The sequence below is a fragment of the Methylophilus sp. 'Pure River' genome, from assembly GCF_046765995.1.
In the GTDB taxonomy this organism is placed as follows: domain Bacteria; phylum Pseudomonadota; class Gammaproteobacteria; order Burkholderiales; family Methylophilaceae; genus Methylophilus.
This window is the reverse complement of sequence record NZ_JBKOUE010000007.1, coordinates 57152-114822: the sequence shown is the minus strand read 5'-3', so window position 1 is coordinate 114822 and position 57671 is coordinate 57152. Positions and strand designations below refer to the sequence as shown.

The window sequence follows — 57671 nt, the reverse complement described above, 5'->3', positions numbered from 1 at the left end:
TTTAGTCAATAATGTGAATGAGAGAATCAGGGCTAGCCGCAATACATTATTTCGCCCGGAGAACGTAATGGGAGAAAGACCATCGACCAGTTTCACTTAATGAGGGTGTTTGCGAGTGTTGCCGAAGAGGGTGGGTTTGCGGCTGCTTCACGCAAACTGGATATTTCTCCGGCTGCAGTGACGCGTGCGATTGTGGCGCTGGAAGAACAACTTGGCGCCAGGTTATTACAAAGAACGACGCGTAATGTGCGCTTCACCGATGCGGGCCGCCAGTATTACGACAATGTGCGGGCCATTTTGGCCAGTATTGCAGAGGCCAATGAAGCGGTCGCAGACAGTAACGCCACACCACGCGGTACGCTTTCCATCACCGCGCCGGTGATGTTCGGGCGTCTGTTTGTCATGCCTTGCATGATTGATTACATGCAACGTTATCCGCAGGTAAAAATGATTGCGCATTTAGTCGACCGCGTGACCAATCTGGTCGATGAAGGCATGGATGTGGCCATCCGTATCGGGCACTTGCCTGACTCCGGGTTGCGGGCCATTAAAGTAGGGCAGGTCAGACGCGTGCTATGCGCATCGCCAGCTTATCTCGAAAAATTTGGTACGCCGCAATTGCCCGCTGACCTGGCCAAGCATGCCATTATCGCCTCAAGTGCCGTTTCACCGCATACCGAATGGCGCTTTCAATCCGATGGCGAGCCTTTATTGGTCAGGATGGATCCGCGCCTGACTGTCACCAGCAATGATGCGGCTTTAGCTGCTGCAACAGGTGGGCTAGGCATCGCGCGCCTGCTGTCATATCAAGTATGGAACGAGGTAGATCGTGATGCCTTGCGCCTGATCCTTGAGTCATTTGAAGAAGCGCCATGGCCGGTGCATGTGGTGCACCGGGAAGACAAATTAGGCTCTTCTAAAGTCCGTCGTTTTATAGATGAGATGGTGGAGTATTTACGTCGTCAGCCAACTTTAAATCCCAAATGATATTACGCTCAGCGAAACAATCCATTTCTCGCTGAGTCGTTTTTCCAGTTGCTTTCCACTCCTAAAATTCTGGTGTCAATCACGACATTACCTGATCAAAGGAGAACCACATGAAAGCAGCCATCATTATTTTTTCAGACCCAACACACGGCGGCAAAGAAGCGCTAGGCCGCGCATTTAATGGCCTGGCCGCCGCCTATGACTTCAAGCAGAAAAACATAGAAGTCGCGATTTATTTTCAAGGCACGGGTACGCGTTGGGTCAGCCATGTCACCAAAGTTGGTCATCCGCTATATCAACTTTACGCGGCAGTCTCCGATGTGGTCGTCGGTGTTTCATGCGGATGTGCAGATGTATTTGGTGCGCGTGAGGATGCGGAGCTAAATGGCTTTCATCTGGTCACTGATAACAGTGTTCCTGGCACGTCTGGTTTGCCCAGCATTGCCCATTTATCCAGCAGTGGCTATACCGTGTTCAGTTTTTGATCTGGTACTTCATTGTGGCTAGCCGCTACGGTAGTGTTGCTAGCCACAACGTTGACGAAACTTAATCCATTGCTGTAAGCCCCGTGTAAAGACGCTTTCAATGGGTGTGAGGTGTTATTCAGTTGCCCACAATAAACACGGTGCCGCCGTAAATACCTTGAAATTTGCTAATGGGTTTTCCTGTCCACAGCATGGCTTCGTTATTGAGCGCTGCGTAACCAGCACTATTTTGCTGGTAAGCATACTCCCCGCGTTTAATGACCGTCTTGGTTGCTCCCGCACCAGTGACCTCTGGCAGGTGATGTCCGCTGGCAATGACCGCTACCAAGTTAGCCCCTGGTTCTTTCATTAAATTCCAGCGCACTGGTTCATAAGCACTCAGCATTAATACAATCGGCTGGTCCGATTTTTTGATCATGACATTGACCCCGCTTGACGAGCGATCTTTTGCTTCATAGACGCCGACAGCCTCTACTCTCGCGTTACTCGGAATAGATCCTAACATGCGGGATGTGGTATTGGTGATTGCTTGCTTGCGCAGCTCATTTGCCGCCGCGCTATAGCTTTGTATTGGAGAGTTTTGTATTGGCGCACTTTGTATCAGAGGGCTGGGCATGGGCGCAGGCGCCATGGCAGGAGCCTCTGCTGCCGGTGCTTCTGCCGCAGGTGACATCGCTGGCGACATACGCACGGTATTGGGATAATAGCCTCGTTCTACCTGCCTTCTGATTAATATGTCTTGCGACATGGTTGGGGCGCTGTATGGGTACATAGGACGGGGTGCACGGTTTATGTCTTGCCCCATTTTCAATGCTTCCAGCCTGGCCTTGGATAACCGTTCCTCTTGTTCCAATGCCTGCAATTGTCGTTCAAGTTTGCGTCCGGTAATCATGTCGTCCAGTGACTCAGGCGTGCCCGCTTGTAGCTCGTCACCTACCCAGACCTTTTGGTGAGACCTGCGCATAAATCCAGTCCGTCCGTTTAATTCATAGATAATCCCCTGATTACCCTCTGCCGTTTCAACGGGGGACAGGGTGGCGTCTTTGACATTGAAAATAAACGGTTTGGTGGTGCCGGTATTGGGCTGGCCATAACCATCCACTAAAATAGACTCCTCACTCCATTTTGCATAGTTGTTTCCAATCACTTCATGAGACTCCCATAGCCTTTCTTCCCGGGTTTCCAGGTTAAACAACATGAAATCGCGGCCTGTCACAAAGACAATCGCCTGGCCATTCAGCATAGCCGTTGGCGTGAGTGAGCTGACACTGGCGAATGGCGACTTGATTCTAAACTCTTTGACAACAGAGGCATTGACCCCTTCAGCGGTACGCGTGTTTTCAATGAGTGAAAACTCCTTATAAGAGCCAATCAGCAGTCGAGACGGCGACGCACTTAAGTGTAATGCCCAGGACTGATTTCTCAGGGGAACTGCATAGGGTTTGCTGGTCCCTGTTTTAAAGTCGATCAGCACGACGCCGCCATTGCCGGGGCCACTTTTATTGTCTTGCACCAGGATAGCTTGCATTTCTGGTAGCCAGGCATACAGTTGCCCGACGTCTCTCGCTAACCACAAATCCTGTCCTGTTTCGTTATCAATAAACCGCAGGTCTCTATTGTTAACGGCAATGGCAAGCACTCTGCCGTTAGGCGAAATCGCGTAATTGGTGTGAGAGGCTTCGGGGATAGTGGGTAAACTCGCAATCTTTTTGCCACTTGGAATCTCGACAGAAGTAAACTCACTACGAGTGCCTCGCAGTACGACCACGCCTGCCTGTGAGGCGGATTTTCCCGTGTAAATTTCGGCATTCTCAGTGCCATGAATCACTGTTGGTGGACCGAGTTTTACCAGGGGGCGTAATGGCGGCTGTGCCAGCCGGAGACCGACGATTTTGATCCCAATCAGCGCCAGCAGCTGGTCATCTTGTTCTTTCAGGCAGTCACGGTCGATGGCTTGTTTTTTGATGTCGTTGACAGAGTCAAAGCGGTCGATAGGGGTTGCTTGGGTACAAGTCAGCGCCCTGAGTGTCAGTTTGGATTCATACGCACTTTTGAATGATGCCAGTGATGGGTCATCAGACGGAATCAACGATGTCATGGTTTCGAGCTGAATCCTGACTTCAGGTCTGGGCGGAAAAGCAATATTCACTTTTTCGACGGTACTGAGATGCATGTCGAGCTGCCATCCGATAGCAATACCGATGACGAGCAGCGCTAACCCAATCAGTTTGTTCATATTATTTTTCTTTTTTAAATGTTAAGACATGATAATAACCAATCTGCCAGCAATTGATTGTTTAAATTGACGTGATTTAAGTCGTCGTCAATTTAAATTGGCTGGTACGGTTAATCCACGCTTAATGAGCAGCTTATAAAAGTAAAACGCCCCACATTGAGTGGGGCTTCAGGCGTGGTTTGGTGCGGTAGGCACAGGGTTATTTTCTGCGAATCACAATCCAGCCGATCAAGCCCAAACCTAATAATACCAAGCTGACGCTTTCAGGTTCTGGTACTGCAACCGTGGTCGATGTAGCGTGGGCGCCAAGTGAGGCTACCAGGCCTGTAAGTGGAATCATTTTTTTTAGCATCTATATTATCCCTTCTGTTTTTATGTATGCTTAATCCCGCAAAGGGGCGCGCATCATAGCATTAACGTCACCTTTTCACTAAACCTTTAATTGTTATGCTGTTATTATCGCGACGGGTAAAGGCGAGAGATTAAACACTGATGACTACTAAAACGATGACTTTCCTGCGTTACATTTTTATACTTTCGTCATGGCTATTTGCCACCATTGTGATGGCTGAAGAGTTCAATGCCAAAGAAGCATTCAGGGCGCCTGTGAGTGTGCCTGGGCCTATCATCGCCTATTTGTCGAATGAACTGGGGGGCAATCAGCTAGCTGCCTGTCATGAGATCAAAGCGCTGGATCTATTTGAAGCGCAGTTAGTGAGTTTGAATGCCACAACCAAGGCCTATCTGGTCAAGCCTGCACGCATGTGTCTGTGTGGTGGAGATGAGTGTCCACTCTGGCTGTTTAAAGCAAAAAGTAAAGTGACCAAGCCCATTTGGCATACTAATGGTGCCAGCATGGTAGAAGTGGTGGATAAGAAGCTGAATGGGTATTTAAAGCTTAAAGAGTCTGGCAGTGCCGCTGAACATGGTCATGAGGCCATGTACGGTTGGGACCGTAACAGTTATACAGAAATCTACGCCAATGTGTGGACGTGGGACGCTGAGAAAAACTGTCGTGTGGGCAAAGAAACCACGCAGTTAATGGATGGCACCATGGTGCACCACACCAAAAAATGTATACAGGATGGCGACAAGCCTGCATTAACAACACCGTAGCATGATGTGGTTTTTATTGTAACAATAAAATAATTTTAATGTTACAATAAAAACCATGCAAAACGATGACCCCATAAAATCCGCTAGAAAACCCGGCTCAGGACGCAAGGCTGGCACAGGCACGTATAAAGAAAATACCAGTGTCATCCGCGTGCCAGATAGTCAAAAGCCGGTCATTGCCAGCTTTCTCGAAGCCTATGCCAGAAAGCAAAGGCTGAGCGAGTTAAAAGAGAGTCTGGATAGCGTAGATGAGTTTATAAAGCTATCAGGTGACCTTATCAACCTGAGTTTCCCACTGTTTGAGTCCAAAGTCCCCGCTGGCTTGCCATCACCCGCCGATGACCATATTGGCTCAGCGATGGATCCCAACGAATACCTGATCAACAAGGCCGACAAAACCTTTTTTGTCACCATTCAGGGCGAGTCCATGATTGAAGTGGGCCTGATGCCTGGGGATAAAGCCATTGTAGAAAAAGACAAGGTCGCCGCGGTAGGCGATATTGTGCTCGCCATGATCGATGGCGAATTTACGGTCAAAACCCTGGCCAAACAAAAAGACGGTAAACCCAAACTATTACCCGCCAACTCTTCAGGCAAATACTCGCCCATCCTCATTCAAGGGCAAATGCAGTTTGCCATCTGGGGCGTCGTCACCGGATCTTTCAGAAAGTTTTAATCATGACACGTAAAAACATTATTTCTGCCAACTGGACTGATACGGTGTGCCGCGCAAATGGCATCAACATTCATTATTTAAGAACCGGTGGCAACAAGCCCACCTTGATCGCGCTGCACGGCCTCACTGGCAGTGGCGCCTGCTGGTCGCAGCTGGCACGTGAGCTTGAAGACCACTACGACATCATCATGCCAGATGCACGCGGCCATGGTCAGTCAAGTGCCCCTCTGCATGGATACACCTATCAAGACCACGCCAATGACGTGATCGAACTGATTAGAACGCTAGACATTCAATCGCCTTACCTGCTCGGCCACTCAATGGGCGGCATGACCGCCGCCATGGTTGCCAGCCGCTTAGGCTTTGCGATTGAAGGCATCGTGCTGGCAGACCCGACATTCATCAGCCCTGAGTGGCAGGGCCAATTGGATGAACGTGAGGCAGTGAAACAGCACCGCCAGATCTTGCGCTCCAGTAAATCAGAGTTATTTAAAGAAGCCAAAGCCAAATATCGCTATCGTTCATCTGAGATGCTGGAACATATTGTGCAAGCCAGGTTCCGCACCAATCCGCGTGCTTTCGATGTGCTGATCCCGCCGCACCCGGAGTTTGATGAATTGGTACGCAATATTTACGTCCCTACTTTATTGGTACTGGGCAGCGAAGGCATCGTCTCTGCCGAAACCGCCCGTGAGTTGCATGCACTTAACCCAGACCTGCAATACAAACTCATTCCTGATGTCGGGCATGGGCTGCCATATGATGAGCCTGAACGTTTAGCGGCTGCGATTGATGCGTTCTTAAAGCCGAAATCAATCACGCCACGACATATGGAAACACCAAGCAGATTTTCTGGTCATGCGGCACGCGCGTATTAGGGTTGGATGAGTTGCTGATGGTGCGCCGGAACGGATGAAAGTGAGCAATGGTCATCCCCTAAGTTGACCTCCTTTGATGACAGGATGATCTTCACCGCTAATTCTCGGCGCGTGCTTAACAGTGATGACACTTATTCTTTTGTCCTCACTCGCTGCAGTGTTTCAGTTGGGTACTCTCCAAACAGTTCTTTATAGTACTTTGAGAAAAGGCTCATATGGACGAAGCCCCATCTTGAGGCCGCTTCGCAAATGCTGGCTTTTTCACTGGGGTAAGTGATTAAATCCATGCGTACTTTATGGAGTTTGAGATTCCGCATATAGGTTAATGGTGTAATGCCTAATGCGCGTGCAAATGCTGAGTTCAACGTTCTACGCCGAATGCGCAAATGGTCGCATATCTCGTCAATGCTTAACGGGAAGCCGTCTCTCGATAGGGTGAGATGCCTGACCCGGTTGACGATATATCTTGGAATCTTGTGATCAAAATAGAATGGATGAGCATTTTTGCTCGCCAGCATAAGAGCATGCATAGATGAGGCGAGTAAATCCTCTTCATAGTTTTCCCAGCTTTCATTCCGGTGCGCTTTATTTGAGTCCTCGTAAACAGAGTGAAGCCCGTATGTGAGTGTTTTTAAAAGGCGACCGGAGGCTTCGTTGTGTAGCATTTCTACAGGTTTGATGGTGCTGACGGCCTCTTCAAATCCTGACCATTCAATTTTCTTCGCGAATGCTTGCATCCTGCTGATGGGAATCACCGCTGCAATGATTTCAGAGTTGGCAGAAGTTCTGAAATACAACTCGGTATTTTTCCCTAGTGTGATTAAAGAAAGGGGTTTCACAGGCAGCAGTCCCCAGGTTGAGTCACCCTCAACGATGGTCGGTAACCCGATGACCAGGCAATCTTTAGGCGCGCTGGCAATTTGGTCGACCGCGCGGTTCATCTTCTCGCTAAAAATCTGGATACCGCTGTGATGAATGCTCTTGATGGAGCCTGAAAATCCGCCCTTTCCAAGCTGTGTGTAATCCTGCGACCAAAAGGGTAAAGCTTCTGCTTGCTCAATGACATCGGAAGACTCACGCTTAATCAAATGAAAGTCTGTACTGGCAATGATGTCAGTTCGTTCTAAAAAGTCACAATTCCCCATGTTTTTGCTCCTAATTGACAGCACCCGTCATATGCGTGAGCTTTTGTTCGCTGATTTCTCTCATGAATTCAGCTAGTTAGCTCTTTTTGTTTTTATCAGGACGCTCAGTGTTTTGATATCCGGTGTCTTGATCTATGTAGGAGGGTTAACTTATCTCGAAAAATACACCCCGGCAATACTTCAAAGGTATTAAGACTTAGTGGGAATGGTAAAAACCGGCAGGTGGTAGTAAAAAGTGGCATCACAGTCATCGCGGTAGCTCTAAATGCAACGGCATGCCAGTTCTTTCTATATTTAAAAAAATAACCTCGCTATTGTTGAATTGCATCATTGCACTATTTATTTGCTGATGGCGATCAGGAGTTGTTGAGGATATTCAATAAAAGATGAAGTGAGTACAAGTTCAAAAAATATAAAGTATTCAACGTAGTTCAAATAAGCAATCTTGGCGAATAGCCTCACCTTTTAGGCATCGGTCAGTAATAAGTAATTATTAAAAATATGATATGCGATTTGAAAGGGAGTACATGGAAAAGAGTAAAGGAATCATAGTCTGTAGCTTCTTCCTGGCGTTTGGAGGAAGTTCTGTAGCACTGGCTGAAGAGGCCGTGCAGCGTGATAACGAAGAGCAAAGTGGGGCAAAGAGTTCGCCGCACCACTGGTCGATGACGGCGGGCGCGTATAGCGATTACTTGTTCAGGGGCTTGTCATTCGCAAAACACGGTCAGTTTTATGCGAGCATCGATTATTCGCATGACAGTGGATTTTATGCCGGGTTTGGTTACGGGACTGTGCATAGAGATGCGGTTTACGGCAACACCTATGAAACGGATTATTACGTTGGGTATAGAAAAGCCATTACAGAAGACCTTGCGATTACTGGCGAGATTTTCAATTTTACCTATCCCCAAGGCTATACGTTCACCGGTGAAAATTCCGACGTGGTCGAGATGATTCTAAAGGTCGACTACAAAGGCTTGAATGTGAAGTACTACCAGGCATTGACGGACTGGTTCGGCTATAACACCAACTCTCTTGGTACAACCACCTACCGAGGAAAGCCTGTCGGGCATGGTAGCTCAAGAGGAACAAACTACATTGATGTCAATTACACCGGCAAAGTCCCCACCACGGATACCAACTATAATATTCACATCGGACATCAGGTGGTTGAAAATTACAGCGTTGGCAACTACACGGATATGTCAGTCGGGATTAGTCGCGCATTCGAATTTGCCGGCTCGAAGGGGTGGAATGCCGGTATTAGCTACATCCACTCTATTACCAAAAAAGGCTGGTATGTCGATGCGTCGGGTGACGACCTTGATAAAAGCAGGTTCTATGGCTACATAAAGCATACGTTCTAAGCGCTAACGCAATCTTCATTCATACGATTTTTCCCTGGCCTCCTGCGCTTTTTCTCATCAGCAGGAGGCCTTTTTTCGTCTGGCTGGCTTGGCTCAGGCCATGCCGTCCATCCTTGCTCTCTATTTACGTGCCGGTCAAAGCCATCCTGTTCGATTCAACAGCGCGTGCTTGCTTATGCTTCTTTGAGAGTACCCCTTAGGTGTAATTGTCGGTTCATTTTGAAAGCGATTTAATACAAACACTTTTCAAGTAACCCCAAAGGAGAACTGTAATGAGTAAACCGTTTCAATTTAAAAAACAGGCTATTAAAGATGACCAGCCTTCAATGAATGTGCCGAATGTACCAGCCTTCCTGGGTGATACATTCGTGTCTCAAGATAAAGACAAAACCATCTGTGCTGGTTTCTTCCACCTGCATGCCGGTAATGAATTAAGCTACTCATATGATTATGAAGAAATGAAAATCGTAGTGGCAGGCACTTTCATCATTTCTGATGACACCGGTCAAAAAGTGACTGCAACTGTGGGTGATGTATTGTATTTCCCAGCAGGCAGCAATGTGACTTTCAGCACACCAGATAAAGCCGTTGGTTTCTTCACTGGCCAACGTGCGCCTCTGTAATAACGCTTCAAGTTTCACCTCCTGATCCGCATTCCACGTAATGGCCTATTACGTGGAATGTTTCGTTTTTGCCCTCTCTTTCTATCCTGCCTAATCAATGCTGGCAATCAAGATCTAAGTAATCCTTACGGAGTAATCCTTAATGGCAATTGTCATGCTTGCGCACAAGTTTGAAAATTCAATCTCAAGTTCAGAAACAAGCTGATTTCCCCTCACATCCGAGTTGAACTTGCACTGAGAGGGGAGGCTAATGCCAGTTGGCCTCCCCATTTTTTTGGGGTGTACAGGAATGGATATCAAAGCAATAAAGACCTCGTCACTGACAATCACTTGATTGAGAAAAGAGCATTATCTTGAATTCACCACTGCCATTGCCCATAGAAGATGTTCAAAACCTTGCTGATGGTCGCCAATTGGCCATCAATAAGGTAGGCATTAAGGCGATTCGTCACCCGATCAAGATCAAGGATAAATCTGGTGACACGCAAGGCACGATTGCACTGCTGAATATGTATGTGCAATTGCCGCAGCACCTTAAAGGGACGCACATGTCCAGGTTTGTCGAGATTCTCAATCATCATGAGCACGAAATCTCGCTTGAAAATTTTTACCTGCTGTTACATGAAACAGCGCTCAAGCTTGAAGCGAAGTCCGGCTACATTGAAATGGCGTTTCCCTATTTCGTCAACAAGGCGGCGCCAGTGTCAGGTGTCAAAAGCCTGCTGGACTATGAAGTGACTTTTCTCGGTGAAATTTCGGAAGCCGGGCACGATTTAAAGGTACGCATCGTCATTCCGGTGACCAGCCTGTGTCCATGTTCAAAAAAGATATCTGCCTATGGTGCGCACAATCAACGCTCCCATGTGACGGTGACGGTGTCTTTCAATACATTGATGTGGGTCGAAGATGTCATCCGTTTAGTAGAAATGCAGGCGTCTTCTGAACTGTATGGGTTGTTAAAACGACCTGACGAGAAATATGTGACGGAGTTCGCCTACGACAACCCTAAGTTTGTCGAAGACATGGTGCGGGATATTGCCACGGCCTTTTACAAGGAAGCCCGTATCAAGAGTTTTGTTGTTGAGTGTGAAAACTTTGAGTCTATTCACAATCATTCGGCGTACGCCTGTATTACGAGCCAGGACCTGTAGGAGGGCAATCATGAATATTCCGGTAGAAAGTGCCTTGTTAAACCAGGCTACATCAGTCAAGGCCTCTGTCACTTATAAAAAAACCAGAAAGCTCATTAGTCCCATTACTGAGATTATCGAAGAGATCCGGGCCGGTCGCATGGTTGTCCTGCTGGATGATGAAGATAGGGAAAATGAAGGCGACTTGGTGATGGCGGCTGAGCATGTGACTCCGGCGGCGATTAACTTCATGTCTAAGCATGGGCGTGGTTTGATTTGCTTAACGATTTCACCTGAACGTGGGCGACAACTCAACCTCAGTCCGATGGTGTCCCGTAATGGCACAAAAATGGGCACCAACTTCACGACCTCTATTGAGGCCGCAGCAGGGGTTTCCACGGGTATTTCAGCGGCTGACAGGGCGCACACGATTAAAACCGCTGTACAGGCACATGCAAAACCATTGGATATTGTGAGCCCCGGGCATGTCTTCCCACTCATTGCCGAGAGTGGAGGGGTGTTGGTACGCGCAGGTCATACTGAAGCTGGATGTGACATCGCCAGGCTGGCAAATCTGGACCCCTCTGCCGTGATTTGTGAAATCCTCAAAGATAATGGCGAAATGGCACGTTTACCCGATCTTTTGGAGTTTGCGGCGCAATTTGACCTGAAGGTTGGCACTATCGCAGACTTGATTAGTTACAGAAGCCAAACAGAATGCCTGGTATCGCGTGTCGCCGAGCGGCTCATTGAAACCCCTTATGGACCCTTTCAGCTGATTGCGTATCAAGAGTCATTGGCGAATGAACTGCATTTGGCCTTGGTGAAAGGCACGATGAATAAAGAGAAAAGTATATTAGTCAGAGTGCATGAGCCCTTGTCTGTGCTGGACGTATTGGACGCGAGTAGCAAGCACCATAGCTGGAGCTTGCCTGATGCGATGCGCAAAATCAGTCAGGTCGGCGAAGGGGTGATTGTGATGTTAAGGCGTGAAGAGAAAAATGGAGATGTTATCAATGCAATTCACTCAGCAGCTTATCCATCAAACAACCAGCATACGCTCAAAGATTATGGGATTGGTGCACAAATACTTAGAGATTTGGGAGTTTTGAATATGCGCTTGATGGCTGAACCGCGCAAAATACCAAGCATGTCTGGTTTTGGTTTAAGCGTCACCGATTTCGTGACTAGGGACAGTTGGCAGAAAGCGGTATGATTTGAATTTGTTCATCCGCTAAATTAACCAAAAACGCAGACGGTTCTGAATGCATGGATTACGCCAGCATCGCCTATTGGGCCACCCACAGTGACTTTATCCTCTTCTGATCATTCCGTTGCGGCTGATCTCCCCAGTCAGGCACCTGCAGCCCAAACTGGTTTGCATAGAGGCATTGGCTGGAAGGGCGCCTTTTGGATTGCAAGCGGGGTGCCGGGGCTGGTCTTATTCACCCTAGGCGCTGTCGCGGCAACCGTCGGTAAACCGGCCTGGCTGGTGTGGATGGTCTCGATTAGCTTTGGTTTTATCCAGGCTTTTACTTATGCGGAGATTGCTGGGCTGTTCCCACATAAGTCTGGCGGGTTGTCCATCCATAGTGCGGTTGCCTGGATACGCTACAGCAAGTTTATTGCTACGTTGAATGTATGGTGTAACTGGGCCGCCTGGTCGCCGGTACTGGCGATTGGCTCAGGTTTAGCCGCAGGCTACTCGTTAAGCATTCTGTTTGATGCAAACTCGCTGATCAATACCTGGCAAATCACGTTGCTGGATTTAAGTACGATCAAGGCGGGCCTCAGCCTGAGAATCAATGCAACCTTCATTCTGGGCGCCACCTTTCTATTGCTGGTGTTCGCCGTGCAGCACGGTGGTATTTTACGCTCAGTCAGCACCACCATGGTGTTGGGGTTAGTGGCGCTCATCCCATTGTTGTTGATTGGACTGGTGCCTTTTGTCACTGGCGACCTGGCTAGCGAACATTTCTTTCCGCTCACGCCATTAGCATACGACATGGACGGCAATGTCATTGATGGCGACTGGAATCTGGATGGCTGGAAGCTGATGGCGGGCGGATTATTTGTAGCAGCATGGTCCACTTATGGATTTGAAACGGCGTTGTGCTACACGCGTGAGTTTAAGGATCCCAAGGCGGATACCTTCAAGGCGATTGTTTATTCCGCATTGCTCTGTATGGCCGTGTTTACCTTGGTGCCGCTTGCGTTTCAAAGTCACTTGGGGCTAGGGGAGTTGGTGGTGCCTGCTGTGATCGGGGATGCAGGGGAAGTGAAGTCACCGGCCATGTACGACGGCATGCTCGCTGCCAATATTTATAAGGGGAATGGGGTGGCCAGTGCGCTGGCTTCCATTGTCGGTGGCGGCGCAATCATCGCCAATATCATGGTGGTGATGCTCATCATCACCTTGCTGCTGGCGATTATGACCACCATGTCAGGTTCGGCCAGAACACTTTACCAAGCCTCAGTGGATGGTTTGTTGCCCAAGTATTTATCTGTGGTCAATGAGAATGGTTCGCCGACCAGGGCGATGTGGACAGACCTTTCCTATAACCTCATCCTGCTCATGATGTCGGATTATGTGTTTGTGCTAGCGGCTTCCAATGTGGCGTATATCATCTATCATTTTCTGGTGTTGAATGCCGGCTGGATCCATCGCATGGACAGGCCGCATTGGGAGCGGCCTTATAAAACACCAAATATCTTGATGGGCGCAGGCGTGCTGCTTGGCTACCTCAATTTGGCCATCATGGGAATGGGTACGGAAATTTGGGGCGAGGGCACGTTAAGGACTGGGCTCTTCTTTTCTTCCCTCATCGTGCCCTTATTCATTTACCGCCATTATTTTGAAGATAAAGGCGTATTCCCGACGCAGTTGCTAAGCGACATGCAGGTACAAGTGAATCGGCCAAGATATACAAAATTCTTCGAGCACCTGCCTTACGTCACCATTGCCGTTGCCATTCTTGTGGTCTGGTATACCGACCAACTTTAACCCCTCTGATGCGCAAAGTCTAAAGCAATATTTTCACCAGCATTGCATGCTTAAAAGTCAAGCGCTACTGAGTAACACCTAAGTAGTAAGCCATGAGTGTAATTGTCTCTCCTGGGTATCACTATGAAAATGACACATAGTTTGATCCCATAAATTTCAAGGAGACACTTATAAAATGGCACGCGATCCTAAACATGACATTTTGTTTGAGCCAATACAAATTGGACCCAAAACATTACGCAATCGCTTTTACCAAGTACCGCATTGTATCGGTGCTGGATCCGATAAGCCTGGCTTTCAATCTGCACACCGTTCGGTTAAAGCTGAAGGTGGTTGGGCTGCTCTAAACACTGAATATTGTTCTATTAACCCTGAGTCTGATGATACGCACCGTTTGTCTGCACGTATCTGGGACGAAGGTGACGTACGTAACCTGAAAGCCATGACCGACGAAGTGCATAAGTACGGTGCGTTGGCCGGGGTCGAGTTATGGTACGGCGGTGCACACGCACCTAACATGGAGTCACGTGCTACGCCACGTGGTCCAAGCCAGTACGCTTCAGAGTTCGAAACGCTGTCCTACTGTAAAGAAATGGATTTGAGCGATATCGCTCAGGTACAGCAGTTCTACGTTGATGCAGCTAAGCGCTCACGCGATGCTGGTTTTGACATTGTCTACGTATACGGTGCGCACTCTTATCTGCCACTGCAATTCTTGAATCCTTACTACAACAAACGTACAGACAAATACGGCGGCTCATTGGAGAACCGTGCGCGCTTCTGGCTGGAAACACTGGAAAAAGTGAAGCATGCCGTGGGTTCGGATTGTGCCATTGCGACACGTTTCGGTGTGGATACTGTGTATGGCCCAGGTCAAATCGAAGCTGAAGTGGATGGCCAGAAGTTTGTTGAAATGGCTGACTCATTGGTCGATATGTGGGACATCACGATTGGGGATATTGCTGAGTGGGGTGAAGATGCTGGGCCGTCTCGTTTCTACCAGCAAGGCCATACCATCCCTTGGGTCAAGCTGGTTAAGCAGGTTTCCAAAAAACCAGTATTGGGTGTTGGACGCTATACCGACCCTGAAAAAATGATCGAAATCGTCACCAAAGGCTATGCCGACATTATTGGTTGCGCACGCCCTTCGATTGCTGATCCGTTCTTGCCACAAAAGGTTGAGCAGGGTCGTTATGACGATATCCGTGTGTGTATCGGTTGTAACGTGTGTATTTCCCGCTGGGAAATCGGTGGTCCTCCAATGATTTGTACGCAGAATGCGACAGCAGGTGAAGAATACCGTCGTGGTTGGCATCCAGAGAAATTCCGTCAAACTAAGAACAAGGATTCTGTATTGATCGTGGGTGCTGGTCCATCCGGTTCTGAAGCAGCCCGCGTGTTGATGGAAAGTGGCTATACCGTCCACTTGACCGATACCGCAGAGAAAATCGGTGGTCACCTGAATCAGGTGGCAGCGCTGCCAGGTTTGGGTGAGTGGAGCTATCACCGTGACTATCGTGAGACACAAATCACCAAGTTGCTGAAGAAGAACAAAGAAAGCCAATTGGCATTGGGTCAAAAACCAATGACGGCTGACGACGTGCTGCAATATGGTGCTGACAAAGTCATCATCGCTACCGGTGCGCGCTGGAATACCGATGGTACCAACTGCCTGACGCATGACCCAATTCCCGGGGCAGATGCTTCCTTGCCAGATCAACTGACACCAGAGCAAGTCATGGAAGGCAAGAAGAAAATTGGTAAGCGTGTGGTGATCCTGAATGCGGATACTTATTTCATGGCGCCTAGCCTGGCTGAGAAGCTGGCGACAGCCGGTCACGAAGTAACCATCGTTTCTGGCGTGCACCTGGCTAACTACATGCACTTCACGCTGGAATATCCAAACATGATGCGTCGTTTGCACGAACTGCATGTTGAGGAGCTGGGCGATCACTTCTGCTCACGCATCGAACCGGGCCGTATGGAAATTTACAACATCTGGGGTGATGGTTCTAAGCGTACTTACCGTGGCCCAGGCGTTTCTCCTCGTGATGCCAATACCTCGCATCGTTGGATTGAGTTTGATTCCCTGGTGCTGGTGACAGGCCGTCATTCAGAGTGCACGCTTTGGAATGAGCTAAAAGCCCGTGAATCTGAGTGGGCTGAGAACGACATTAAAGGTATCTACCTGATTGGTGATGCTGAAGCGCCTCGTTTGATTGCTGATGCAACATTTACGGGTCACCGCGTGGCCCGTGAAATTGAAGAAGCAAACCCACAAATTGCCATCCCATACAAGCGTGAAACCATCGCATGGGGCACGCCGCATATGCCAGGTGGTAATTTCAAAATTGAGTACAAAGTTTAACGCCTGATGAGTGTAAGGTCGGCAGCACAAGCTCGCCGACCTTGCTTCAACGCATTAATCCCGACATACAAGTTACAAGTTGCCCATGGGCTAATGGAACTCATTCATTCAGAAACAGGTGATAACAATGACAGATCCTACACAAATCACTCGAATACTCTTCCAGGACTTTGACCCGAAGGCAATCTATCTATTCTATGCATTTGGTTATCTTGCGATTGCGATCTTTATTCACGGCTGTTATGTACAGGTGCGTAAATATCGCCGCGGTAAGCCAGATGAATCTTGGAACCAAATCTTCAAACGCTTTTGGGACATGGTTAAGACCATGGCCTCACATCGTACTTTGGTGCGTCGTGACAAAAAAGCGGGCCGTGCGCATGGCCTGATTTTCTTTGGTTTTGTTTTACTCTTCATCGGTACTGCCACTATCACTTTAGAGTACGACATTCTTGAGCCGTTATTCGGTGTGAGATTCTGGTACGGTAACTTTTACCTACTGTTTTCTTTAGTGCTGGATGTCGCCGGTTTCGGCGTGATCGCGGGTCTGCTTTACATGATGTATCGCCGTAAGTGGATGCATTTGCCCAAGCTTGATTACAAGCGTGTGGACAGGCAAGTCGGCGATCCGGACTATGATCGTAGCGGCTACCGTCGCGAAGACTGGGCTTTCCTGTGGTCATTCATCCTGATTGGTGTCACCGGCTTTATTCTGGAAGCGACACGTCTGGTCTGGCTCAGTGAAACCCCTTCGGTCTGGGATCATCGTTTCTGGTCACCGGTAGGTGCCATCCTTGCGCATCTGATGGCAGGGCTGGGCATGACTGCAGAAGGTGCGGGCGCATTCCGCCCATACCTGTGGTGGTTCCATGGCTTGCTGTCACTAACGTTTATTGCGTGTATTCCCTACACCAAAATCAAGCACATCTTCACCGCCGCTGCCTCTCTGATGTTCAAGAGCCCGCTGGTGGGCAGACGATTGCCCATCATTCCGGTTGAGCAGGCGAATGCCGGTTATAAAACCATTACCGATTTAACCTGGAAAAACCTGTTGCACCTGGATGCTTGTACCAAGTGCGGTCGCTGTCAGGAGGCGTGTCCTGCCAATGCCGTAGGGGCACCACTGTCACCACGTGACGTGATTCTGTCTCTGCGTGAATTCGCGAATAAGACTTTGAATGCCAAGGAGCTGCCGGCTGAGGCTGAACTGGATATCCATGGTAAGTCCCCTGGCCAGGTCATGCAGGAAACACTCTGGTCATGCCGTACATGCCTGGCGTGTGTCGAGATTTGTCCCGTTGCGGTTGAGCATGTGCCTATCATCGTGCAAATGCGTCGCAATCTGGTGGAAGCTGGCGAGATGGAGCCTATCCTCGAGAAAACATTGCAAACCATTCATAAAACAGGCAACTCTTTTGGTGAGTCAAAGCGCAAGCGCGCAGCCTGGGCCAAAGACCTGCCATTTGAAATCAAGGATGCCAGGGCTGAGCCTGTCGATATTCTCTGGTTTGTGGGTGACTATGCGTCCTTTGATCCACGTAACCAGAAAGTCACAAGATCATTTGCAAAACTGTTGAATAAAGCCGGTATCAATTTTGGTTTGTTGTTTGAAGCCGAAATGAATGCAGGCAACGACATCCGCCGTGTGGGTGAAGAAGGTTTGTACGAACACCTGGCGACTTCGAACATCGGCACGCTGCAGTCATGTGATTTCAAGTCGATTGTCACCACTGACCCGCACTCGTTCAACACCATCCGTAACGAGTATCCGGACTTTGGCGGTGAGTTTGAAATCAATCACTACACCACCTTGGTGAAACAGTTGATTGAATCTGGTCAGATCACACTGAAGAAAAAGCTCGATTACCGTGTGACTTTCCACGATCCATGCCACTTAGGCCGCTATAACAAAGGCTATGACGCGCCTCGCGATGTGATCAAGCTGCTGGGCTGCGAACTGGTGGAGATGGGCCGTAACCGCGATAACTCATTCTGTTGTGGTGCTGGCGGTGGCCGTATCTGGATTCCGGATCCGGTAGGTATTGAGAAACCCTCAGCAAACCGTATGCGTGAAGCTGGACAGATTGAGGGCCTGGACGTGTTCATCGTGTCATGTCCGAAAGATCTGACGATGTTCGAGGATGCCCTTAAAACATCAGGCTTTGAAGGTCAGTTTGTAGTGCGAGAGCTGATTGAGCTGATTGATGAGTGTATTGAGTACGACGTTGTCGACATCACCGGTGTGGCCGAGGTTATTTCAACCTCAGAGTGAGATGCATGATGTTTGGGAGTGCTGATGCGCTGGTGCAGTTAGCGATTAAATCGAGAGACCCATATGTTGCCGCTGCTGTGCATGAGCTGGCAACAGGGATCACAAAGCTCGAATTAGAAGCGCTGATTTGCGGCACAAGGCGAACGGCGTTAGCCATTGCCCGCTGGGAGCATACACCGGCATCGGTACTCACCGCATTAGCAGGCGTTCACGATGAGGCGATTGAACTGCGGCTGGATAAAAACCCTGGAACGTCATCCAGCGTGTTATCCGGCCTGTACGAAGAGGCGCGCAGCAAGGACAAGGCCGGACTCACCAAGCTCATCGCGCAACACTTAAACAGTGGGACGGAGGTTTTAAGAAGGATCGCACTCCACGCCAACGATAGTGAATGCTTGTTGGCGTTGAGTAAAAACCCCGCAGCGAATGCCAAGGTGCTGGCGGAGTTGTCGGAGCGTGCCTCTGGGAGTGATATCGCAGTGGCCATCCACAAAAATATTGCCCAGAACGCATCGGCCTCTGCTGAGTTGCTGACAAGGATATTTGATGCATCGGATGTCTATACGCAGGCGGCCATCCTTGGACATGCCAATTGCCCGGCTTGGTTGATTGCGAAAGCTGCGGCAAGCGAAGAAGTGTTGATGATGCGCGTGCTGGCCAGGAACCGCCGGGTGAGCAAGGAGAGCCTGCAGCGTTATGCAGCCTGTGAGGATGCAGGCGTGAGGGCTGGCGTTGCTGCGAATGTTTTAACGCCGGTCGCCCTCTTTCGTCACTTGATTAAGGATAAAAGTGAGTTGGTCAGGCGTGAAGTGGCTTCGCGTATTGATTTGTCGGAAGAGCATATTGAGGCCTTGTCCAGAGATGATGACATCTGGGTCAGGCAGAGAGTTGCGCGCAGTCCGACCACATCACTGGATGTGCTGTACCGGCTTGCAGTGGATGAGACTGCTGATGTCAGGCGGGCCGTAGCACGTAACTCAATGAGTACGGTGCATTTGCTCAATATGCTCGCGGAGGACACAAGTGCTTGGGTGCGGTCCGGGGTGGCCTACCAGGTCAATGCCTCACAAAGAATCCTCAGCAAATTGGCGGATGATAAGGATGTAAATGTATTAAGTGGCGTGGCAAACAACCCCAATACGCCACAAAGTATTTTGAAGGCGTTGGTCGGTTCGAGTGACACGGATGTGAGAAGAGGGGTGATTTTAAATAAGTCAGCAACACGCAATACATTGCTGCCCTTACTTGAGGACCCTTACTACTTGCACCGCGTGTTGCTTGTACACAACCCTCATTTGCAAGCACAGGATAAGTGGAGTCTGCGGGATGATCCAGACTTCCAGGTCAGGTTTTCGGTATATCGGTGGGCAGCAAATATCTGCCTGAAAATGCCCGATACATTTCTAGTAACGAAGTAATGAAGGAGACGAAGGTATGAAGATATTAGTGGCAGTAAAACAGACCGCAGCACTGGAAGAAGACTTTGAAATTCGAGACGACGGTTTGGACGTCGATGAAGATTTCATGATGTATGACCTGAATGAGTGGGATGACTTTTCGCTAGAGGAGGCGATGAAGATCAAAGAGTCTAGCGATACCGAGGTTGAGGTGGTCGTGGTGTCTGTGGGTCCGGATCGTGTAGATGAAAGCCTACGCAAGTGCCTGGCCAAGGGTGCGGACCGCGCGGTCAGAGTCTGGGATGACGCTGCAGAGGGCTCTGACGCCATCGTGGTTGGCCGCATTCTGACCGAAGTGATCAAGAAAGAAGCGCCGGATATGGTGTTTGCCGGTGTGCAGTCTTCTGACCAGGCGTATGCCTCTACCGGTATTTCAGTCGCTTCTTATCTGAATTGGCCACATGCGGCAGTGGTCGCCGACTTGCAATACAAGCCAGGTGACAACAAAGCCGTCATCCGTCGTGAACTTGAAGGCGGCATGCTGCAAGAAGTTGAAATCAACTGCCCGGCCGTGCTGACCATCCAGCTTGGCATTAACAAGCCGCGCTATGCGTCGCTGCGAGGTATCAAGCAAGCCGCGACCAAGCCGATTGAGGAAGTCTCCCTGGCTGACATTGGACTCTCTGCAAATCATGTCGGTGCTGCCCAATCCATGTCACGCGTACGTCGCATGTACATCCCGGAAAAAGGCCGTGCCACCATGATTGAAGGCACTATTTCTGAGCAGGCGGCAAAAATCATTCAAATCATTAATGAATTCAAAGGAGCATAGTCATGAGTAAAATATTGGTGATTGCAGAACATCGCCGTAACGATTTACGTCCCGTCTCATTGGAGTTGATCGGCGCCGCAAATGGCCTGAAGAAAAGTGCCGATGACAAAGTCGTGGTGGCCGTGATTGGTAGCCAGGCAGACGCTTTTGTACCTGCATTATCGGTCAATGGGGTAGATGAGCTTGTGGTTGTCAAAGGACCATCGGCTGATTTCGATCCTGATGTGTTTGAAGCCTCCGTCTCTGCATTAATTGCGGCTCACAATCCGGCTGTCGTATTGCTGCCGCACTCCGTGGATTCACTGGGTTATGCCTCCTCTTTGGCAAGTAAGGCCGGTTATGGATTTGCCACGGATGTGTATATTGTGGAGTATCAAGGGGATGAACTTGTTGCCACCCGTGGTGGCTACAACCAGAAGGTTAACGTTGAAGTTGATTTCCCAGGTAAGTCAACCGTGGTACTGACGATCCGCCCTAGCGTATTCAAGCCATTGGATGGGGCAGGTAGTCCAGCCGTGTCTCATATGGATGCACCGTCAGTGCAATCTCGCAGCCAAAACAAAGACTACGTAGAAGTTGGCGGCGGTAATGATATTGATATCACCACCGTTGATTTCATCATGTCGATTGGCCGCGGGATTGGCGAAGAAACCAATGTGGAGCAATTCCGCGAGTTGGCAGACGAAGCAGGTGCAACCCTTTGCTGCTCACGCCCGATTGCGGATGCTGGCTGGTTACCTAAATCCAGGCAGGTGGGTCAATCAGGCAAGGTGGTTGGGTCATGCAAGCTTTACGTCGCTATGGGCATTTCAGGTTCCATCCAGCATATGGCTGGCATGAAGCATGTCCCTACGATTATTGCGGTGAATACCGACCCGGGTGCTTCAATCTTTACCATCGCCAAATATGGCATTGTGGCTGATATTTTTGACATAGAAGAAGAACTGAAAGCCCAGCTTGCAGCATAGTGAGTTTTTTTGAGTGGTCTGACTTTGGGGCACTTTTTAGTGCCCTTTTTTTATCTGCATCATGAGGAAATACTTCTTTGGAAGTACAACCTCATGATCATTTGCAAGTGGGCACAATGAGCTTACTCTTGACGTGTCACGATGCTTTTTCGTCAGCATTGGTTTGCATTTAGGCTGCATTTCATACGGCAGGGATCGTTCAACCATCCTTCACAGGGGCACATATAAGTGCCCTTCTTTTTTTGCCATCGATCCTTCAAAAATGGCTACCCCTTTGGGAGTACAACTTCAAGATAATTTTCGCCAACACTTGCTTGCTTTAGTCTTGCTGCAAAGGTGCTGCGGATATCTCAGATGCCACATTCACGATGGTTGGCTCTGGCGCGGTGCTCAGCGTATGGTTAATTGAAGAGATAAATATGGAACGTGGGTATTGGATTAAAAGTAAACCTGTCTATACATCTTTAAAGTGGCATGAGAAGGCGACTTCACACCTGGTGCTTGCCACTGGCATAGGTGGTATGGCAGTTCTCAAGTTGTTTCAGCAAATGCACCCGACACAACCGGTCAAAGTACTGTATGGAAAGTATGGGCAGATGGAAGCGGATTATTCAGACACCTTAAAGATGGTTGTGCCCGAAGGTCTGCATATACATAAATTTGACGACGCCCTGTTGACGCAGTTTCAGCTTGAACTGCGCGATGCGCAAATGGGCTTGCGAATCTATGTGGCCGGTTCAGAAGGGTTTATCTGGGATGTGGTCGCGGCGGCTAAACCGTTTGGTATCCAGGAAATGGAAATCATGAAAGAGCAGGCCGATACCCTGGCCCGCAGTGTGTACTGTGTGCACTGCAAAACCATTTCCAAGTATGTCACAACCAATATTACTGCCTGCTGTGGCTGTGAGCGCATGCTGTTTGTGCGTGACCATTTTTCAAGAAATCTGGGCGCGTATATGGGCTTGATGGTTGATGCAGAGTCTCCAGGGGAGTTGCCTGCGATTGAGGAGATTTATCCATGAGTACAATCAATGTAAAAGTCGCTGCCATTGAGGCCGTGACACCGTTAATTAAGCACTTTACCCTGGTGCATGAAGATGGTTCTGAGCTGCCCTCATTCTCAGGTGGCAGCCATATCGTGGTGACGATGGATGCAGAGGGGAGAACATACAGGAATCCCTATTCACTGATGGGGTCACCTACAGATACCCAGGCTTATCATATTTCTGTGCGGCGCCAGGAAAGCTCACGTGGCGGCTCCTTGTTTATGCACGAGCATGTGCATGTCGGCATGCGCCTGAAGATCACACACCCGGTGAACCTTTTTTCACTGTCCAAGCTGGCACATAAGCATATCCTGATCGCAGGTGGCATCGGCATTACCCCCTTCATGTCTCAAATAGAAGACCTCAAAAGGGTAGGTGCAGACTATGAACTGCATTACGCATTTCGCGCTTATGAGCAGGCCGCTTTTGTCAATGAACTGGAAGAAATGTGTGAGGGCCACTTGCATTGCTATGCCGACAGTCAAGGCGAGCGTATTGACCTGAATGCGCTGTTAAGCCAGCAGCCACTGGGCTCTCATGTCTATGTGTGTGGTCCGTCTCCCATGGTGGTTGCTGTGCTGGAGACTGCCAGAAACCTGGGTTGGCCTGAGAACAATATTCATAACGAAGAATTCTCCTCGCCGCCTGTAGGCGAACCGTTCAAGGTGCAACTGGCCAAGTCTGAGATCGAAATTCAGGTGCCCGCGGAAATGAGTATGCTGGAGGCGATTGAAGCGGCGGGTGTCAAAGCGGATTCGCTCTGCCGCGGGGGCGTTTGTGGCCGCTGTGAACTCACTGTCCTCGAAACGGATGGTGGTATCGAGCATCATGATCACTATTTGTCTGACTCGGAAAAAGTGTCCTGTAGAAGCATCATGCCATGCGTTTCGCGTACCAAAGGTAAACGCTTGGTATTGGATTTATAAGCCCTGCACACCATTCATTTCTTATTCGAATTAAGGCGATAAACATGCAATTAAATTTCAATGATGAGTCATTCCGGGATGACTATAGTTACAAAAATTCCCCTGGAGCCATCAAGCGTTTCCCTTTCCCTTTTGCCGAAGATCATTACATGTATTCGGTCAATATCGAGCCACATACCAAAGGTGCGCAGGGATCCGTGTATGAGTTCACATTTGATGTGGATGAGCATTATGTGTCCGAGTGCCTGGACAAGATCATCACACTGGAACAAGACCCTGGCCGTTACAGTGCCTTGCCGCACATGATGGATGCGCAGTGGGACTTTCTCGAACTCGCGATGACCTCCATGGCCAATGATTATCCTGAGTATTTCACGCTCACCAAAAATGGCAACGTCTGGACCTGGGAAAATCGCCCTTTAGACATCATGGATACCTTCACTTTTGGTGATGCCAGCACGCTGCCCTCAGAGCCATTCGAGTACATGGGGCGTCAAATGCAAGGTGATTTTGTCTTGCTGGATCAGCGGGATGGCACCCTGTATTCAGATGCTGGCATTGTAACCAGTCAGGCGGACTGGTCATTGGCATTTAATACCGGCATGTCATGGCAGGAATGGCATGGCCCAGTGCCCAAGGTGACTGAGCTGGGCGTGTTGGATAGAGCCCTGAAATACCTGCTGAATCTGCAAGTGGGGAATCCCGTGCGTAGACTGAACTGGACCATGACCGTGAATCCACGGCTGGATACTTCTCCAGAGAATTACCCGCTATGGGCGATAGACCGCAATAAGGTCAATAACGAGACGGTCGGTGACCTGGTGAACCTGCGCGTTGAGTTGCAGAGCCTGTTCAGGTTGCCGCGTAGCAATGCGATTGTATTTGGCGTGAGGTGTTACCTCATGAGCCTGAAAGATATCACTACCTATCCACGATGGGCTAAGCGTCTGCACCGCGTGCAAAAAGACCTGCATCCAGACTTGATTGAGTACAAGGGGATGACGAGTTATCACCGCTATGTGATTGACTGGCTTGCACAGTTTGATGATGGCGAAGTATTGGCGTACGGGTCACATCCGGAATAAATGACAAGACGGGTGTTCGTCACGCCATATCAACGACATAGGAAAAAAATGATGAAAGTACATGTTTTTATCGCAACATCAATCATGGTTTTGGGTGGGATGCAATCTACAAATGCTGCTGATGCTGTCTATGTGAAATCTGCGATGTATTCCACGCAGATGCAGAACTTGAGTAAGCGGCCTTATCAACAGCCCAAGCGTACAAGCGCTGCAGCAGACACGGCATGGCAAGATGCGACCTTCAGGGGGGACGATCTCCAGTCGCAAAAAGCCCTCAAATTGCACGTACTCGCCAAACGCAGCTTCTAGCGTTGCGCTTGCCAAGACATCAACAGGCTGCTCCCGTGCCGTTGTCATCCGTCAGGTAACTCCAGCATCACAGGCATCCGTCACATGTCGCTGACGGATGTTCTGTAGATTCATCGTCTTTCTAAGCGGTCTTACTTTTAAAAATAGTCAGGCTCATCTTGCGTTCTGCATGTAAATACTCCTAAGGGAGTAATCCTAAATGGGAATTGTCCCCCGCCTGCTTAAGCCTGAAAATAAAAGCACAAGTTCACTGTACTTTACCTCTCTCAAGTGACAGTACAAACGAGAATGGGCTTGCCAGGGAGGCAATATTCATTGCCTCCCAAATCCCTCCGGCACGTTTAGCTTTAATGGTTACACGAACGCGAGCATGACTTAAGCTAAGGGCTAGTGTGCTAGTGATTAGCTTAAATTAGGTTGGCTGCCACGTTGTGGTGGGTTTACAAGGGAGATCGTGCGGGTTTAGCTGGCCGCAGATCCAGCAGGCAGGTCTTCGTATCGATCAGGCCTGGTCTCTGTATAAGGACGTTCTATGGTCAGGATAGTGTGGAAACGTGGTGTTGTTTGTCAGGCACCGCGGTGATGAATCCTTCCAGTGCCAACAGCTCGCCGGTGCTCGAAAATACGCCACGCCCAACTTCTTGCACCAGTTTTGTTTCGCCCTTGCGGGTAATGATCCTGTAGACAATATTGAAGGTTTCATCTTCGGCAATTTGCTGATTAATCAACTTCCAAACCGCCGCTCTATCCGTCGGGTGGATAATCAGGTTATAGGTAAGACTAGGGTCGTGCAGTAAATCCAGTGAATCGTAGCCTGTGATGTCAATACAGCCCTCGCTGACATATTCGAAGGTCCATGATCTGTCATGTCTGCAACGATAAATCATCCCCGGGATATGGCTGAGCAGGGCATTAGCGGCACGACGGTTTGCCGAGTGTTGTGCTTCAGCATCCTTGATGTCTTGAATATTGGTAATGGTGCCGACAACGCTGGTTCTTTCGCCGGAAATATTTGAGGAGGATCTGGCTCTCAAACGGAACCAGTTGGACTCTCCCTGAAGGGAGATTAAACGCAAGTCGATGGTGAAACTTGGCTTTCTGCCGTAGGCAACGGATTCAAGTCTGGACTCCACCATGAGCTTGTCTTCAGGGTGCGCAAAGTCAGAAATGGTTTTATTGAGGCTATCCTTGATCGCGTACTCAAGAAAGCTTTCCCAGGCGGGATTTAAAAAGACAATTTTGCCTTCAAAGTTGAGCTGGAAAACAATCTGCTCGAGTTTGTCGATGATGAAATGATAGTTAAATTGAGGGTCAAAGTGGCTGCTGAGTGTATGTTCTGCAGAAAGCGGTGTAAATTGGAATAAAGTGAGGTTTGCATCCCTGTCTTCACGCATCTTGGTGAGGCTGACATTGGAAGGAATAGCCGAGCCATCGAGTGAAATCAGGCGAATATTGGTAGATTCATTTTTGGTCTTTCCGGTGGCTGCTTCCGCATTGAGTTCAGCAAAGATCTGGTGGTCGGCGGGATGAATGATGTTGGTGAACGGCATGCCCTTGATCTGGTCTTCGAGGCCGACCAAACCGAGTGTGCGCAGGAAGGGCGTATTGGCAAATTTCACAATCAGGCCATCCAGCAGCACAGCGGGGGAAGACAAGGCGTTGGAGGTTTCTCTTAACCAGGAAAGTTGTTGTGTAGACTCACTTTTTTTATTGGTGCTGGCTTTGGTAAACAGGGGTTGAACAATAAAAACCAGCGCTGCTGAAAAGATCGCGATGGCAATTGTCACCAGAATAGCCAAGTGTGCTAAAAAAGGACCTTCAATGCTGTGCCATGCACCCAGGACGATCAGGTAAATAATACTGATAATCATCGTTGAAAATATAAAGATGCTCATATGCTGCTGCCTAGTTACATCAAAATATCAGTATAAGAAAATCTGCTTCTGATATGCGAAATATTTTAGTGTTTTTTAGAAAATTAAAGAGGTACGTCAATAGCCACAAGTTATATGCCAGCATGCATGTGCTCGTTGCTTCATTGATGATTGTCGTCGTGCTGATGCAGGCGACCTCGTTATTTTTATTTGATTATGTCCCCAATCATTTGGCAACGATCACCCAAGCCTATAACGAGCAAATGTTATGGAAGCAAGAGCTCTATAAGTTGGAGACTTCTGCCACTCAAGTTGGCGCAGAACCCTACAAAATTTCCCTGAGTATCAGTAATTTTGATGATGCAACGTATGCCTGGAGTAGAAAGCAGAGTGATACCCGCTTGGCCGCTGCCTATGAAAAGCTCAGCCACTTGCACCAAGCGTTTGTTAAGTGTTGCTTGTATGGCGCTTCTAAAGAGCAAACGCTGCTGAAAGGCAAACTGATTGTTGAGGCTTATGATGAGTTTATTGAGGCGTCAAAAGACGATGTAGAAGCCAAGCAGGCAGTCGTTCAAATCATGCAATTGGCTTGCGTCTTTCTGGCTATTTGTATTGGTGCATGCATCATGCTCACTGCCTGGCGCATCCTGATAACCCGTTTGGGACGCATTTATGAGCTGATCCCGAGTGATCTAATCAATGAGGGCAAAGATTTTCATTATGGCGATGAGTTGGAAAAGTTGGAGAAACTCACCGCAGAAATGTCGGCCCGCATTGAGGGCTATCAGGCGGAGAGCAACTGGACCAATAAGATCAGTACTGAGAAAGCGCGAAAAACACTGTTATCTCAAGACTTCCTGCTTAAGTTGGCGAGGTTGATCGCAAATTCTGACTTGAATGAAATCACCCTGAAAAAGGTGCTTTATTCGATGGAAAAAACATTGGATGCGAAGAACGTCGCCTTAATGTTCAGTGATATCGGCTCACGCTTTTCTTCACATCGGGCCCTTTTTTCGGGGTATACGCCGCTATCTTTCGATAAAAGTATGTTTGATCAAGATCTGCAAATGTTTGAAGTGACGCATGAGACCAAGCTTATCCAGGGGGAGTGCATTCAATACACGACAGTGCCATTGCCAAGCTCCAATGGCTGGCTAGGTATTCTGCTCATCGAGACCGATGCCAACCACTATTTTGAGGACATGGAAATCCAGCTGATTGAAGTCACTTCGCAGATGGTGGCGATGGCCATGGGGTTTCAGGCCCGTGAGCAGGAGGGAAGGCGTGTGGCTTTGCTTGAGGAGCGCGCAGTGATTGCGCGGGAGTTACATGATTCCCTCGCCCAGTCGTTGTCCTATATGAAGTTTCAGCTTGCACGGTTGCAGAACATCTTCAATCAGGAGGGGGTGAGTTCAGACGCCGCGGAAATTGCAAATGATATCCGTGAAGGGTTGGATAATGCCTACAAAGAATTGCGGGAGTTATTAACGACATTCCGGGTGCAAATGGATGTGCGAGGTCTGGATCATGTATTGGAGGAAACCATTAGCGAGTTTTCCAGCCGTTCTAATCTCTCGATTGCGCTGGATAACCGATTGCAAGATTGCCGGTTGACTGTGAATGAAGAGTTTCATTTGCTGCACGTTATCCGGGAGGCATTGTCGAACATTGTGCGGCACTCAGGCGCTGAAAAAGTCAAAGTGTCGTTAGTACTGCAGTCCACGGGCGAAGTGATTGTCATGGTGGATGATGACGGGATTGGTCCCGCGTTTGATGAGTCTAAGCCACACCATTATGGGCTGGCGATTATGACCGAACGCGCCCATTGTCTGGGTGGTGAAATTGAGGTGATCCCTCGCCGATTAGGCGGAACACGGGTGAGATTAGTGTTCCGACCAAAAAATGAGGGTATAAAACAATAAAGATGGGGTTAGAAAATGGCAACGACAGTCGTAATTATTGATGATCACGCATTATTCCGTAAAGGCGTCATGCAGATGATTTCCTCGGATCCTGAGTTCGATGTGATTGGGGAGGCTGCCTCCGGGTTACAGGGGCTTTCTCTGGTTGAGCAGCTAAAACCGGGGCTGGCTTTAATTGACCTGAATATGAAGGTCATGAATGGCATAGAAACACTGACGCGGATCAAAGAAGCCAAACTTGATACGAAATGTATTGTGTTGACGGTTTCTGATGCTGAGGATGACCTGCTGGAAGCTTTACGTGCTGGCGCCGATGGCTATTTATTGAAAGATATGGAGCCTGAGGACTTGTGTGCAAGCTTGAAAAAAGCCATGTCCGGCATCACGGTGTTGCATGAAAGCCTGACAGATATTCTGAAGAATGCGTTGGTGAATCCGACCTTGAACAAGCAAGACGATGATGTTTCCCTCACCGAGCGTGAGCGGGAGATTCTGGAGTGCCTGGCAAAGGGCCTCAATAACAAAACCATCGCAAGGCATTTGGGCATCAGCGACACCACTGTCAAAGTGCATATCAAGCATCTGCTCAGTAAGCTTAAATTAACCAGCCGCCTGGAAGCCGCCGTGTGGGCGCACACTAAAAAGGTGGTTTAACGAAAGAGCGTTGACTCGTCAGGATAGGTTCATCTCTGACGAGTCAACGCTCTTGGCGGATGAATCGCGAATGCTGCCTGTCTGCGCGATGGCTAAGACACGATGGACTTGGACATGGTATTCATGATAACCACGCCAAAAATGATCAGCCCCATGCCCAAGATGGCCGGCTTGTCCAAGGCTTGGCCATAAACAAAGTAACCTATGATTGCAACCAGCACGATGCCCACCGCTGACCAGATGGCATAAGCGATGCCAATAGGAATCTCATCTAGCGATAAGGATAAAAAGTAAAACGCTACCGCATATCCAAACAGGGTCAGCACGCTAGGCCCCAGCTTGGTAAATCCCACAGTACTTTTCAGGGATGAAGTGCCCAGTAATTCAAAACAAATCGCAAGCGCAAGATATACCCATTTCATAACGATCCCTTTCAGATTCACTCGGTTGCTAAAATTAACTAAGTGTTTTGTATCTTCTTGACCAGGTGATGCATTTCTATGGCCACTTCGGCGGCTTCTGCCCCTTTGATGTGCATTCGAGCCAGGGCTTGGTCATCATCTTCTGTGGTGAGGATGGCATTTGCCACCGGCACACCGGTATTCCGTTGCACGTCTGAAATGCCACGCGCGGACTCATTTGAAACCACTTCAAAGTGGTAAGTCTCTCCACGGACAATAGCCCCCAGGGCAATCAGCACATCGTATTGCTCGCTCAGCGCCATGTGTTGCAACACCAGGGGCGTTTCCAATGCGCCCGGCACAGACGCAATGGTGATATCTTCGATGTTGACTCCTAACGCCCATAATTTCTCTGTGCAGGCTGCCAGCAGACCATCGCCAATCCCGCTATTAAACCTTGATAACACAATGCCAATTTTCAGCCCGGCACCGGATAAGTTCTTTGCTATGACATTCACTCTGAAAACCTCTTCAATAGATTGAAACTGCATCTCTGTTTAGGGCGTAGCAGATCCATTCCAGAACGCCGATTCGCAGTGTATCTGATGTTTGTGCGCTTGCAGCTACCACTTATGAGGTAAGCCTAAGTGGTAATAGAAAGTCACTTTTCACGTCGCTATGATTGACGACGATGCGATAAGCGGGAGTTGTGTATTCCGATCAATCAGTATCGTGAAGCGATGTTTATTAATTTTTAAATGATGGGTCGCCTATAAAAACTTATGAAGTAATAGCGATGGTTGAGTGGGGTTAGGCAGATTCAATTCAAGGGAGGTTTGTGTGCAAAAAACGGTAGAAGTGACAGATGCAATCACCGCAGATGTCAGCAACGATGTAGTGGCTGGAAATGCCTCGCTACATCGCACAATTAGCTGGACTGGTGCATTTTGGGTTGCCAGCGGGGTGCCCGCTTTAGTGTTGTTTTCAATGGGGGCCATTGCGGCCACGGTGGGTAAACCAGCTTGGCTGGTCTGGATGATTTCCATTGGTTTTGGCTTTATTCAGGCATTTACCTATGCAGAAATTGCCGGCTTGTTTCCACATAAAACGGGTGGTGCATCCGTGTATGGCGCCGTGGCCTGGATTCGTTACAGCAAGTTTGTCGCACCACTTTCAATTTGGTGTAACTGGGTCGCCTGGACGCCTGTACTTTCCATTGGTTCAGGGTTGGCGGCAGGGTATATTCTCACGGCAATGTTTGCCCCCGATGCCGCCATCAATACCTGGCAGCTGACACTCCTGGATTTGGGCATGTTGAAAGAGGGACTGACGCTACGTATCAATGCCACTTTTGTCATTGGCTCCGCCTTACTTTTACTGGTTTACTTCATCCAGAATGGCGGCATTCTGCGTTCAGCCAGAACTACCATGATTTTGGGCGTTGCAGCTTTGATCCCGCTGATTATGATCGGGCTTGTGCCACTGATCACAGGGGATATGCCTTCTGAGCACTTTTTCCCGTTATCGCCATTGGCTTACGATAGTGTAGGCAACGTCATTGACGGGCTGTGGAATCTTGATGGTTGGGTGTTGATGGCAGGTGGTTTGTTTATCGCCGCCTGGTCAACCTATGGTTTTGAAACAGCCGTTTGTTACACCCGCGAATTTAAAAATCCTGAAACTGATACTTTCAAGGCCATTTTCTATTCTGGCTTGCTTTGTGTGGGCGTGTTCACATTGGTGCCATTGGCATTCCAGGGCCATTTGGGCTTAGGGCAACTGATTACCCCAGCAGTGACTGACGCCGCAGGTAATGTCACCAGTGCCGCTGTGTATGACGGTATGCTGGCGCCTGATATTTATAGTGGTATGGGCGTTGCAAAAGCCCTGTCTGGTATTCTGGGTAATACCGCGTTTATTGCCAATCTGGTTGTGGTGATGCTGATCCTGGCATTGCTGCTTTCAATCATGACCACCATGTCTGGTGCTTCACGCACCTTGTATCAAGGTTCCGCAGATGGCTTGCTGCCAAAGTTCCTGTCCAAAGTGAACGAGCATGGCGCACCAACAAGCGCGATGTGGGCCAACATGATCTTCAACTTCATCTTGCTGATGATGTCTGATTATATGTTCTTGCTTGCCGCCGCGAATGTCAGTTACGTCATTTTCAACTTCCTGAACCTGAACGCAGGCTGGATTCACCGTATGGATAGACCAAATTGGGAACGCCCTTACAAAGCGCCGACCATTTTGATCGTATTAGGTACTTTCCTGGCTTTTGTTAACGTCACCCTCATGGGGCTGGGCGCCAACATCTGGGGTGCCGGTACATTAATGAGCGGTTTGGTGATGGCAGGACTGGTATTCCCGATCTTTATCTGGAGACATTACATCGTGGATAAAGGGGTGTTACCTAAGGAAATGCAAGAAGACATGCTTTTGGACGGTGATCAGAAAACGACCGCAGGTGTACTTCCATATGTCGCACTGATTGCTGCGGGTGTGATTGTGTACTTTACGAGTCATTTAGCCTCATAAGGGCGAAATAATAAGCTCTGCGATCCACTACCATGGATTGTTTGTAAGAGCTAAAGGGGGCACCAGCCCCCTTTCTTATTTACTCCCCTTCATGGGGGTAACTCACTTTGGGTTGAATGAGAGGTAAAGTAATTGAGTATCCAATTAAATGATTCGAGCACAGGCCAGACGATTGAGCTGGTCAAAAATCTCGTCAAAGGCCTAGAGGTCAGTTCAAATGAAATCGGCAAAGTCGCTGACATTATTAAGCAGGTTGCTAAACAAACAACACTCATTTCAATGAATGCAACCATCGAGTCTGCAAGGGCAGGCGAGGCCGGTCTTGGATTTGCCGTTGTTGCAGGCGAAGTGCGCGTGATGGCTGAGCAATCATCCAAAGCAGCGACTGAAATCAGTCGCATTGTTTCCTCGATTAAAAATGACTCGGTGAAAGCCAGCCTTGAAGTGTTGCGTGCAGAGAAAGACTCACTGTTAAAAAGCGCCTCTTTTGTTGTGGCGGCGCAAGCAATGCAGATTGAAATGCGTTTTATGCAGCTGGAAACCAGCCTGTCAGGCATTAAAAATCTGATTGAAGGAATGAGAGCGTCCCGCATTAGGCCAAAGCGTGATGTAGTGAATGCGCTCTTGATGGCGAATCTAAAAGCCGATGTTGATGTGCTAGGTTACGCCTGTTGTTTTGAGCCAAATGCCTTCGATGGATTGGATAACGAATATATCAACAAAGAAGGGCATGATGAGACAGGCCGCTTTATTCCTTATTGGAATCGCGCTAGTGGCGCAATGGTAGGTGACAAATTAGAAGCCTATGAAGCGTCCGGGATGAATCATTGGTATGACCAACCAAGGCGACTGGGCAAGAATTTAATGACAGAGCCTTTTGAGTATGTGTTAAGTAACGGCCAGGCCGTACAAGTGGCTACGATGGTCGTGGTGATTATGTCTGCAGGCAAGTTTATCGGGGTATCGGCGATTGATTTCGCGCTTAATAAATTTCAGGAAGATTTAAGTCAGCTTAAACCTTACGGGATTGGCTCATATGCCCTGATTTCAAATGCGGGGTCTTATATTACACATCCAGACATAGAGCGTGTGGGCAAGCCTGCTCATGATCTTACGCCGGAGGCTAAAAAAGCCATTAGCGAAGGAAGACCATTTGTTGAAGCGCACAATAGATCCGATATTCTGTTTTTTCATCCCATAAAAACGGGGGCCAAAACCTCACCATGGTCATTAATGCTAAGACTTGATTTTGAAGCAATGCTGGCTAAATTGGTTTAGGTCTAACGCCATAAACGGCGATGATTGGATAGCTGTGATAGCTATGCAAAGGAAAACCTACCGACTGACTTAACTTTCCGTTCTGGACACAAAAAAGCCAAGCTAGTAATCACTATCTTGGCTTTGCTTTTCTGTCTGGTGCGCCCGGCGGGAGTCGAACCCACGACCCTTGGCTTCGGAAACCAATACTCTATCCAGCTGAGCTACGGGCGCAATCCTGCCATTATAGCAAATAAGTCGCGCTGGCTTGGCGCGCGTGCGGGCTATTTTCTCTTCTTGCCCACCTGGCAACTACGCTGCTGAAATAATGTTGTCATAGTGCGTGGCTATGCTTAGCCAGTAAACGTTAAGTTATTTAAGGGTGTTGCACTATGAAAGCCATGATTTTGGCCGCGGGTAAGGGCACGCGTGTTCGGCCGCTGACTTATGAATTGCCTAAGCCGATGATCCCGGTGTTGGGTAAGCCAGTGATGGCGTATTTGATTGAGCATCTGGCCATGCATGGCGTGGCCGATATCATGGTGAATGTGAGTTACCTGCACCAGAAAATTCAGGATTACTTTGAAGATGGTCATCGCTTTGGCGTGAATATTGGCTACTCGTTTGAGGGCGATATTGTTGATGGCAAGATTGTGCCGCATGCGGTCGGCTCCGCAGGTGGCATGCGCAAGATTCAGGACTTTAGCGGCTTTTTTGACGACACGACGATTGTGTTGTGCGGTGATGCGATTATTGACCTCGACATTACGCGTGCGGTGAAAGAGCACAAGGAGAAGGGCGCATTGGCGAGCCTGGTGACCATGCAGGTGCCTATGGATAAGGTGTCTGGCTATGGCGTGGTGGTGACTAATAATGAAGGCCGTATCATTTCTTTTCAGGAGAAGCCCAGCCAGTTAGAGGCGCGCTCCAACTGGGCGAGTACCGGGATTTATATTTTCGAACCTGAAGTATTAGACCTGATTCCTTCCGGCAGCGAATTTGATATTGGCTCGGATTTGTTTCCTTTGTTGGTGCAGCGCGGCCTGCCGTTTTACGCGATCCAGCATCCGTTTAACTGGATTGATATTGGCGTGGTGAGCGATTATTGGCTGGTGATGCAGCAAATGATGCAGGGTTTTTTCCCATCTATGCCGATTCCGGGCAAGCAGGTCAAACCCGGTGTGTGGGTGGGGCTGAATGTGCATATTGATTGGGAGCACACGCAGATTGAGGGGCCGGTGTATATCGGCTCAGGCTCACGCATTGATAAAAATACCCGGATTGTCGGCCCCACCTGGATTAACTCTGGTTGCCATATCCAGCGCGACAGCACGGTGATTCGCTCGATTTTGTTTGATTACACGCGCATTGCCCAGGGTTATGCGATTGAAGACCGCATTGTGTGCGGCGAGTATTGTGTCGACCGCAATGGCCGCATGGTGCATATGGATGATGACAATTGCGACATTATCTGGACCGATGCGCGCGAGAAAGTGGTTTATCCGCAAAATTACGCTTATGCCAGACTGTAATACGTAGTCCGCTGCCATGTTTTTGACATGCCAGCGTCAAGGATTTGTCATGTTGGGTGACTATGCTCTCTGGAGTTTTGAGGAGAGGGTAAACACATGAAAAAAATGACTTTAATGATGGGCTTGCTGTTCGGTAGCATGAGCATGGCACAAGCGGCAACAACGTACCAGATTAGCAAAGAGTGGACATTTGCCCACAGCGGTAGTGGCTATTTGTCTGAAATTCCGGCCTTTGATGCGACCACCAACACTTTGTGGGTGGCGGGCGTAAAAGGGGTGGACGTATTAGATGCGAACACCGGTAGCTTGCTGCAACGTATTGATACCAGTGCTTATGGCAGTATCAACAGCGTGAGCATTAGCAATGGCATGGCTGCATTTGCCATTGAAAACAATACACGTACCAATGCAGGTATCGTGCAGTTGTATGACACTTCCAGCAGAAGCCTGGCCGCAGGCACCAACACATTTACCGTGGGTGCATTGCCAGACATGCTGACATTCACCCCAGATGGCAGCAAAATTCTGGTCGCCAACGAAGGCACGCCAAATGTCTATGGTTCACGTATCGGCAACAGCGTACCACGTGTGTATGGCGCATCTGCCAATGACCCGGTCGGTAGCGTCACGATTATTGATGTGACCAGCCGCACTGTGGCTGCGACGGCCACTTTGGCTGGTGTACCAACTTCTGGCAGCCATATCCGCACCAATACCGGCATGGACTTCGAGCCAGAGTACATCGCCGTGAGTGCCGACGGCAGTAAAGCCTATGTCACGCTGCAAGAGGCCAATGCGATTGGTATTCTGGACCTGAACACGCATTCATTCACCCAAGTGGTGGGCTTGGGCGCGAAAGACTTCAGTCAGCCGGGTAACAGTATCGATCCGCTCAATAATGGCAGCGTTAATTTTATCAGCGCTAACGTAAAGGGCTTGTACATGCCTGACGGTATCGCGACCTACGACGTGGCTGGCACGACTTACCTGGTGACAGCTAACGAAGGTGATTTCCGTGAAGATGACGGTGACCGCTCTGCCGCCAGCTCACTGGGCGCGACTGGCGACTTGGCCAATATCCGTGTGTCGAATACGGATTCATCTCCAGGCGATCTGTACGCAGCAGGCGCACGCTCTTTCAGCATCCGTGATGCCGATGGCAACCTGGTGTACGACAGTGGCGATATCCTTGATAAAGAAGCATTTGCACGTGGCATTTACGATGATGGCCGTAGCCGTGACAAAGGTGTGGAGCCAGAAGGCGTAGATTTGTTCACGCTGGGTGGCCGTACCATTGCGGCGGTGGGTCTGGAAAGAACCCTGAAAGGTGCGATTGCGCTGTTTGATATTACCGACCCGACCAAGGTCAGTTTTATCGACATGATCGTGTCTGATGGCGATCTGGCGCCAGAAGGCCTGGTCGCCTTTGAAAAAGACGGCGCTATCTTCTTGGCATTTGCCAACGAAGGTTCCAACACAACTTCCTTGTTCCGTATCAGTGCCGTGCCTGAGCCAGGCTCTGCTGCGATGCTGGGCTTGGGCCTGGTCGCGATGGCTGCCATGCGTCGCCGTCAGAAGTAATCTGTCATTCTGACTACATTCAGCCGGGCATGGCACATGCCCGGCTGTTTGCTTTTAGGCACATGGAAAAGCCTGCACGCGCGTTTCCTGTCCTGTCGTTCTGCGTTATAATCGCGGGGATATTTTTTCTAACGCAACGGGATACGGATATGTCGGATTACAAACAAGGTTCAAGCATTAAAGAGTTAATTATTGCGATTCCAGGTGCCATTGTTGGTTTCACTTTGCTGGTTTCGTTACTGGCTTACCTGTTTGGCGTGTTTGGCAGTGAAAAAGCAGCACCTTCCAAAGAAGAAACAGACGCAGTCGAGCAAAAAGTCGTGGCAAACATCAAACCGGTGGCGACCATTGAAGTGGCTGAAGCCGCGGGTGCCCACGTTGAGAAAAGTGGTGAGGAGATTGTGAAAGGCACTTGCGTGGCCTGTCATGGCGTAGGTGCATTGGGTGCGCCAAAAATCGGTAACGCTGGTGACTGGGGCCCGCGTATTGCACAAGGCTATGAAACACTGGTTAAACATGCGACAGAAGGTATCCGCAGCATGCCACCACGCGGCGGTGCGGCTGACCTGAGCGACCATGAAGTGGCTGATGCCGTGGCTTATATGGCAAATCAGGCTGGTGCAAAGTTTGATCCTGCCAGCTTGAAGAAGTAATTGCTGTGAATGTGAGAAGCCGCTTGAATCAAGCGGCTTTTTTATTGGTAAATTCGTTTTTCTGGCAAAGTAGAATCCATGGCGAGATACGCAATTGGTGATATCCAGGGCTGCTACCATTCCCTGATGCATTTACTGGCGCAGGTGGACTTTCAGCCTGGCCGTGACAGCCTGTGGCTGGTAGGTGATTTGATTAATCGCGGTACCGGCTCTCTGGAAGTGCTGCGTTGGGTATATGCACAGCGTGACCATGTGCGGCTGGTGCTGGGTAACCATGACCTGCACGCGATTGCCGTAGCACATCATATCCGGCCACCGCATCGCTTTGATACGTTGACGGAATTGTTCTCTGCCGACGATGGTGCAGCGTTGCTCGGCTGGTTACGCCAACAGCCGCTGATGGTGCTGGAAGACGATTTTGCCATGCTGCACGCCGGGCTCTATCCGCAATGGACCTTGCCAGAGGCCAGGGCGCTGGCGGCCGAGGTTGAGGCTGTGTTGCAGTCAGCAGATTATTTAAACTTTTTGCAGCAGATGTATGGCAACCACCCTGCCGCCTGGGATGATCGCTTAACCGGTATTGATCGCTTGCGCGCGATCACCAATGCCCTGACGCGCATGCGTTTGCTCGATGACACTGGGGCAATGGAGTTTGCCTTCAAAGGTGAGGTGCAGGATATTCCGGCTGGCTATCAGCCCTGGTTCAAAGTGGCTGCACGGCAATCGGCGCAAGCCAGCCAAACCATTCTGTTCGGTCATTGGTCTGCCCTGGGCTTATATCAAGGCGAGGGCGTCGTTGCCCTGGATACCGGTTGCTTGTGGGGGCGGCAGTTGACGGCTTATACGCTGGAAACCGGGGCGTTTACCCAAGTGCCCTTAGATCCGCGCGACCGGCCAGCAGGCACGGTTGGCGAGTAGTCGGCTCGTCTGTCATGGAAGTGTGGTTAGTAGTGGTGGCAGCATTCGTGGCTGGGGTCATGGATGCGATGGTCGGCGGCGGTGGCCTGCTGTCGGTGCCCGCACTGTTATCGACTTATCCTGCCTCGTCGCCATCATTATTACTGGGCACGAATAAATGTTCCAGCGTGTTTGGTACCACGGTCGCCGCCTGGCGTTATGGTCGTCGTGTACAGTTGGAGTGGGGCTGGCTGGCCCCAGCGGCGCTGCTCGCGTTTGCCGGGTCTGGCCTGGGGGCGTGGACGCTGACCTGGATGGATCCGCAGTTCTTGCGCAAGCTGTTGCCCTGGGTATTGCTGCTGGTGTTGGTTTATACGTTCAAATATCCCCAATTTGGCCTGCAACATGGCAGGACACAACACAGCGCCAAAACACGTTTGTGGCTGGCACTGGTAATTGGCGCATTGATTGGCTGGTATGACGGTTTTTTTGGACCGGGTACGGGTAGTTTTTTTATTTTCTTGCTGGTGCGCTGCTTGGGGCAGGATTTTTTACAAGCTTCTGCCTCGGCCAAAGTATTGAACGCGACCACGAATTTTGCCGCACTGCTGATGCTGGCGGCGACGGGCCATGTATGGTGGCAGGTGGGGCTGGTGATGGCCGCAGCGAATATTGCGGGCAGCGTGCTGGGAACGTCTCTGGCGCTCAAACATGGTGCCGGATTGGTGCGCCGGGTCTTTATGCTAGTGGTCTCACTACTCATTTTAAAAACAGGTGTGGATGCCTATGTGCGCTGACAGGCCTTATGACTGCGTCGGCTGTGGGTGCGGTATATATGCTATGATGCGCACTGGGGATCCGGCAGCCTCCCCGCTTCAAGACGCCTTGCGTCCAAGGACTGCTCAAATCTTGGGTCATGCTTAGTCGTGAGCATTCCCCTATGAAATGAGGCCTTATGCACGCACATTCTTCTTCTGATATGACATCTCCCACCGATACACACACGCCGCCTGCGCCAGTGTCGCTCAGGCAAGCTTTCTGGTATTGGCTTAAACTCGGGTTGATTAGCTTTGGCGGCCCGGCCGGGCAAATTGCCATCATGCATCACGACCTGGTGGAGCAAAAACGCTGGATCTCGGAAAAACGTTTTTTACATGCGCTCAATTATTGCATGGTATTGCCTGGCCCGGAGGCGCAGCAACTGGCCACCTATATTGGCTGGCTCATGCATCGTACCTGGGGCGGCGTGATCGCCGGAGTGTTGTTTGTCTTGCCTTCGTTTTTTATGCTGGTGTTGCTGGCCTGGGTCTATATGGCTTATGGTCACGTGCCGACTGTGGCGGGCGCTTTATACGGCATCAAACCGGCGGTGGTAGCGATTGTGCTGTTTGCGGCTTATCGCATTGGCACGCGCGCGCTAAAAAATCGCGTCATGTGGGCGATTTCTGCCTTGGCATTCGTGGCGATTTTCCTGTTCAAATTGCCGTTTCCTCTGATCGTATTGACTGCTGCAGGCCTGGGCTTGATCGGTGCACGCCTGGCGCCAACGCTCTTTACCGTGGGCGGGCATGGTGCGGCCACGCAGCATTTCGGCCGTGCCCTGATTGATGATGACACGCCTACACCGGCACATGCGCGTTTTAGCTGGCTGGGCATGGTGCGCATTGCAGTCACGGGGGGGATTCTCTGGCTATTGGTGATGGCTGGCTTGTGGTGGCACTTCGGCTGGCAAGGGGCGTTGACGCAAATGGGCTGGTTTTTCAGCAAAGCGGCCTTGCTGACTTTTGGCGGTGCCTATGCCGTCTTGCCTTATGTCTATCAGGGTGCGGTCGATCATTACCATTGGCTCAGTCCTGCGCAGATGATGGATGGCCTGGCGCTGGGTGAGACCACGCCTGGCCCATTGATCATGGTGGTGACCTTTGTCGGTTTTGTTGGCGGTTGGCTCAACCAGGCGCTGGCAGCAGATGGGCCATTGCTGGCGGGCTTTTTAGCGGCGACGGTGGTGACTTTTTTCACCTTTTTGCCCAGTTTTGTATTTATTTTTAGCGGTGCGCCGCTGATTGAAAATACACGTGACAATGTACGCCTCACAGCCCCATTGAGCGCGATTACTGCTGCCGTGGTCGGTGTGATTTTAAATCTGGCCCTGTTTTTTGCTTACCATGTGTTTTTGCAGAGCACATGGTTCCCTGGCATAGACTGGCTAGCCATCGGCCTGGCCGTTGTGGCGTGGTTGGCGTTAGCGCGCTTTAAACTGAATGTGATTGCCGTGATCGCGGCGTATGCAGTGGTGGGGATGCTGGTGCAATGGCTGCGCTAGGGAGCCGGCCATTTAACCAAATAATGTTGCGGTAATCTGCGCATGGGCTTGCTGAGCCAGCTGTTGTCGTGATTGCCCGCTGGCAGCAATCGGCGTACCAAAATGCAAGTTCACCGCCGGTTGCTGCATCTTCAGGTAGGCGTTCATCGATTCGATGATTGAGGTGTCGCCAGCGTAAGCTGCGTCCAGGTTTGGTTGGCCATCAGGCAGCGGATAGTGAATCGCCACCGGGATGATTTTAGTGTTGGCCTCGATAGCCGCCTGAATCAGGCTGCTTTTAAACGGCAGCACACTCAGGCCCTCGGTGGTAGTGCCTTCCGGGAACACGCACAGATTGTCATTCAATTTGAGCGCATGACTGCAAATATTCACTACACGCGCTGCATCGCGGTTACGCGTACGGTTGATGAAAATGGTGCCTGACTTTCTGACCAGGTAACCAAAGACCGGCCAGTTTCTGATCTCCAGCTTGGCGACAAAGCGCACCGGGATGATGCTGTTGATGGCATGGATGTCTGACCAGGAAATATGGTTGGCCACAAACAACACGCCGTGGGTGCGGATATCGGGTAATTCGCCGCTGGTGGTCACGCGCAGGTTAAAACATTGCAGCAGGCGTTTGCACCACCATTGAATCAGGCCGAGCCGCATCCAGCGGTTGCATACTGGTAGCACAATGGCGGCTAAGGTAACACCTGTCAGGACATGCAGTGTGATGCGGGTGATGCGCCACCCGCGAACGATCATTGAAGTTTGTGGCAAGTTATTTCAAGAAATGCGCAGCATATCTGGGATTCATTCGAGACAGGGGTAACAATACCAGCATATCTGCCGTATTAAAAGCAGGGTCCCAGGCCGGTTCGCCGCAAATATAAGCCCCTAGTCGCAAGTAGCCTTTGACCAGTGGCGGGCAAGTGACGGTCAGGGATTGATCCAGGGCGTCAATTGGCAAAGGGTTATGCGGGAACACGCGGTATTCAGCAGGCGATAAATAGTCGTCACGCAGGTTGTTAAACAGGGACGCCGCGGTATGGCCACCGTCGTGCATGGAGATGCTGGCGCAACCGATCATATACTCATACTGGCGCGCCATCATGTATTTTGCCAGGCCTGCCCAGAGCATGGTGATGGTGCCGCCGCTACGGTAGTCTGCGTGTACGCAAGCGCGACCGACTTCTACCGTGCGGTCCGCCAGGGGTGCCAAACGACTTAAATCAAACTCGCCAGCGGAGTAGTAACCACCTGCCAGCATTGCTTGCATCGGGTTCAATATGCGGTAAGTGCCGACAACTTGCTGGGTCGCATCGTCGCGTACTAGTAAATGATCACAAAAGGCATCAAAGCCATCGACATCCAGCCCTTGCTGGCCTTTGATTTGTGCGCCCATTTCTTCGGCAAACACTTGGTAGCGCAGGCGTTGTGCTTCCATAATCTCTTCTGCGCTGGTGGCCAGTGCCACGCTCAGTGTTGAAGCTGGCTTACGGGCGCTGGCTGGCGATTGAATCTCGGTCTGGTATGTGCCGTGTTCTTGCAGATGGCGTTCTAACATCACGCAACTCCTTGGTTGAGGTTTAGCGAGATATTAGGAGTGTCACATGAACGATTGGTGACGTTGGTGTGACAGTTGTGTGACGCCGCCAGTGACTAAACTGCACGCACTAAATAAAAAAGAGCGACCCATGGCCGCTCTTTTAAATGAAACTATTTACGTGCTTAGTGCGATACGCGTGAAGTGCCGCCGTTTTCAACAATACGCACACGGTCACCCGCGTTAAATTGCTCGTCAGCCTCTTGCACAATGGCGACTAAACCGCCGCCATCCAGCTTGACTGTGATTTCGTAAGCGTTTTTACGTGTCGCCACTTCTTCTGCGGCAGAGCCTGCCAGGCCACCGGCCACTGCGCCAATCACCGCTGCAATCGCACTGCCTTTGCCGCCGCCGACCGAGCTACCCGCGATACCGCCAATGGCGCCACCGGCAATGGTCCCGACAGGTGACTTGGTGCCTTCCAGTTTCACAGAGCGCACGCTTTCCACCACGCCGGTTTTGACTGTTTGTGCTTTACGCGCTTCGTCTCGTGAATACACATTGCCGGAGTTTGAACTAGCGCACGCCGCCAATACCCCGGTGATTACTGCGACAGCCATCCATTTTAATACGCGTGTTGTCATTTTTCTCTCCTAGTATTTACACACATCACTTAACTATTTAACGTCAATCACTTATATCTATGTATTGTTTAGCTGGCACTCTGGCGCAGGGATGGGTCTTCTTTGAGCGCATCCTGCACCAGTGCATGGCTATAAATGTTTTCAATTTCTGCCCGGCTTGGCTGGTGGTTCTGGCCGCCGCGGCTGGCAATCTTGATCGCCCCCATGGTCGATGCCAGGCGGCCACAGGCTTTCCAGTCCCAACCACGTACAATGCCATATAACAAGCCAGCACGGTAAGCATCACCACAGCCGGTCGGGTCTACCAAGGCCTCTGCTTTAACGCACGGAATATCATGGCGTTGACCATCGGCATAAATATGTGAACCTTCGCTACCCAGCGTCACGATCAGCGCTTTGACTTTAGCCGCCAGTTGCTCTAATGATAGTCCTGTTTTGTCTTGGATGACTTGTGACTCGTAATCGTTCACCGCCAGGTAGTCGGCCATTTCAATAAAGTGCAGCAGTTCTTCGCCATTAAACATCGGCAAGCCCTGGCCAGGGTCAAACATAAACGGAATGCCCGCATCATGGCACTCTTTGGCGTGCTGGAACATGGCATCGCGGCCGTCGGGCGCAATGATCGCCAGTTTGATATCCCGCGCATCATTCACGCTGTTGGCGTGCGCATGCTGCATGGCGCCTGGGTGAAAGGCGGTGATCTGGTTGTCGTCCATATCAGTAGTGATAAACGCCTGTGCGGTGTAAGTGCCTGCCACGGTGGTGATATGCCGTGGATCAATATTATTTTGCTCCAACCAGGCCTGATAAGGGGCAAAGTCATCCCCTACGGTGGCCATGATGTGTGGCTGGCCTTCCAGTAATTGCAGGTTGTAGCCGATGTTGCCTGCGGTGCCGCCAAATTCACGGCGCATCTCCGGCACCAAAAAGGCCACGCTAAGTTTATGGATTTTGTCTGCCAGAATATGGTTTTTAAATTGGTCAGGAAACACCATGATGGTGTCGTAGGCCAGTGAGCCGCAAATTAGAATGTTCATGAACGCTTAAAGTCTTTAATTGAAAGTGAGGCTATTATTGCCGCCAGGCTGGCTGCTGGCAAGTGCTGAAAGCCTGATGAGGCTCAGGATTGCTTGATGGCAATGTCGATTAAGGTTTTGGCGGCTTTTTTAGCCGATTTGATGGCGCCTGAGCCACGTTTGATTTGCTCGGCCTGCACCGCACCTTCAAACAGGATGGACAGTTGCAGCGCCAAGCCTTCGGCATCTTTAATATTGGCATCTTGCGCCAGCTTGGTAATAAATTGGCGGAACTCGCGCGATTGCTGTGAAGACAGTTGGTGAATACGGTTTTCTTCGTTGGGGAATTCTGCTGAGGCCTTAATGAAGGCGATGCCGGTGAAGGAGGGCGAGGTCACCCATTCTTCAATGAATTCAAACAGTTTCTGGATTTTTTCATTCGGGCTGCCACCCAGGCCACCCAGTTTTTCATTCATCCAGTTTTGAAAGTCCTGATGGCTTTGCTGCAACACGGCCAGGATCAGCTCTTCCTTGGTTTCAAAATACTTGTAAAGCGTCATTTTGGTAGTGCCGGCTACGGCCACAATCGTGTCCACGCCGGTGGAATTAATGCCACGCGTCTGAAACAGGTCAGTGGAAACCTGAAGAATCTTTTGCTTTAAAGTATTCATGTTTTGATTATAGCACTCTATACCGCCTTGTATAGAGGTAAGCCAAGGTGCAAGGAATAAATCCTATTGATTTAGTTTTTGTTATCATGTTAAATATACTATACCGTATAGTATAGTTTTATGGTCAGTCAATCACAAAAGGAGAACATCATGCGTCAACTACAATCATTGGTATTAGCAACATTATTGGCAACTGCTGGCAGCGTATTTGCGGCGGAGCCGTTATTTGTGGTCAAGTCGGTTGAGTTGAATCAGCCGGTGGATGTGGTCTGGAAAAAAGTCGCTGATTTTGGCGATCTGGGTGCCTGGCATCCGGCAGTGGCCAAAACCGAGATTGTCTCTGGTAAAAACAACAATGCGGGTGCCAAGCGCGTATTAACCTTGCAAGATGGCGGTAAAATTAACGAAACATTGACGGCCTATAACGCCAAAGCCAAAAGCTATTCATACAAAATCACTGATGGCGTGTTGCCGGTGAATGAGTACGCCTCTACTGTGAGCGTGCATAGCAATGGCGATGGCAAGTCTGTGGTGGTGTGGGAAAGCCATTTCTTGCCTAAAGCACCGGCCGATGAAAAGGCTGCCTCTGATGCCATCAAGGGCGTTTATGATGGTGGTTTGAATCAGCTGAAAACATTGTTCCAGTAATTAAGTAGTGCTCATCAAGCCGTCGTGATTGCGACGGCTTTTTTATTTGGAGTTCACCATCAGCTTGGGCGTGTAATTGCATTTCACCTGGTCGAGCAATTGGTTGACGAGTACTTGTTCGTCGCGATTGGTGGTGACATGGCCGTTGATGATGTTTTCGATATAGATACTTTTCAGTCGTTCTGGTAGTTGAATGGCTTCCAGCAGGCGGCAATCGCCGTGTTTCATGGTTTCCAGGCGGCTGTAAATGGCGGCAGTTTCGGATGGGCTGGCTTCGTGAGATAGCGGATGTGCAGTCGGTGGGTATTCCGGTGACTTTGCCTGTAATACAGGCGTAGGGGTGACCTGCATATGCCAGTAATATCCACCCATGAGACCAAAAAACAATGTCGCCATCACCACGCCATAATTGCGGATAGCTAGCCAGTTGATCTCGCGTCTGGTTTGTACGTCCACCAGTGCCTGCGCGGCTTGCCTGGCGTGCTGCAGTGCGCTGGATTGTGGATGTAGCAGCTTTTCCTGGCAGGCGCTGAGTGCCATGAAATACAACTGATTGGCCAGCATGTCCGGCAGCCTTGCTCCTGCCAGTTGTGCCTGGGTGCTCAGGTAATGTTGTAGTCTGTCTGGCGGATTGAGGGTTGCTGTCGTGTCAGGTAGCGGTTGCACTATCGGGCTGGACAGCAGGTCGTCGAGAATGCTGAATACTGCCAGTAACCTGTGTGCGGCCCGCTTGCCGGATTTGTCCAGCATGCGGATCAGCCATTCGGATTGCAACAATGCGTCCAGCATGTGCTTAGAACGGTTTGGTTACAACCAGGATGACGATGGCAATCAGGATCAGTACTGGGACTTCGTTAAACCAGCGGAACCAGACATGGCCGCGGCGGTTTTGCTGGGCGCTGAATTTTTTCAACAGGCTGCCACAGGCATGGTGGTAGCCTATCAGTAACGCCACTAGGGTCAGCTTTGCATGCAGCCAGCCGCCCTTGAAACCGTAACCTAACCATAACCAAATCCCAAATGCCAAGGCTAGCAACATCAGTGGCTGCATAAACCGGTAGAGTTTGTGTGCCATTAGCAGCAGGCGTGCCTGAGCTTGCGGATCTTGCTCCATCGCCAGGTTGACGTAAATGCGCGGCAGGTAAAACAGCCCGGCAAACCAACTGGTGACAAAAATGAGATGAAACGCTTTCACCCACAACATTTAGCTGGCTTTCTGGTCGAGTAGTTTACGCAGCTCGGGGAAGTTGAGTTCGCCTATGGTTTTTTGTACGCGGTTGCCCTTGGCATCAAAAATAAAGGTCGTTGGGGTGAGGTTGACATCGCCAAAGGCCTTCACCATTTCGCCGTAACCATCGTGCATGACGTTAAAAGGCAGGGCTTTTTCTTTAGTGTAATTGGCAACCTGGGCGGGTGGATCGTAAGGCATGGCGACGGCAATTACGACCAGGTTTTTGTCTTTGTATTGCTGGTAAGTGTCGATCAACTCTGGCATTTCCTTGATGCAGCCAGGGCAGTCCGTGGCCCAGAAGTTGACCAGTACGGTTTTGCCACGTAGTGACTGCATGCTGATTTTTTCACCAGTTAACGTGGTGAATGTGACTTCCGGGGCTTGTGGCTTTTGCATCACCGCAACTGCCAGGCCCGCAAACAAGGCTAATGCGACCAGTGGTACTACCCATTTTTTACATTTGGATTTGAATGTAGACATCTTAAAACCTGATTACTCAAAAACCCTAGCCGTTGTACCGTGTTTGTGCCGAATGTGGCGTGGTATAATTAGCTTTTGTTTTTGATAAATTATCAATGAACGCACCTGTTAACGCAGATTTGTTAAAGCACAATTCTACTCCTCTCACGCGTTTACGCGAAATTCCGTACAACTATACTTCCTTCTCAGACCGCGAAATTGTCATTCGGTTTCTGGGTGAAGAAATTTGGGGCATTTTGAATGCCTTGCGCGCTGAGCGTAAAACGGGACGTAGTGCACGCATGCTGTTTGAGGTGCTGGGCGATCTGTGGGTGGTTTCCCGCAACCCCTACCTGCAAGATGACTTGCTGGAGAATCCCAAGCGCCGCAAAGCCCTGATCGAGGCCTTGTATCACCGAATTTCTGCGATTGATGAACGCAGTAGCGGTAATGACAAAGTGCAGAAGCTGGTGACTGCAGCTACCAAAGCGGTAGAAAAATTTGCGGATGACTTCAAGCAAACCGCCGATTTGCGCAAAAAAGCCATGGCCAAACTGACCAAGTTTACGCGCAAAGATAATGTGCAGTTTGATGGTCTGGCACGCGTCTCACATGTGACCGACGCGACCGACTGGCGTGTCGAGTATCCCTTTGTGGTGATTAACCCGGATACCGAAGCCGAGATTTCCTACCTGGTACGTGCGTGTATCGAATTAGGGTTAACCATTATCCCGCGCGGCGGCGGTACTGGTTATACCGGTGGTGCCGTGCCGTTGACACCTTTGTCTGCCGTCATCAATACCGAAAAACTGGATCAGCACACCGGCGTGCAAATGCGCACCTTGCCGGGTGTCTCACGCCAGGTAGCCACCATTGAGTGTGGTGCCGGGGTCGTGACACGCCGTGCCATGGACGCAGCCACTGCGGCCGGCTTGGAATTTGCCTGCGACCCAACCTCTGCGGATGCCTGCTGTATTGGCGGTAACGTTGCCATGAACGCCGGTGGTAAAAAAGCCGTGCTGTGGGGCACCGCGCTGGATAACCTCGCCTCATGGCGCATGGTGACGCCTGACGCCACCTGGTTGGAAGTGGAGCGCCTGGACCATAACCTGGGCAAGATTCACGATATCGACATGGCGCGCTTTAAAATCAGCCGCTACGACATCGACTTCAAGAACCTGCTGTCCGAGCCAGAGATTCTCGAAATTCCTGGCCCTAGCTTCCGGAAGGTTGGCCTGGGTAAAGACGTGACCGACAAGTTTTTGTCTGGTTTGCCTGGCGTGCAAAAAGAAGGTTGTGATGGCCTGATTACGTCTGCGACCTTTATTCTGCACCGCATGCCCAAGCACGTGCGTACCATTGCACTGGAATTTTTTGGCAATGTGTCGCACGCGGTGCCTGCCATTGTTGAAATCAAAGACTACCTGGATGCGACCGCCAAACAAGACCCAGCTGTGATCATGGCTGGCCTAGAGCACATGGACGAGCGCTATGTGAAGGCTGTGGGTTACGCGACCAAGGCTGCGCGTCAGCAACGCCCTAAAATGGTGTTGTTGTGCGATATCGCTTCTGATGACGAAAACGCTGTTGGTGAAGTGGCGTCTGCCGTGGTGCGTATGTGCAATGCGCGTAACGGTGAAGGCTTTATTGCCGTTTCGGCCGAGGCGCGTAAAAAGTTCTGGCTTGATCGTTCACGCACAGCGGCCATTGCGCGTCACACCAACGCCTTTAAAATTAACGAAGACGTGGTGATTCCATTGCCACGCCTGGGCGAATACTCTGATGGTATTGAGCGCATCAATATTGAGTTGTCGATTCAGAATAAATTGCGACTGGTTGACGAGCTCGAAGCCTTTGTCTCCGGCGATCTGCCATTGCAGCCGGACGAAGACGGCAATGCTGACCCCGAAGGCGTGAAATCCAAGCAGAATATTGCGCTGCAATTATTGCGCGACGTGCGTGCCAAATGGCGTTTGTTACTCAATACGCTGGATGAGCCTGTAGCTGTGTTGGGCGAGTTGGGCAAAGCGTTTACGCAATATGACAATGTGTTCCGCGCCGTGCAATCATATGATTTGCGTGTGTCCTGGAAGCGTGAGCTCAAGCGCCCGATGGCGGATATTTTTGCTGGCCGCGAATACCAGAAAATTCTCGACAAGCTGGACGAAATCCAGAAAACCGTATTGAAAAGCCGCGTGTTTATTGCGCTGCATATGCACGCTGGTGACGGTAACGTGCACACCAATATCCCGGTCAACTCCGATGACTACGGCATGATGCAGGACGCACACGCCGCCGTGGCACGTGTGATGGATCTGGCACGAGGCCTTAATGGTGTGATTTCCGGTGAGCACGGTATTGGTATCACCAAGATGGAGTTCCTGGACCAGGCCACCATTGATACCTTTGCCGCTTACAAAAACAAGGTAGACCCGAAAGGCCACTTTAACAAAGGCAAATTGTTGATGGGTTCCGGGCTGGAAAACGCCTATACGCCTAGCTTTGGTTTGCTGGAGCAAGAGTCCATCATCATGGAGCAGTCTGCCATTGGCGAGATTGCCGATGATATTTCTGACTGCTTGCGTTGCGGCAAGTGTAAGCCAGTATGCTCTACGCATGTGCCACGCGCCAACTTGCTGTACTCGCCACGTAACAAGATTCTGGGTACTTCTCTGTTGATTGAAGCCTTCTTGTATGAAGAGCAGACGCGTCGCGGTATTTCACTCAAGCATTTTGATGAGTTTAACGACGTGGCTGACCATTGTACGGTCTGCCACCGTTGCGAAAAGCCGTGCCCGGTCAATATCGACTTCGGTGACGTGTCAGTCAAGATGCGTAACTTCCTGCGCGAGCAAGGTAAAAAGAAATTCAATCCAGGCACGGCAGCAGGCATGCTGTACCTGAATGCCAAGGATCCGGCGACTATTAAGTTGCTGCGCGGTACCATGATAGGCATGGGCTATAAGGCGATTAATGTGGCCAATAGCCTGGCCAAGAAATTTGGCCTGCTCAAGGATAAAAAAGCGCCGCCAGCGACCGTAGGCAAGCCTGAAATCAAGGCGCAGGTGATTCACTTTATTAATCGCCCAATGCCGAAGAAAATGCAGTCCAAGACCTCGCGTGCGATGCTGGGCGTGGAAGACGACAGCATGATTCCGGTCATCCGCAATCCGCAAAAAGTGACCGAGGATTCGGAAGCCGTGTTCTATTTCCCAGGCTGCGGTTCCGAACGCTTGTTCTCTAACGTCGGCCTGGCCACGCAAGCCATGCTGTACGAAGTAGGCGCGATCACCGTATTGCCACCAGGCTACCTGTGCTGCGGTTACCCGCAAACAGCCTCTGGCAATCACGACAAAGGCCAGGAGATTACGGCGGATAACCGCGTGCTGTTTCATCGTGTCGCCAATACGCTGAACTACCTGGATATCAAGACGGTGATTGTGTCTTGCGGGACTTGTATGGATCAGTTGCAGAAATACGAGTTCGAGAAGATTTTCCCGGGCTGCCGCTTGCTCGATATCCACGAATACCTGATGGAAAAAGACATGCGCCTGCAAGGCGTGACGGGTACACGGTATATGTATCATGACCCTTGCCATTCGCCGATGAAGACCTACAAGCCGATGGAAGTCACTAACAAGCTCATGGGCACTGATGTGGCGCTGAATGACCGTTGCTGCGGTGAGTCTGGCACCTTCGCAGCGGCACGTCCTGATATTGCGACCCAGGTCAAATTCCGCAAGCAGGAAGAGCTGGAAAAAGGCATGGAAAAAATGGGCTTGACCGTGGGTGCTCCTGAGCAGCCAGTCAAAATCCTGACTTCTTGCCCAAGCTGCCTGCAAGGCTTGTCACGCTACGGTGATGACACTGGTATTGAAGCCGACTACATTGTGGTGGAAATGGCCAAGCATGTGCTGGGTGAAAACTGGATGGAAAATTATATCCAGAAAGCCAATAACGGCGGCATTGAAAAAGTGCTGCTGTAAACAACACAAACCCCGCGCAAGCGGGGTTTGTGTTAGTGGTCGAGCCGTGTCAGCTACTTATTGCTGGCGTGCCTTGAGGTAGACATAAATGCCTGCCCAGGTCATGACCACAAAGATAATGGCAATCACGATAAAACTCATCAAACCATAGTCAGTAGATAACAAATCAATCAAAATTTTCATGGGGTTTCCTCCTGTAAGCTAGTTATCTGGCAAGCAATGCATCTGAGGAATATTTTGAACCCTATGATCAACATGGTTTTTGATGTAACGCAAAAGTGATGCAGGCAACAAGCGCTGAAATAAGCGACCATTGCCACGCATTAAAAAAAGATTCAGGAAAAGTGACGTATGAATATTTACCCGCTGCTTAAACCGCTGCTATTTCAATTGGATGCAGAACAGGCACATGACCTTACCTTGCAATCGCTCAAGCGCGCTGAAAAACTCGGGTTGTTAACACTGGCTGCAGGCCGTTTACCCGATCAGCCTACTCAAGTGATGGGACTGACTTTTCCTAACCCGGTAGGCCTGGCCGCAGGCCTGGACAAAAATGCCGCCGTGATTGATGGTATGGCAGCGCTAGGCTTCGGGTTTATTGAGGTCGGCACGGTCACGCCGCGCGCGCAACCCGGCAACCCCAAGCCGCGCTTGTTCCGTTTGCCTGAGGCTCAGGCCATTATTAACCGCTTTGGCTTTAATAACCTGGGTGTGGATCAGCTCATCCAGAACGTAAAAGCCAGCAAGTTTAAAGGCATCCTTGGTATCAATATTGGTAAGAACTTTGACACGCCTAACGACAGGGCGGCTGAGGATTACCTGACCTGCATGCGCAAAGTGTATAGCCATGCCAGCTATATCACCGTGAATATCTCTTCACCCAACACCAAGAACCTGCGCGCGCTGCAAGAAAAAGATGCGCTAGGCCAATTGCTGGCCACACTCAAATCCGAGCAAAAAATCCTCTCGCAAGTGCATGGCAAATATGTGCCTGTCGCCCTCAAAATTGCACCAGATTTGACCACAGAGCAAGTACAGGAAATTGCTGAGCTACTCATGCAACACCGCCTGGATGGCGTCATCGCCACCAACACCACGCTGGCACGTGATGCTGTGGCAGGTTTAAAAAATGCAGAAGAGACGGGTGGCTTATCTGGTGCGCCAGTGAAAGCAGGCTCTACACGCGTGATTCAAACCCTGGCGGCGGCACTGCAAGGCAGTTTGCCTATTATTGGTGTAGGTGGCATTTTAAATGGCGACGATGCCAAAGAAAAAATAGCCGCAGGTGCCAGCCTGGTGCAGCTCTACAGTGGCCTGATTTATAAAGGCCCACAACTCATCAAGGATTGCCGCAAAGCACTGCTCTAATGGCATTGCCTATTCTTTACTCCTACCGCCGTTGCCCATATGCCATGCGTGCCCGTATGGCCTTATGGGCAGCGCAAATTCAGCTTGAAGTGCGTGAAGTGTCATTGCGCGACAAGCCTGCACATTTATTGCAAATCTCCCCCAAAGGCACGGTGCCAGTCTTGCAACTGCCAGATGGCACGGTGTTAGAGCAAAGTCTGGATATTATGCAGTGGGCATTAGCGCAGCATGATCCGCAAGGCTGGTTACATGCTGACCGTGAAGCCGTTAATCACTTCATTAGTATCAATGATGGTGATTTTAAAAAGGCCCTCGACCGCTATAAATATCCAGAGCGTTATCCGGAACAACAGCAATTGTTTTACCGTCAGCAAGGCGAGCAGTTCTTGCAAGCGCTGGAAACAGTCTTGCAGCAACATCGTTTTTTGTTGAGTGATTCTGCCAGTGTAGCGGATGTGGCGATTTTCCCGTTTATCCGCCAGTTTGCGGCAGTGGATGCTGAGTGGTTTGCGGGGAGTGTTTATCCACGATTGCGGTCGTGGTTGGAGGGGTGGTTGGAAAGCACTTTGTTTGCAGAGATTATGCAGAAGTTTCCAACTTATACTGAGGTCGCTTTGTAAGCTGAACGTTAGGCGTGGTGTGATTGCGGTAAAAGGTTGTTCTTTGGAGGGAGGTTGCTTTTCGCCTTTTCGGCGAGTTACTTTTCTTTGTTTGCACAAAGAATAAGTAACCAAAAGAAATGCACCCCAGCTTCCGCTTGTATCCTGTGCTACTCGGCTTGCCGGGCGTCAATCAAAAGCTCGTCCTGACAAGCCACACACAACGTGGCCTGTTGCGGGACTCAAACAGTTGATTGCCGACTGCCCCCGCCAATCCTGCGTTGCTCGGCGCGGCAGATGGGGACCCCGAACACCAGGCGAATGCCACCATTAGTGATCATCACAAATGAATCTGTTTTTTTAACCGTTCAAACTTCTACGCTGGTGTTTTGGCGAGATAAACCCCATTCCATCGCGCTGAGTAGCGGAGACAGAGTGGGAGTAGTCGGCCATCGGCTGTTCGAGTTCCGCGGTGGCTTGCGTTTTGTGCAAGCCGCTAGGGCGAGTTTCGATGGGCGCCCACTTTGTCGAGCAACGCAAGGGAGCCGCAGGCCGTGATGGCTGGGTGTCTTCCTCTTTGGTTACTTTCTGGGGGACAAGCACCAGAAAGTGACTCGCCGAGAGGCGAAAAAGGCGAGGATATGTTTAGCGTTTATTAGTCACTTTTCTGAGCACTCTGCTCAAACTTCTCATACGCATTAATAATCTTCTGCACTAACGGATGCCTCACTACGTCTTGCGACATAAACTGAGTAAAGGCAATGCCCTTCACATCCTTGAGGATTTTCTGCGCTTCTACCAAGCCGCTTTTCTGATGACGCTGCAAGTCAATCTGCGTGACGTCACCTGTAATGACGGCTTTGGTACCAAAGCCAATGCGGGTGAGGAACATCTTCATCTGCTCTGGCGTGGTGTTCTGCGCTTCATCCAGAATAATAAAGCTTTGGTTCAAGGTGCGGCCACGCATATAAGCGAGCGGGGCGACTTCAATGGCGCCACGTTCAAACATCTTATTCACGGTGTCATAACCGGCCAAGTCATACAGCGCATCGTATAGTGGACGCAGGTAAGGGTCGACTTTCTGGTTCAAGTCACCTGGCAGAAAGCCCAGGCGTTCGCCCGCTTCTACGGCAGGACGAACCAACACGATTCTTTTCACACGGTCGCGCGTCATTGCGTCTACCGCGCTGGCCACGGCCAGATAGGTTTTACCGGTACCGGCAGGACCAATGCCAAACGTGATGTCGTGATCCTGTATCTGTTGCAAATAGCTGACCTGGCGCGGGGTGCGGCCATGCAGGTCGCCACGGCGGGTCATCAGCGTGGGCATGGCACTGGAGCTGACTTCTTCTGGTTTGAGCTTGTCGATTTCTACCAGGCCCAGTTGAATGTCTTCCAGGTCTATCGGTTTTTTGGAGCGTGCGTAAAAGTTTTCCAGCATTTGCGCGGCCAAGCGCATATTGGTTTGTGTGCCGCTCAGGTAAAACGTGCTGCCACGACGGTTGATGTCAATGTCCAGGCCGTTCGCTAACTGGCGGATGTTCTCGTCCAGCGGGCCACATAAGTTGGCCAGCATCAGGTTGTCTTCAGGGCTTAACGTAATTTCCATGCTTAATTCACAATTTCGCCAACTAGGCGTTTGGGGTTGTAGACGTCGGTGATTTTGACTTGCACCATCTGGTGGATAAAGCGCGCATCGGCGGCGATATCTACAACACGGCCATTGTCAGTTTTACCTGCCAGCAGGTTAGGATCTTTCCATGACGGGCCATCAATGAGCACGCGTTGCACCGTGCCTAACATGGCACGGCTGATGGCGTCACCGTTGTTTTCGTTTTCGGTTTGCAGTTGCTTGAGCCAGGCGGCTTTGTCGGCTTGCGGCGTTTCGTCAGGCAGGTAACTGGCTGGCGTTCCCGGGCGCGGGCTATACAAAAAGCTAAAGCTATAATCAAAGCCCACGTCGCGCATTAGCTTGAGCGTCGCCTGGAAGTCTTTTTCTGTTTCGCCAGGGAAGCCGACGATGATGTCGCTAGTAATCGTCAGTTGCGGGTTGGCCGCTTTGAGCTTGCGGATCAGGCCTTTGTATTGCAGCGCCGTATAGTTGCGTTTCATCGCCATCAAAATGCGGTCGCTACCAGCTTGCACTGGTAAATGTAATTGATTAGCCAGTTTGGGCACATTGGCATGGCAGGCAATCAGGCGTTCGTTCATCTCGTTGGGGTGGCTGGTGGTGTAGCGGATACGCTCGATTTGCGGAATCTCAGCCACGGTTTCAATCAGCATGGCGAGGTCGGCCTCTATGCCTTGATACTGTACGCGGTAAGCGTTGACGTTTTGTCCCAGCAGTGTGATTTCCTTGACGCCTTGTTCGGCCAGTTGGATGGCTTCGGTCAGGATGTCTTCAAACGGGCGCGAGAACTCCTCGCCGCGGGTGTAAGGCACCACACAAAAGCTGCAATACTTGCTGCAGCCTTCCATAATGCTCAAGAATGCAGTCGCGCCTTCGATGCGTGGTGGCGGCAAGTGGTCAAATTTTTCAATCTCGGGGAAGGTGATGTCGACTTGCGGCTTGTTTTCGGTCTGTTTGGCTTTAATCAGGTCTGGCAGGCGGTGCAGGGTTTGTGGGCCGAATACCACGTCCACATAAGGCGCGCGTTTGATAATGGCGTCGCCTTCCTGGCTGGCGACGCAACCGCCAACGCCAATCACCAGGTTGGGGTTTTTCTCTTTGAGCGGAATCATGCGGCCGAGGTGGCTGAATACTTTTTCTTCGGCTTTTTCGCGTACCGAGCAGGTGTTGAGCAGGATGACATCGGCTTCTTCCATGTTGTCGGTCTGGGTCATGCCGTCGTGCTCACGCATCAAGTCCACCATGCGTGAGGCATCGTATTCGTTCATCTGGCAACCAAACGACTTGATGAATATTTTTTTACCGCTGTCCTGCTTCATTGCACGCTAAATTTCTCACAAAAACAGTATTTTAGCGTATTTGTAGATGAAACCCCAGCGCGCTTGGCGACTACGGTAAAATAGGCATCTTTCATTTGAGCGTTGTTTCATGCAAGCCTTACCGATTTTTTTCAATATTGCGCAACGCCTGTGTATCGTCATTGGCGGCGGTGATGTGGCGACACGCAAGGTGCTGATGCTGCGCAAAGCGCAAGGTCAGGTCACGGTGATTTCACCTGTTTTGTGTGATGAATTGCGCGTGTTGTTTGAGCAGGGCGAGATTGATTATGTGCAGACTGAGTTTCAGCCTGAGCAACTGACTAGTGCCTGTTTGGTGATTGCGGCGACTGATGATGAATCCGTCAATGAAGCGGTGTCTGTTGCCGCCAAACGCTTGAATATCCCGGTGAATGTGGTCGATGCACCGGCATTATGCACGTTTACCATGGGTTCTATCATAGACCGCAGCCCGGTGGTGATTGCGGTTTCTAGTGAAGGGAATGCGCCGGTATTGGCGCGGCATATCCGCAGCAAGATTGAAACCATGTTGCCTGCGGCCTACGGCCGGATTGCGGCGATTGCGGGTGAGTTTCGAGAGCAGGTGAAAGCCAAATTCAGCAATATGCCTGCGCGCCGCCGTTTTTGGGAGGATGTGTTGAATGGCCCTCTGGTCGAGCGCGTCTTGTCCGGCCAGGAGCAGGCTGCACGGGATTTGCTGGGCGAGTTGCTCAGCCAGGGCGACGATGCGCCTGCGCTCGGTGAAGTGTATCTGGTGGGTGGTGGCCCGGGCGATCCTGACTTGTTAACATTCAGGGCGTTGCGCCTGATGCAGCAATGTGATGTCTGCGTGTATGACAAGTTGGTCAGCAAAGAGGTGATGGAGTTGGTGCGCCGTGATGCGGAGCTGATTTATGTGGGTAAATCACGCGACCAGCATACCTTGCCGCAAGAGGAAATTAACCAGTTGCTGGCCAGGCTGGCACTGGAAGGCAAGCGCGTCTTGCGCCTCAAGGGCGGTGACCCGTTTATTTTTGGCCGCGGCGGCGAAGAGATTGAAACCCTGATGCAGCATGGCGTCCCCTTCCAGGTGGTGCCTGGCATCACGGCGGCAAACGGAGTTTCAAGTTATGCGGGCATTCCGCTGACGCACCGCGATTATGCGCAGGCCTGTTTGTTTATTACTGGCCATCTCAAAGACGGCACCATAGACCTGGATTGGCAGGCCATGGCGCGCCCGAGGCAAACAGTAGTGATTTACATGGGCTTGGTGGGGCTGGAGCAGATTTGTGCCAAATTGATAGCACAAGGCGTGTCACCTGAGATGCCTGCAGCGGTGATTCAACAGGGCACCACGCAAAAGCAACGTGTGGTGGAGTCTACCTTGAAAAACCTGGCAGCCGATGTGGCCGCGGCCGGGTTGAAGCCACCCAGTCTGACCATTATTGGTGAAGTCGTGCAGCTACGCTCACGCCTGAACTGGTTTACGCCAGACGGCGAATAAATCAGGCGTTAGGTAGGATAGGGAGTGATAATCTGGCTTCCAGGCCGCCTTCGCTACGGTTAAGTAGCGCCAGCTGGCCGCCATGCAGGGTAGCAATGCGGTTGCAAATGGCGAGCCCCAAGCCGCTGCCACCTTCATATTTGTTGCGCGCGCTATCCATGCGTTCAAACGGGCGCAGCAAACGTTCTGCATGTTCTGGTGGAATGCCGGGGCCGTTGTCGAGTACGCTGATCACGATCTTGTCTGCCATGACCTGGCTGCGCACTTCCACCTTGCCTTTGCCATAGTTGTAAGCGTTGCCGACCAGGTTGTCGAGCAGGCGCTGCATGGCCAGCGGCCGGATAGGAATAAAATATTTAGGCCCCAGTGATACTTTTAACTCACGTCCTGCGCGGCGTTGACGCTCAGCCAGCGCATGTAACAAGTCGTTGATGTCCATCATGCGGGTGGGTTCACCTTCCACGCCTCGCACAAAATCCAGGAACTGGTGAATGATATTGTCCATGTCGGAAATATCTTCAATCATGCCGTGTTTCATATAGTCAGCATCAGGCGGCAACATTTCTACCGCCAGCCGCAAGCGTGCCAA

General features: G+C 50.4%; 52 protein-coding genes and 1 tRNA gene (1 of these 53 cut by a window edge). 34 read left to right on the top strand and 19 right to left on the bottom strand.

Going from position 1 to position 57671, the window contains the following annotated elements:
- Positions 1 to 99: 99 nt before the first annotated feature.
- Both ACIDE9_RS09975 and ACIDE9_RS09970 read left to right on the top strand, forming a co-directional pair.
- Positions 100 to 987, top strand: a complete 888-nt coding sequence (locus ACIDE9_RS09975; RefSeq protein WP_411994513.1) for a LysR family transcriptional regulator — start codon at positions 100 to 102, stop codon at positions 985 to 987.
- 110 nt (positions 988 to 1097) lie between these two features.
- Positions 1098 to 1472: a DsrE family protein gene (locus ACIDE9_RS09970; protein ID WP_411994511.1), complete on the top strand. Its 375-nt coding sequence runs from the start codon at positions 1098 to 1100 to the stop codon at positions 1470 to 1472.
- Positions 1473 to 1590: 118 nt separating this feature from the next.
- Here the strand turns inward: ACIDE9_RS09970 and ACIDE9_RS09965 are convergent, their stop codons facing one another.
- On the bottom strand, positions 1591 to 3708 hold the full coding sequence (locus ACIDE9_RS09965) for a hypothetical protein (RefSeq protein ID WP_411994509.1): 2118 nt from the start codon (positions 3706 to 3708) through the stop codon (positions 1591 to 1593).
- Positions 3709 to 3907: 199 nt separating this feature from the next.
- Positions 3908 to 4060, bottom strand: coding sequence for a PEP-CTERM sorting domain-containing protein (locus tag ACIDE9_RS09960; protein WP_411994507.1), 153 nt, complete (start codon positions 4058 to 4060; stop codon positions 3908 to 3910).
- Between the two features lie 140 nt (positions 4061 to 4200).
- Between ACIDE9_RS09960 and ACIDE9_RS09955 the strand changes: the two genes are divergently transcribed.
- The 3 genes from ACIDE9_RS09955 to ACIDE9_RS09945 are packed head-to-tail and all read left to right on the top strand — an operon-like array spanning position 4201 to position 6378.
- Entirely contained in the window at positions 4201 to 4824 is a 624-nt protein-coding gene (locus ACIDE9_RS09955; protein WP_411994505.1) for a hypothetical protein, read from the top strand.
- 55 nt (positions 4825 to 4879) lie between these two features.
- On the top strand, positions 4880 to 5500 hold the full coding sequence (locus ACIDE9_RS09950; RefSeq protein WP_411994503.1) for a LexA family protein: 621 nt from the start codon (positions 4880 to 4882) through the stop codon (positions 5498 to 5500).
- Positions 5501 to 5502: 2 nt separating this feature from the next.
- Positions 5503 to 6378, top strand: a complete 876-nt coding sequence (locus ACIDE9_RS09945) for an alpha/beta fold hydrolase (protein ID WP_411994501.1) — start codon at positions 5503 to 5505, stop codon at positions 6376 to 6378.
- Positions 6379 to 6509: 131 nt separating this feature from the next.
- Here ACIDE9_RS09945 and ACIDE9_RS09940 read toward each other — a convergent pair whose 3' ends face one another.
- Positions 6510 to 7523 (bottom strand): helix-turn-helix domain-containing protein, encoded by a 1014-nt coding sequence (locus ACIDE9_RS09940; RefSeq protein WP_194754673.1) that lies wholly within the window; start codon positions 7521 to 7523, stop codon positions 6510 to 6512.
- A 527-nt stretch (positions 7524 to 8050) separates the two neighbouring features.
- On the opposite strand from ACIDE9_RS09940, the gene ACIDE9_RS09935 reads away from it, so the two are divergent.
- From ACIDE9_RS09935 to ACIDE9_RS09870, 14 genes are all read left to right on the top strand, one after another.
- Complete coding sequence (locus tag ACIDE9_RS09935; RefSeq protein WP_228519982.1) at positions 8051 to 8890, top strand: TorF family putative porin; 840 nt, start codon at positions 8051 to 8053, stop codon at positions 8888 to 8890.
- Positions 8891 to 9162: 272 nt separating this feature from the next.
- A complete protein-coding gene (locus tag ACIDE9_RS09930; RefSeq protein WP_019880650.1) occupies positions 9163 to 9513 on the top strand; it encodes a cupin domain-containing protein in 351 nt (116 codons plus the stop codon).
- Positions 9514 to 9866: 353 nt separating this feature from the next.
- Positions 9867 to 10664, top strand: coding sequence for a GTP cyclohydrolase FolE2 (gene folE2, locus ACIDE9_RS09925; RefSeq protein ID WP_411994498.1), 798 nt, complete (start codon positions 9867 to 9869; stop codon positions 10662 to 10664).
- A 10-nt stretch (positions 10665 to 10674) separates the two neighbouring features.
- Positions 10675 to 11859: a bifunctional 3,4-dihydroxy-2-butanone-4-phosphate synthase/GTP cyclohydrolase II gene (ribBA, locus tag ACIDE9_RS09920; RefSeq protein ID WP_411994497.1), complete on the top strand. Its 1185-nt coding sequence runs from the start codon at positions 10675 to 10677 to the stop codon at positions 11857 to 11859.
- 90 nt (positions 11860 to 11949) lie between these two features.
- Positions 11950 to 13647 (top strand): APC family permease, encoded by a 1698-nt coding sequence (locus ACIDE9_RS09915; protein ID WP_411994495.1) that lies wholly within the window; start codon positions 11950 to 11952, stop codon positions 13645 to 13647.
- A gap of 175 nt (positions 13648 to 13822) precedes the next feature.
- The gene (locus ACIDE9_RS09910) at positions 13823 to 16015 is read left to right on the top strand and encodes an FAD-dependent oxidoreductase (protein ID WP_019880646.1); all 2193 of its coding nucleotides are present in this window, start codon (positions 13823 to 13825) and stop codon (positions 16013 to 16015) included.
- A 127-nt stretch (positions 16016 to 16142) separates the two neighbouring features.
- Positions 16143 to 18287, top strand: coding sequence for a heterodisulfide reductase-related iron-sulfur binding cluster (locus tag ACIDE9_RS09905; RefSeq protein ID WP_194754668.1), 2145 nt, complete (start codon positions 16143 to 16145; stop codon positions 18285 to 18287).
- A gap of 5 nt (positions 18288 to 18292) precedes the next feature.
- Positions 18293 to 19705, top strand: a complete 1413-nt coding sequence (locus tag ACIDE9_RS09900; protein WP_411994493.1) for a hypothetical protein — start codon at positions 18293 to 18295, stop codon at positions 19703 to 19705.
- A 16-nt stretch (positions 19706 to 19721) separates the two neighbouring features.
- Positions 19722 to 20516, top strand: coding sequence for an electron transfer flavoprotein subunit beta/FixA family protein (locus ACIDE9_RS09895; protein WP_411994492.1), 795 nt, complete (start codon positions 19722 to 19724; stop codon positions 20514 to 20516).
- 2 nt (positions 20517 to 20518) lie between these two features.
- On the top strand, positions 20519 to 21484 hold the full coding sequence (locus ACIDE9_RS09890) for an electron transfer flavoprotein subunit alpha/FixB family protein (protein ID WP_411994490.1): 966 nt from the start codon (positions 20519 to 20521) through the stop codon (positions 21482 to 21484).
- A 419-nt stretch (positions 21485 to 21903) separates the two neighbouring features.
- Positions 21904 to 22506: a dimethylamine monooxygenase subunit DmmA family protein gene (locus ACIDE9_RS09885; protein WP_228519978.1), complete on the top strand. Its 603-nt coding sequence runs from the start codon at positions 21904 to 21906 to the stop codon at positions 22504 to 22506.
- Entirely contained in the window at positions 22503 to 23456 is a 954-nt protein-coding gene (locus tag ACIDE9_RS09880; protein WP_411994487.1) for a PDR/VanB family oxidoreductase, read from the top strand. The genes ACIDE9_RS09885 and ACIDE9_RS09880 overlap by 4 nt, the downstream gene beginning before the upstream one ends.
- Before the next feature lie 44 nt (positions 23457 to 23500).
- On the top strand, positions 23501 to 24541 hold the full coding sequence (locus ACIDE9_RS09875) for a heme-dependent oxidative N-demethylase family protein (protein ID WP_194754664.1): 1041 nt from the start codon (positions 23501 to 23503) through the stop codon (positions 24539 to 24541).
- 48 nt (positions 24542 to 24589) lie between these two features.
- Entirely contained in the window at positions 24590 to 24850 is a 261-nt protein-coding gene (locus ACIDE9_RS09870) for a hypothetical protein (RefSeq protein ID WP_411994485.1), read from the top strand.
- Between the two features lie 536 nt (positions 24851 to 25386).
- Here ACIDE9_RS09870 and ACIDE9_RS09865 read toward each other — a convergent pair.
- A complete protein-coding gene (locus tag ACIDE9_RS09865; protein WP_411994483.1) occupies positions 25387 to 26649 on the bottom strand; it encodes a PAS domain-containing protein in 1263 nt (420 codons plus the stop codon).
- A 149-nt stretch (positions 26650 to 26798) separates the two neighbouring features.
- Between ACIDE9_RS09865 and ACIDE9_RS09860 the strand changes: the two genes are divergently transcribed.
- Entirely contained in the window at positions 26799 to 28646 is a 1848-nt protein-coding gene (locus ACIDE9_RS09860) for a histidine kinase (protein WP_411994481.1), read from the top strand.
- Positions 28647 to 28661: 15 nt separating this feature from the next.
- Positions 28662 to 29300 (top strand): two-component system response regulator NarL, encoded by a 639-nt coding sequence (gene narL, locus ACIDE9_RS09855; RefSeq protein WP_018987043.1) that lies wholly within the window; start codon positions 28662 to 28664, stop codon positions 29298 to 29300.
- A 92-nt stretch (positions 29301 to 29392) separates the two neighbouring features.
- Here narL and ACIDE9_RS09850 read toward each other — a convergent pair whose 3' ends face one another.
- Positions 29393 to 29722, bottom strand: a complete 330-nt coding sequence (locus ACIDE9_RS09850) for a DMT family transporter (protein WP_411994479.1) — start codon at positions 29720 to 29722, stop codon at positions 29393 to 29395.
- A 38-nt stretch (positions 29723 to 29760) separates the two neighbouring features.
- On the bottom strand, positions 29761 to 30219 hold the full coding sequence (ribH, locus tag ACIDE9_RS09845) for a 6,7-dimethyl-8-ribityllumazine synthase (protein WP_411994477.1): 459 nt from the start codon (positions 30217 to 30219) through the stop codon (positions 29761 to 29763).
- Positions 30220 to 30541: 322 nt separating this feature from the next.
- On the opposite strand from ribH, the gene ACIDE9_RS09840 reads away from it, so the two are divergent.
- Together ACIDE9_RS09840 and ACIDE9_RS09835 are read left to right on the top strand one after the other, a co-directional pair.
- On the top strand, positions 30542 to 32239 hold the full coding sequence (locus ACIDE9_RS09840; RefSeq protein WP_411994475.1) for an APC family permease: 1698 nt from the start codon (positions 30542 to 30544) through the stop codon (positions 32237 to 32239).
- A gap of 132 nt (positions 32240 to 32371) precedes the next feature.
- A complete protein-coding gene (locus ACIDE9_RS09835) occupies positions 32372 to 33517 on the top strand; it encodes a methyl-accepting chemotaxis protein (protein WP_411994473.1) in 1146 nt (381 codons plus the stop codon).
- 136 nt (positions 33518 to 33653) lie between these two features.
- On the opposite strand, the gene ACIDE9_RS09830 is transcribed toward ACIDE9_RS09835, so the two are convergent.
- Positions 33654 to 33730 (bottom strand) — tRNA-Arg (locus tag ACIDE9_RS09830).
- 158 nt (positions 33731 to 33888) lie between these two features.
- Between ACIDE9_RS09830 and ACIDE9_RS09825 the strand changes: the two genes are divergently transcribed.
- From ACIDE9_RS09825 to chrA, 6 genes are all read left to right on the top strand, one after another.
- On the top strand, positions 33889 to 35028 hold the full coding sequence (locus ACIDE9_RS09825; RefSeq protein ID WP_194754656.1) for a sugar phosphate nucleotidyltransferase: 1140 nt from the start codon (positions 33889 to 33891) through the stop codon (positions 35026 to 35028).
- A 96-nt stretch (positions 35029 to 35124) separates the two neighbouring features.
- On the top strand, positions 35125 to 36609 hold the full coding sequence (locus tag ACIDE9_RS09820; protein WP_411994471.1) for a choice-of-anchor I family protein: 1485 nt from the start codon (positions 35125 to 35127) through the stop codon (positions 36607 to 36609).
- A gap of 149 nt (positions 36610 to 36758) precedes the next feature.
- Positions 36759 to 37262 (top strand): c-type cytochrome, encoded by a 504-nt coding sequence (locus tag ACIDE9_RS09815; protein WP_019883185.1) that lies wholly within the window; start codon positions 36759 to 36761, stop codon positions 37260 to 37262.
- Positions 37263 to 37340: 78 nt separating this feature from the next.
- Positions 37341 to 38180 (top strand): symmetrical bis(5'-nucleosyl)-tetraphosphatase, encoded by an 840-nt coding sequence (locus ACIDE9_RS09810; protein ID WP_411994469.1) that lies wholly within the window; start codon positions 37341 to 37343, stop codon positions 38178 to 38180.
- A gap of 14 nt (positions 38181 to 38194) precedes the next feature.
- Positions 38195 to 38956: a sulfite exporter TauE/SafE family protein gene (locus tag ACIDE9_RS09805; RefSeq protein ID WP_411994468.1), complete on the top strand. Its 762-nt coding sequence runs from the start codon at positions 38195 to 38197 to the stop codon at positions 38954 to 38956.
- 158 nt (positions 38957 to 39114) lie between these two features.
- A complete protein-coding gene (gene chrA / locus ACIDE9_RS09800; protein WP_411994466.1) occupies positions 39115 to 40482 on the top strand; it encodes a chromate efflux transporter in 1368 nt (455 codons plus the stop codon).
- A 12-nt stretch (positions 40483 to 40494) separates the two neighbouring features.
- Here chrA and ACIDE9_RS09795 read toward each other — a convergent pair whose 3' ends face one another.
- From ACIDE9_RS09795 to ACIDE9_RS09775, 5 genes are all read right to left on the bottom strand, one after another.
- The gene (locus tag ACIDE9_RS09795) at positions 40495 to 41229 is read right to left on the bottom strand and encodes a lysophospholipid acyltransferase family protein (protein WP_411994464.1); all 735 of its coding nucleotides are present in this window, start codon (positions 41227 to 41229) and stop codon (positions 40495 to 40497) included.
- A 16-nt stretch (positions 41230 to 41245) separates the two neighbouring features.
- The gene (locus ACIDE9_RS09790; protein WP_411994462.1) at positions 41246 to 42031 is read right to left on the bottom strand and encodes a GNAT family N-acetyltransferase; all 786 of its coding nucleotides are present in this window, start codon (positions 42029 to 42031) and stop codon (positions 41246 to 41248) included.
- 164 nt (positions 42032 to 42195) lie between these two features.
- Positions 42196 to 42654 carry a glycine zipper 2TM domain-containing protein gene (locus ACIDE9_RS09785; protein WP_194754649.1) on the bottom strand — a complete coding sequence of 153 codons (459 nt, stop codon included), beginning with the start codon at positions 42652 to 42654 and terminating at the stop codon, positions 42196 to 42198.
- A 68-nt stretch (positions 42655 to 42722) separates the two neighbouring features.
- Positions 42723 to 43691 carry a carbohydrate kinase family protein gene (locus tag ACIDE9_RS09780; RefSeq protein ID WP_194754648.1) on the bottom strand — a complete coding sequence of 323 codons (969 nt, stop codon included), beginning with the start codon at positions 43689 to 43691 and terminating at the stop codon, positions 42723 to 42725.
- A gap of 83 nt (positions 43692 to 43774) precedes the next feature.
- Positions 43775 to 44341: a TetR/AcrR family transcriptional regulator gene (locus ACIDE9_RS09775; protein ID WP_194741629.1), complete on the bottom strand. Its 567-nt coding sequence runs from the start codon at positions 44339 to 44341 to the stop codon at positions 43775 to 43777.
- A 150-nt stretch (positions 44342 to 44491) separates the two neighbouring features.
- On the opposite strand from ACIDE9_RS09775, the gene ACIDE9_RS09770 reads away from it, so the two are divergent.
- Positions 44492 to 44989, top strand: coding sequence for an SRPBCC family protein (locus ACIDE9_RS09770; protein WP_411994459.1), 498 nt, complete (start codon positions 44492 to 44494; stop codon positions 44987 to 44989).
- 42 nt (positions 44990 to 45031) lie between these two features.
- Here the strand turns inward: ACIDE9_RS09770 and ACIDE9_RS09765 are convergent, their stop codons facing one another.
- Genes ACIDE9_RS09765 through ACIDE9_RS09755 form a run of 3 tightly spaced genes read right to left on the bottom strand, consistent with a single transcriptional unit; the run spans position 45032 to position 46700 of the window.
- On the bottom strand, positions 45032 to 45778 hold the full coding sequence (locus tag ACIDE9_RS09765; protein ID WP_411994457.1) for a hypothetical protein: 747 nt from the start codon (positions 45776 to 45778) through the stop codon (positions 45032 to 45034).
- A gap of 4 nt (positions 45779 to 45782) precedes the next feature.
- Complete coding sequence (locus ACIDE9_RS09760) at positions 45783 to 46193, bottom strand: CopD family protein (protein WP_411994455.1); 411 nt, start codon at positions 46191 to 46193, stop codon at positions 45783 to 45785.
- On the bottom strand, positions 46194 to 46700 hold the full coding sequence (locus ACIDE9_RS09755; RefSeq protein WP_411994453.1) for a peroxiredoxin family protein: 507 nt from the start codon (positions 46698 to 46700) through the stop codon (positions 46194 to 46196).
- Between the two features lie 95 nt (positions 46701 to 46795).
- On the opposite strand from ACIDE9_RS09755, the gene ACIDE9_RS09750 reads away from it, so the two are divergent.
- Positions 46796 to 50665: a DUF3683 domain-containing protein gene (locus tag ACIDE9_RS09750; protein WP_411994451.1), complete on the top strand. Its 3870-nt coding sequence runs from the start codon at positions 46796 to 46798 to the stop codon at positions 50663 to 50665.
- 57 nt (positions 50666 to 50722) lie between these two features.
- Here ACIDE9_RS09750 and ACIDE9_RS09745 read toward each other — a convergent pair whose 3' ends face one another.
- On the bottom strand, positions 50723 to 50848 hold the full coding sequence (locus ACIDE9_RS09745) for a DUF3149 domain-containing protein (protein WP_194741635.1): 126 nt from the start codon (positions 50846 to 50848) through the stop codon (positions 50723 to 50725).
- A gap of 168 nt (positions 50849 to 51016) precedes the next feature.
- Between ACIDE9_RS09745 and ACIDE9_RS09740 the strand changes: the two genes are divergently transcribed.
- Complete coding sequence (locus tag ACIDE9_RS09740) at positions 51017 to 52033, top strand: quinone-dependent dihydroorotate dehydrogenase (protein WP_411994448.1); 1017 nt, start codon at positions 51017 to 51019, stop codon at positions 52031 to 52033.
- Positions 52033 to 52653 carry a glutathione S-transferase gene (locus ACIDE9_RS09735; protein ID WP_411994446.1) on the top strand — a complete coding sequence of 207 codons (621 nt, stop codon included), beginning with the start codon at positions 52033 to 52035 and terminating at the stop codon, positions 52651 to 52653. The genes ACIDE9_RS09740 and ACIDE9_RS09735 overlap by 1 nt, the downstream gene beginning before the upstream one ends.
- 634 nt (positions 52654 to 53287) lie before the next feature.
- On the opposite strand, the gene ACIDE9_RS09730 is transcribed toward ACIDE9_RS09735, so the two are convergent.
- Positions 53288 to 54241 carry a PhoH family protein gene (locus tag ACIDE9_RS09730; protein ID WP_411994445.1) on the bottom strand — a complete coding sequence of 318 codons (954 nt, stop codon included), beginning with the start codon at positions 54239 to 54241 and terminating at the stop codon, positions 53288 to 53290.
- A gap of 2 nt (positions 54242 to 54243) precedes the next feature.
- The gene (gene miaB / locus ACIDE9_RS09725) at positions 54244 to 55581 is read right to left on the bottom strand and encodes a tRNA (N6-isopentenyl adenosine(37)-C2)-methylthiotransferase MiaB (protein WP_411994443.1); all 1338 of its coding nucleotides are present in this window, start codon (positions 55579 to 55581) and stop codon (positions 54244 to 54246) included.
- A gap of 109 nt (positions 55582 to 55690) precedes the next feature.
- On the opposite strand from miaB, the gene cysG reads away from it, so the two are divergent.
- A complete protein-coding gene (gene cysG / locus ACIDE9_RS09720; RefSeq protein ID WP_411994441.1) occupies positions 55691 to 57082 on the top strand; it encodes a siroheme synthase CysG in 1392 nt (463 codons plus the stop codon).
- A gap of 1 nt (position 57083) precedes the next feature.
- On the opposite strand, the gene ACIDE9_RS09715 is transcribed toward cysG, so the two are convergent.
- Positions 57084 to 57671, bottom strand: the end of a protein-coding gene (locus tag ACIDE9_RS09715) for a sensor histidine kinase (protein ID WP_370583270.1). 726 nt of this gene lie beyond the right edge of the window; the window shows 588 of its 1314 coding nt (coding positions 727-1314); its start codon lies off the right edge, out of view; it ends in the stop codon at positions 57084 to 57086.

Coding starts and splice junctions, on each gene's coding strand:
- ACIDE9_RS09860 (WP_411994481.1), top strand. CDS start 26,799: ATGCGAAATATTTTAGTGTTTTTTAGAAAATTAAAGAGGTACGTCAAT.
- ACIDE9_RS09895 (WP_411994492.1), top strand. CDS start 19,722: ATGAAGATATTAGTGGCAGTAAAACAGACCGCAGCACTGGAAGAAGAC.
- ACIDE9_RS09975 (WP_411994513.1), top strand. CDS start 100: ATGAGGGTGTTTGCGAGTGTTGCCGAAGAGGGTGGGTTTGCGGCTGCT.
- narL (WP_018987043.1), top strand. CDS start 28,662: ATGGCAACGACAGTCGTAATTATTGATGATCACGCATTATTCCGTAAA.
- ACIDE9_RS09815 (WP_019883185.1), top strand. CDS start 36,759: ATGTCGGATTACAAACAAGGTTCAAGCATTAAAGAGTTAATTATTGCG.
- ACIDE9_RS09790 (WP_411994462.1), bottom strand. CDS start 42,031: ATGTTAGAACGCCATCTGCAAGAACACGGCACATACCAGACCGAGATT.
- ACIDE9_RS09740 (WP_411994448.1), top strand. CDS start 51,017: ATGAATATTTACCCGCTGCTTAAACCGCTGCTATTTCAATTGGATGCA.
- chrA (WP_411994466.1), top strand. CDS start 39,115: ATGCACGCACATTCTTCTTCTGATATGACATCTCCCACCGATACACAC.
- ACIDE9_RS09940 (WP_194754673.1), bottom strand. CDS start 7,523: ATGGGGAATTGTGACTTTTTAGAACGAACTGACATCATTGCCAGTACA.
- ACIDE9_RS09770 (WP_411994459.1), top strand. CDS start 44,492: ATGCGTCAACTACAATCATTGGTATTAGCAACATTATTGGCAACTGCT.
- ACIDE9_RS09870 (WP_411994485.1), top strand. CDS start 24,590: ATGATGAAAGTACATGTTTTTATCGCAACATCAATCATGGTTTTGGGT.
- ribBA (WP_411994497.1), top strand. CDS start 10,675: ATGAATATTCCGGTAGAAAGTGCCTTGTTAAACCAGGCTACATCAGTC.
- ACIDE9_RS09960 (WP_411994507.1), bottom strand. CDS start 4,060: ATGCTAAAAAAAATGATTCCACTTACAGGCCTGGTAGCCTCACTTGGC.
- ACIDE9_RS09970 (WP_411994511.1), top strand. CDS start 1,098: ATGAAAGCAGCCATCATTATTTTTTCAGACCCAACACACGGCGGCAAA.
- ACIDE9_RS09820 (WP_411994471.1), top strand. CDS start 35,125: ATGAAAAAAATGACTTTAATGATGGGCTTGCTGTTCGGTAGCATGAGC.
- cysG (WP_411994441.1), top strand. CDS start 55,691: ATGCAAGCCTTACCGATTTTTTTCAATATTGCGCAACGCCTGTGTATC.
- ACIDE9_RS09875 (WP_194754664.1), top strand. CDS start 23,501: ATGCAATTAAATTTCAATGATGAGTCATTCCGGGATGACTATAGTTAC.
- ACIDE9_RS09885 (WP_228519978.1), top strand. CDS start 21,904: ATGGAACGTGGGTATTGGATTAAAAGTAAACCTGTCTATACATCTTTA.
- ACIDE9_RS09825 (WP_194754656.1), top strand. CDS start 33,889: ATGAAAGCCATGATTTTGGCCGCGGGTAAGGGCACGCGTGTTCGGCCG.
- ACIDE9_RS09880 (WP_411994487.1), top strand. CDS start 22,503: ATGAGTACAATCAATGTAAAAGTCGCTGCCATTGAGGCCGTGACACCG.
- ACIDE9_RS09755 (WP_411994453.1), bottom strand. CDS start 46,700: ATGTCTACATTCAAATCCAAATGTAAAAAATGGGTAGTACCACTGGTC.
- ACIDE9_RS09730 (WP_411994445.1), bottom strand. CDS start 54,241: ATGGAAATTACGTTAAGCCCTGAAGACAACCTGATGCTGGCCAACTTA.
- ACIDE9_RS09950 (WP_411994503.1), top strand. CDS start 4,880: ATGCAAAACGATGACCCCATAAAATCCGCTAGAAAACCCGGCTCAGGA.
- ACIDE9_RS09745 (WP_194741635.1), bottom strand. CDS start 50,848: ATGAAAATTTTGATTGATTTGTTATCTACTGACTATGGTTTGATGAGT.
- ACIDE9_RS09780 (WP_194754648.1), bottom strand. CDS start 43,691: ATGAACATTCTAATTTGCGGCTCACTGGCCTACGACACCATCATGGTG.
- ACIDE9_RS09775 (WP_194741629.1), bottom strand. CDS start 44,341: ATGAATACTTTAAAGCAAAAGATTCTTCAGGTTTCCACTGACCTGTTT.
- ACIDE9_RS09735 (WP_411994446.1), top strand. CDS start 52,033: ATGGCATTGCCTATTCTTTACTCCTACCGCCGTTGCCCATATGCCATG.
- ACIDE9_RS09945 (WP_411994501.1), top strand. CDS start 5,503: ATGACACGTAAAAACATTATTTCTGCCAACTGGACTGATACGGTGTGC.
- ACIDE9_RS09935 (WP_228519982.1), top strand. CDS start 8,051: ATGGAAAAGAGTAAAGGAATCATAGTCTGTAGCTTCTTCCTGGCGTTT.
- ACIDE9_RS09910 (WP_019880646.1), top strand. CDS start 13,823: ATGGCACGCGATCCTAAACATGACATTTTGTTTGAGCCAATACAAATT.
- ACIDE9_RS09965 (WP_411994509.1), bottom strand. CDS start 3,708: ATGAACAAACTGATTGGGTTAGCGCTGCTCGTCATCGGTATTGCTATC.
- ACIDE9_RS09765 (WP_411994457.1), bottom strand. CDS start 45,778: ATGCTGGACGCATTGTTGCAATCCGAATGGCTGATCCGCATGCTGGAC.
- ACIDE9_RS09930 (WP_019880650.1), top strand. CDS start 9,163: ATGAGTAAACCGTTTCAATTTAAAAAACAGGCTATTAAAGATGACCAG.
- miaB (WP_411994443.1), bottom strand. CDS start 55,581: ATGAAGCAGGACAGCGGTAAAAAAATATTCATCAAGTCGTTTGGTTGC.
- ACIDE9_RS09850 (WP_411994479.1), bottom strand. CDS start 29,722: ATGAAATGGGTATATCTTGCGCTTGCGATTTGTTTTGAATTACTGGGC.
- ACIDE9_RS09760 (WP_411994455.1), bottom strand. CDS start 46,193: ATGTTGTGGGTGAAAGCGTTTCATCTCATTTTTGTCACCAGTTGGTTT.
- ACIDE9_RS09810 (WP_411994469.1), top strand. CDS start 37,341: ATGGCGAGATACGCAATTGGTGATATCCAGGGCTGCTACCATTCCCTG.
- ACIDE9_RS09900 (WP_411994493.1), top strand. CDS start 18,293: ATGATGTTTGGGAGTGCTGATGCGCTGGTGCAGTTAGCGATTAAATCG.
- ACIDE9_RS09795 (WP_411994464.1), bottom strand. CDS start 41,229: ATGATCGTTCGCGGGTGGCGCATCACCCGCATCACACTGCATGTCCTG.
- ACIDE9_RS09750 (WP_411994451.1), top strand. CDS start 46,796: ATGAACGCACCTGTTAACGCAGATTTGTTAAAGCACAATTCTACTCCT.
- ACIDE9_RS09955 (WP_411994505.1), top strand. CDS start 4,201: ATGACTACTAAAACGATGACTTTCCTGCGTTACATTTTTATACTTTCG.
- ACIDE9_RS09805 (WP_411994468.1), top strand. CDS start 38,195: ATGGAAGTGTGGTTAGTAGTGGTGGCAGCATTCGTGGCTGGGGTCATG.
- ACIDE9_RS09890 (WP_411994490.1), top strand. CDS start 20,519: ATGAGTAAAATATTGGTGATTGCAGAACATCGCCGTAACGATTTACGT.
- ACIDE9_RS09905 (WP_194754668.1), top strand. CDS start 16,143: ATGACAGATCCTACACAAATCACTCGAATACTCTTCCAGGACTTTGAC.
- ACIDE9_RS09785 (WP_194754649.1), bottom strand. CDS start 42,654: ATGACAACACGCGTATTAAAATGGATGGCTGTCGCAGTAATCACCGGG.